53 protein-coding genes are annotated in these 56403 nt (G+C 70.0%); 22 read left to right on the forward strand and 31 right to left on the reverse strand.

Annotated features, from left to right (window positions below):
• Both ACY34M_RS19250 and ACY34M_RS19255 read left to right on the forward strand, forming a co-directional pair.
• Positions 1 to 2566, forward strand: a 2566-nt coding sequence (locus ACY34M_RS19250; RefSeq protein WP_462722860.1) for a hypothetical protein, incomplete at its 5' end; no start/stop codon positions are given.
• Positions 2567 to 2678: 112 nt separating this feature from the next.
• Positions 2679 to 2885 carry an EF-hand domain-containing protein gene (locus ACY34M_RS19255; RefSeq protein WP_326018922.1) on the forward strand — a complete coding sequence of 69 codons (207 nt, stop codon included), beginning with the start codon at positions 2679 to 2681 and terminating at the stop codon, positions 2883 to 2885.
• Between the two features lie 101 nt (positions 2886 to 2986).
• Here ACY34M_RS19255 and ACY34M_RS19260 read toward each other — a convergent pair whose 3' ends face one another.
• The gene (locus ACY34M_RS19260; RefSeq protein ID WP_462722861.1) at positions 2987 to 3991 is read right to left on the reverse strand and encodes a helix-turn-helix transcriptional regulator; all 1005 of its coding nucleotides are present in this window, start codon (positions 3989 to 3991) and stop codon (positions 2987 to 2989) included.
• Positions 3992 to 4353: 362 nt separating this feature from the next.
• Here ACY34M_RS19260 and hemA point away from each other — a divergent pair, with 362 nt between their 5' ends.
• The 11 genes from hemA to ACY34M_RS19315 all read left to right on the forward strand — a co-directional run bounded on the left by hemA (position 4354) and on the right by ACY34M_RS19315 (position 18328).
• Positions 4354 to 5568 carry a 5-aminolevulinate synthase gene (hemA, locus tag ACY34M_RS19265; protein WP_462722862.1) on the forward strand — a complete coding sequence of 405 codons (1215 nt, stop codon included), beginning with the start codon at positions 4354 to 4356 and terminating at the stop codon, positions 5566 to 5568.
• A gap of 49 nt (positions 5569 to 5617) precedes the next feature.
• Entirely contained in the window at positions 5618 to 6469 is an 852-nt protein-coding gene (locus ACY34M_RS19270) for a TauD/TfdA dioxygenase family protein (RefSeq protein WP_462722863.1), read from the forward strand.
• The gene (locus ACY34M_RS19275) at positions 6457 to 7416 is read left to right on the forward strand and encodes a 3-oxoacyl-ACP synthase III family protein (RefSeq protein ID WP_462722864.1); all 960 of its coding nucleotides are present in this window, start codon (positions 6457 to 6459) and stop codon (positions 7414 to 7416) included. The genes ACY34M_RS19270 and ACY34M_RS19275 overlap by 13 nt, the downstream gene beginning before the upstream one ends.
• A complete protein-coding gene (locus ACY34M_RS19280; RefSeq protein WP_462722865.1) occupies positions 7413 to 8618 on the forward strand; it encodes an ATP-grasp domain-containing protein in 1206 nt (401 codons plus the stop codon). Before ACY34M_RS19275 ends, ACY34M_RS19280 begins: the two co-directional genes overlap by 4 nt.
• A complete protein-coding gene (locus ACY34M_RS19285) occupies positions 8615 to 9628 on the forward strand; it encodes a zinc-binding dehydrogenase (RefSeq protein WP_462722866.1) in 1014 nt (337 codons plus the stop codon). Before ACY34M_RS19280 ends, ACY34M_RS19285 begins: the two co-directional genes overlap by 4 nt.
• 42 nt (positions 9629 to 9670) lie before the next feature.
• On the forward strand, positions 9671 to 11500 hold the full coding sequence (locus ACY34M_RS19290) for an aminotransferase-like domain-containing protein (protein WP_462722867.1): 1830 nt from the start codon (positions 9671 to 9673) through the stop codon (positions 11498 to 11500).
• Between the two features lie 73 nt (positions 11501 to 11573).
• On the forward strand, positions 11574 to 13397 hold the full coding sequence (locus ACY34M_RS19295; protein ID WP_462722868.1) for a phenylacetate--CoA ligase family protein: 1824 nt from the start codon (positions 11574 to 11576) through the stop codon (positions 13395 to 13397).
• Positions 13397 to 14665 (forward strand): MFS transporter, encoded by a 1269-nt coding sequence (locus ACY34M_RS19300; RefSeq protein ID WP_462722869.1) that lies wholly within the window; start codon positions 13397 to 13399, stop codon positions 14663 to 14665. Before ACY34M_RS19295 ends, ACY34M_RS19300 begins: the two co-directional genes overlap by 1 nt.
• Positions 14666 to 15137: 472 nt before the next feature.
• Positions 15138 to 15344: a hypothetical protein gene (locus tag ACY34M_RS19305; RefSeq protein WP_462722870.1), complete on the forward strand. Its 207-nt coding sequence runs from the start codon at positions 15138 to 15140 to the stop codon at positions 15342 to 15344.
• Between the two features lie 215 nt (positions 15345 to 15559).
• Positions 15560 to 16960, forward strand: a complete 1401-nt coding sequence (locus ACY34M_RS19310; protein ID WP_462722974.1) for a basic amino acid/polyamine antiporter — start codon at positions 15560 to 15562, stop codon at positions 16958 to 16960.
• A 138-nt stretch (positions 16961 to 17098) separates the two neighbouring features.
• On the forward strand, positions 17099 to 18328 hold the full coding sequence (locus ACY34M_RS19315; protein WP_462722871.1) for a PP2C family protein-serine/threonine phosphatase: 1230 nt from the start codon (positions 17099 to 17101) through the stop codon (positions 18326 to 18328).
• Between the two features lie 57 nt (positions 18329 to 18385).
• On the opposite strand, the gene ACY34M_RS19320 is transcribed toward ACY34M_RS19315, so the two are convergent.
• Positions 18386 to 19249, reverse strand: coding sequence for a DUF72 domain-containing protein (locus tag ACY34M_RS19320; RefSeq protein WP_462722872.1), 864 nt, complete (start codon positions 19247 to 19249; stop codon positions 18386 to 18388).
• 92 nt (positions 19250 to 19341) lie between these two features.
• Between ACY34M_RS19320 and ACY34M_RS19325 the strand changes: the two genes are divergently transcribed.
• Positions 19342 to 19926: a dihydrofolate reductase family protein gene (locus tag ACY34M_RS19325; protein ID WP_462722873.1), complete on the forward strand. Its 585-nt coding sequence runs from the start codon at positions 19342 to 19344 to the stop codon at positions 19924 to 19926.
• 47 nt (positions 19927 to 19973) lie between these two features.
• Here ACY34M_RS19325 and ACY34M_RS19330 read toward each other — a convergent pair whose 3' ends face one another.
• The 5 genes from ACY34M_RS19330 to ACY34M_RS19350 all read right to left on the reverse strand — a co-directional run bounded on the left by ACY34M_RS19330 (position 19974) and on the right by ACY34M_RS19350 (position 24457).
• On the reverse strand, positions 19974 to 21113 hold the full coding sequence (locus ACY34M_RS19330; protein ID WP_462722874.1) for an alpha/beta fold hydrolase: 1140 nt from the start codon (positions 21111 to 21113) through the stop codon (positions 19974 to 19976).
• A gap of 170 nt (positions 21114 to 21283) precedes the next feature.
• The gene (locus tag ACY34M_RS19335; RefSeq protein ID WP_462722875.1) at positions 21284 to 21892 is read right to left on the reverse strand and encodes a TetR/AcrR family transcriptional regulator; all 609 of its coding nucleotides are present in this window, start codon (positions 21890 to 21892) and stop codon (positions 21284 to 21286) included.
• 67 nt (positions 21893 to 21959) lie between these two features.
• Positions 21960 to 22727 carry an SDR family NAD(P)-dependent oxidoreductase gene (locus tag ACY34M_RS19340; RefSeq protein WP_462722876.1) on the reverse strand — a complete coding sequence of 256 codons (768 nt, stop codon included), beginning with the start codon at positions 22725 to 22727 and terminating at the stop codon, positions 21960 to 21962.
• A 15-nt stretch (positions 22728 to 22742) separates the two neighbouring features.
• The gene (locus tag ACY34M_RS19345) at positions 22743 to 24173 is read right to left on the reverse strand and encodes an MFS transporter (RefSeq protein WP_462722877.1); all 1431 of its coding nucleotides are present in this window, start codon (positions 24171 to 24173) and stop codon (positions 22743 to 22745) included.
• The gene (locus ACY34M_RS19350) at positions 24170 to 24457 is read right to left on the reverse strand and encodes an Atu4866 domain-containing protein (RefSeq protein WP_462722878.1); all 288 of its coding nucleotides are present in this window, start codon (positions 24455 to 24457) and stop codon (positions 24170 to 24172) included. Before ACY34M_RS19350 ends, ACY34M_RS19345 begins: the two co-directional genes overlap by 4 nt.
• 137 nt (positions 24458 to 24594) lie before the next feature.
• Here ACY34M_RS19350 and ACY34M_RS19355 point away from each other — a divergent pair, with 137 nt between their 5' ends.
• Entirely contained in the window at positions 24595 to 25446 is an 852-nt protein-coding gene (locus tag ACY34M_RS19355; protein ID WP_462722879.1) for a helix-turn-helix transcriptional regulator, read from the forward strand.
• Between the two features lie 98 nt (positions 25447 to 25544).
• Here ACY34M_RS19355 and ACY34M_RS19360 read toward each other — a convergent pair whose 3' ends face one another.
• Entirely contained in the window at positions 25545 to 26366 is an 822-nt protein-coding gene (locus tag ACY34M_RS19360; protein WP_462722880.1) for an alpha/beta fold hydrolase, read from the reverse strand.
• A 352-nt stretch (positions 26367 to 26718) separates the two neighbouring features.
• Between ACY34M_RS19360 and ACY34M_RS19365 the strand changes: the two genes are divergently transcribed.
• Positions 26719 to 26976 carry a universal stress protein gene (locus ACY34M_RS19365; protein WP_462722881.1) on the forward strand — a complete coding sequence of 86 codons (258 nt, stop codon included), beginning with the start codon at positions 26719 to 26721 and terminating at the stop codon, positions 26974 to 26976.
• Positions 26977 to 27069: 93 nt separating this feature from the next.
• On the opposite strand, the gene ACY34M_RS19370 is transcribed toward ACY34M_RS19365, so the two are convergent.
• The 4 genes from ACY34M_RS19370 to ACY34M_RS19385 form a co-directional block, all read right to left on the reverse strand.
• Positions 27070 to 27504, reverse strand: a complete 435-nt coding sequence (locus ACY34M_RS19370) for an Hsp20/alpha crystallin family protein (RefSeq protein WP_462722882.1) — start codon at positions 27502 to 27504, stop codon at positions 27070 to 27072.
• Between the two features lie 388 nt (positions 27505 to 27892).
• Positions 27893 to 28423, reverse strand: a complete 531-nt coding sequence (locus tag ACY34M_RS19375) for a DUF2231 domain-containing protein (protein WP_462722883.1) — start codon at positions 28421 to 28423, stop codon at positions 27893 to 27895.
• A gap of 613 nt (positions 28424 to 29036) precedes the next feature.
• On the reverse strand, positions 29037 to 30302 hold the full coding sequence (locus ACY34M_RS19380) for an alpha/beta hydrolase (RefSeq protein WP_462722884.1): 1266 nt from the start codon (positions 30300 to 30302) through the stop codon (positions 29037 to 29039).
• A 118-nt stretch (positions 30303 to 30420) separates the two neighbouring features.
• Positions 30421 to 30738, reverse strand: coding sequence for a hypothetical protein (locus tag ACY34M_RS19385; protein ID WP_462722885.1), 318 nt, complete (start codon positions 30736 to 30738; stop codon positions 30421 to 30423).
• A gap of 414 nt (positions 30739 to 31152) precedes the next feature.
• On the opposite strand from ACY34M_RS19385, the gene ACY34M_RS19390 reads away from it, so the two are divergent.
• Both ACY34M_RS19390 and ACY34M_RS19395 read left to right on the forward strand, forming a co-directional pair.
• Positions 31153 to 31548, forward strand: a complete 396-nt coding sequence (locus ACY34M_RS19390; protein WP_462722886.1) for a hypothetical protein — start codon at positions 31153 to 31155, stop codon at positions 31546 to 31548.
• Positions 31549 to 31680: 132 nt separating this feature from the next.
• Positions 31681 to 31884, forward strand: a complete 204-nt coding sequence (locus tag ACY34M_RS19395) for a transposase (RefSeq protein WP_462722887.1) — start codon at positions 31681 to 31683, stop codon at positions 31882 to 31884.
• Positions 31885 to 31947: 63 nt separating this feature from the next.
• Here the strand turns inward: ACY34M_RS19395 and ACY34M_RS19400 are convergent, their stop codons facing one another.
• The 12 genes from ACY34M_RS19400 to ACY34M_RS19455 all read right to left on the reverse strand — a co-directional run bounded on the left by ACY34M_RS19400 (position 31948) and on the right by ACY34M_RS19455 (position 43668).
• A complete protein-coding gene (locus tag ACY34M_RS19400) occupies positions 31948 to 32598 on the reverse strand; it encodes an alpha/beta fold hydrolase (protein ID WP_462722888.1) in 651 nt (216 codons plus the stop codon).
• Positions 32595 to 33665: a cyanuric acid amidohydrolase gene (gene atzD, locus ACY34M_RS19405; RefSeq protein ID WP_462722889.1), complete on the reverse strand. Its 1071-nt coding sequence runs from the start codon at positions 33663 to 33665 to the stop codon at positions 32595 to 32597. Before atzD ends, ACY34M_RS19400 begins: the two co-directional genes overlap by 4 nt.
• A complete protein-coding gene (locus tag ACY34M_RS19410; protein WP_462722890.1) occupies positions 33662 to 35077 on the reverse strand; it encodes a nucleobase:cation symporter-2 family protein in 1416 nt (471 codons plus the stop codon). The genes atzD and ACY34M_RS19410 overlap by 4 nt, the downstream gene beginning before the upstream one ends.
• A complete protein-coding gene (gene atzF / locus ACY34M_RS19415; protein ID WP_462722891.1) occupies positions 35074 to 36825 on the reverse strand; it encodes an allophanate hydrolase in 1752 nt (583 codons plus the stop codon). The genes ACY34M_RS19410 and atzF overlap by 4 nt, the downstream gene beginning before the upstream one ends.
• A complete protein-coding gene (biuH, locus tag ACY34M_RS19420; RefSeq protein ID WP_462722892.1) occupies positions 36822 to 37508 on the reverse strand; it encodes a biuret amidohydrolase in 687 nt (228 codons plus the stop codon). Before biuH ends, atzF begins: the two co-directional genes overlap by 4 nt.
• 2 nt (positions 37509 to 37510) lie before the next feature.
• Positions 37511 to 38875 (reverse strand): cytosine permease, encoded by a 1365-nt coding sequence (locus tag ACY34M_RS19425; protein ID WP_462722893.1) that lies wholly within the window; start codon positions 38873 to 38875, stop codon positions 37511 to 37513.
• Between the two features lie 69 nt (positions 38876 to 38944).
• Complete coding sequence (locus ACY34M_RS19430; RefSeq protein ID WP_462722894.1) at positions 38945 to 39682, reverse strand: GntR family transcriptional regulator; 738 nt, start codon at positions 39680 to 39682, stop codon at positions 38945 to 38947.
• A 257-nt stretch (positions 39683 to 39939) separates the two neighbouring features.
• Complete coding sequence (locus ACY34M_RS19435) at positions 39940 to 40437, reverse strand: SRPBCC family protein (protein WP_462722895.1); 498 nt, start codon at positions 40435 to 40437, stop codon at positions 39940 to 39942.
• 95 nt (positions 40438 to 40532) lie between these two features.
• On the reverse strand, positions 40533 to 41147 hold the full coding sequence (locus ACY34M_RS19440; protein ID WP_462722896.1) for a TetR/AcrR family transcriptional regulator: 615 nt from the start codon (positions 41145 to 41147) through the stop codon (positions 40533 to 40535).
• Between the two features lie 131 nt (positions 41148 to 41278).
• Positions 41279 to 41692: a VOC family protein gene (locus ACY34M_RS19445; RefSeq protein WP_462722897.1), complete on the reverse strand. Its 414-nt coding sequence runs from the start codon at positions 41690 to 41692 to the stop codon at positions 41279 to 41281.
• Positions 41689 to 42966 carry an erythromycin esterase family protein gene (locus ACY34M_RS19450; protein WP_462722898.1) on the reverse strand — a complete coding sequence of 426 codons (1278 nt, stop codon included), beginning with the start codon at positions 42964 to 42966 and terminating at the stop codon, positions 41689 to 41691. Before ACY34M_RS19450 ends, ACY34M_RS19445 begins: the two co-directional genes overlap by 4 nt.
• A 51-nt stretch (positions 42967 to 43017) precedes the next feature.
• Positions 43018 to 43668, reverse strand: coding sequence for a CatB-related O-acetyltransferase (locus tag ACY34M_RS19455; protein ID WP_462722899.1), 651 nt, complete (start codon positions 43666 to 43668; stop codon positions 43018 to 43020).
• 304 nt (positions 43669 to 43972) lie between these two features.
• On the opposite strand from ACY34M_RS19455, the gene ACY34M_RS19460 reads away from it, so the two are divergent.
• Positions 43973 to 44551, forward strand: coding sequence for a TetR/AcrR family transcriptional regulator (locus ACY34M_RS19460; RefSeq protein ID WP_462722900.1), 579 nt, complete (start codon positions 43973 to 43975; stop codon positions 44549 to 44551).
• A gap of 326 nt (positions 44552 to 44877) precedes the next feature.
• Here the strand turns inward: ACY34M_RS19460 and pcaD are convergent, their stop codons facing one another.
• Positions 44878 to 45684 carry a 3-oxoadipate enol-lactonase gene (gene pcaD, locus ACY34M_RS19465; RefSeq protein ID WP_462722901.1) on the reverse strand — a complete coding sequence of 269 codons (807 nt, stop codon included), beginning with the start codon at positions 45682 to 45684 and terminating at the stop codon, positions 44878 to 44880.
• A 99-nt stretch (positions 45685 to 45783) separates the two neighbouring features.
• On the opposite strand from pcaD, the gene ACY34M_RS19470 reads away from it, so the two are divergent.
• Both ACY34M_RS19470 and ACY34M_RS19475 read left to right on the forward strand, forming a co-directional pair.
• Positions 45784 to 46734, forward strand: coding sequence for a LysR family transcriptional regulator (locus ACY34M_RS19470; protein WP_462722902.1), 951 nt, complete (start codon positions 45784 to 45786; stop codon positions 46732 to 46734).
• A 154-nt stretch (positions 46735 to 46888) separates the two neighbouring features.
• The gene (locus tag ACY34M_RS19475) at positions 46889 to 48532 is read left to right on the forward strand and encodes a GMC oxidoreductase (protein ID WP_462722903.1); all 1644 of its coding nucleotides are present in this window, start codon (positions 46889 to 46891) and stop codon (positions 48530 to 48532) included.
• Between the two features lie 39 nt (positions 48533 to 48571).
• On the opposite strand, the gene ACY34M_RS19480 is transcribed toward ACY34M_RS19475, so the two are convergent.
• From ACY34M_RS19480 to ACY34M_RS19495, 4 genes are all read right to left on the reverse strand, one after another.
• The gene (locus ACY34M_RS19480) at positions 48572 to 49051 is read right to left on the reverse strand and encodes a carboxymuconolactone decarboxylase family protein (RefSeq protein WP_462722904.1); all 480 of its coding nucleotides are present in this window, start codon (positions 49049 to 49051) and stop codon (positions 48572 to 48574) included.
• Positions 49048 to 50130 (reverse strand): NAD(P)H-dependent amine dehydrogenase family protein, encoded by a 1083-nt coding sequence (locus ACY34M_RS19485; protein WP_462722905.1) that lies wholly within the window; start codon positions 50128 to 50130, stop codon positions 49048 to 49050. Before ACY34M_RS19485 ends, ACY34M_RS19480 begins: the two co-directional genes overlap by 4 nt.
• A 125-nt stretch (positions 50131 to 50255) precedes the next feature.
• Entirely contained in the window at positions 50256 to 50954 is a 699-nt protein-coding gene (locus ACY34M_RS19490; RefSeq protein ID WP_462722906.1) for a TMEM175 family protein, read from the reverse strand.
• 142 nt (positions 50955 to 51096) lie between these two features.
• Positions 51097 to 52485, reverse strand: coding sequence for an FAD-dependent oxidoreductase (locus ACY34M_RS19495; protein ID WP_462722907.1), 1389 nt, complete (start codon positions 52483 to 52485; stop codon positions 51097 to 51099).
• Between the two features lie 376 nt (positions 52486 to 52861).
• Here ACY34M_RS19495 and ACY34M_RS19500 point away from each other — a divergent pair, with 376 nt between their 5' ends.
• Entirely contained in the window at positions 52862 to 53833 is a 972-nt protein-coding gene (locus ACY34M_RS19500) for a helix-turn-helix domain-containing protein (RefSeq protein WP_462722908.1), read from the forward strand.
• A 76-nt stretch (positions 53834 to 53909) separates the two neighbouring features.
• Here ACY34M_RS19500 and ACY34M_RS19505 read toward each other — a convergent pair whose 3' ends face one another.
• Complete coding sequence (locus tag ACY34M_RS19505; protein ID WP_462722909.1) at positions 53910 to 55154, reverse strand: MFS transporter; 1245 nt, start codon at positions 55152 to 55154, stop codon at positions 53910 to 53912.
• 510 nt (positions 55155 to 55664) lie between these two features.
• Positions 55665 to 56219 (reverse strand): YciI family protein, encoded by a 555-nt coding sequence (locus ACY34M_RS19510; RefSeq protein WP_462722910.1) that lies wholly within the window; start codon positions 56217 to 56219, stop codon positions 55665 to 55667.
• Between the last annotated feature and the right edge of the window lie 184 nt (positions 56220 to 56403).

Raw genomic sequence — 56403 nt, forward strand, 5'->3', positions numbered from 1 at the left:
GCCTGAGTCGCGTTCGTCGGTGTGGGTGGACCCCGTATCCCTGCCCACCACCGACAGCACGGCGGCCGACGTGCCCGCCCGTATGCCGACGGACCCGAACGCCGAGCCGACGTTCGTGCCGTTCCGTTCCAGGAACTACGAGTTCACGAACCTCAATCACACCGACGAGCGGTACCGCGACAAGGCGGTCCGGATCATTGACGTGCTGCGCGGGCACGAGACGATTCGCGATTACGTGGGCGACCGCCCTGTCCGGATCACGCTGCACATGCGCACCACCCAGACCCCCGCGGATGTCGCCGACCGTGGTGAGGCGGGCGTGGACATCAATCTCGCCAGCTACTACTTCGAGAAGTACGACATCGGGTACGTCATGGGGATGCTGTCCCACGAGATCGGGCTGCATCCGTTGGCATCCCGGGACACGGGGATTCCCGACGAGGAGGCCGGTCTCCGGGAGTTCCCTGTGCCCGTGCCGGGGCTCACGGACCTGAACCCGCCGCGCATCATGGACGCGCAGACTGCTGGTCAGGCGGACCACGTCATGGCCGCGTTCCCGAGCACGACGCGGCACCGGATCTACCGGGACATCGTGGTGCGGATGGCCGAGAACCTCGCGGCGGATGCGGACGCCGGTGTGGAGGGCGCGAAGAGGCAGGACGTCACGGACCTGATCGACACCTACCTGATGGATCTCGCGTCGATCGCCGTCACCAACGACCACCGGGCGAACGCGGTGTTCAGTCCGGGCCACACCGCTCGCGCCTACCAGGCGTACAAGGAACTGTTCGTCCAGCGGTTGGCGGTGAACAGCCCCGTACACGCGCTGGTTCCGGGCAACAAGAGCATGTGGGGCGTGGCGGCGGACTTCAAGACGCTCGCCACCGCAAGCCTGGGCAGGGGCAATCGTGGCGACAGCATCCAGCGCCCTCTGCCGCCCGCACCCGCTGCGGACGAGGCGCGTCCCCGGCTGCCGCAGCAGGCCACGAGCAGTGAGCCGGCCGACGAGGTCGACCTCCGGGCGCCGGTCGGTCCGCGCGACGACCGGCCGCGTTTCGTGGTGCGTTCGGGTTTCGACGCGCGGCGGTTCATGTTCGACGGCGAGCCGGTGACCGACCTGACCGTGCGCGTGGCGCTGCGCGGCGAGGACGGGCAGCCGGACCGGGTCTTCGGCCAACTGGACCTGGCGGTGACCGAGTTCTTGAACGATCCGGCGTACCGCCTGCCGAACGGTGACCGACTGCACGTGACGGTCCAGCACGTGAGCGCCGAGGACGCCCCGCACCTCACCGTGGACCTGATCGGCCGTGACCGGGCCATGGACCAGACGGCGTGGTGGGCGGATGCCGCTCCGGTGCAGCTGGCGCACGAGCTGACGCATCAGCTCGGTCTGCGCGACGAGTACCGGGAGGCCGGTGCCGCGCACCGGCCCCACATTCCCGGCAGCCTGCTCGGCGCCCTGCACGAGGGGCCCGAGGACTCCTCGCTCGCGCCGGCCGGTCTGCGGGGTCGGCACCTCGCCCTGATCAGCAGGCTGATCGGCGACGTAGACCTGCATTCAAGTGAGCAGGAGGGCGGGCAGGGTTGGGACGCGGCCCGCACCGACGCCACGCCCGTACCGCGCGAGGCCGTATGGGTCGACCCGGTCTCCCTGCCCCGGCCCGCCGAAGGCACCGACCCCACCGGGACGGCGACGGAGGTCCCGCCGCGCGCACCGGCGGACCCGGACGCCGCGCCCGACGTGGCACCCGCCTACGCGCCGTTCCGGTCGGGGAACGTCGAGTTCACCAACCTGAAGCACACCGACCAGCGTTACCGCGACAAGGCGGTGCGCATCATCGAACTGCTCCAGGGCCACGAGGTCGTCAACACCTACATCGGCAACCGCCCCTGCCGTATCACGCTGCACCTGCGCGACCTGCTGAAGCAGGAGCCCCCCGCCGACGTGGAGGACCTGGGCGACGAGGGCGTGCAGATCAACCTCGCCAGCTACTACTTCGAGACCTACGACATCGGTCACGTCATGGGGATGCTCGCCCACGAGATCGGCCTGCACCCGCTGGCCTCCCGTGACACGCGGATCGGGGTCGAGGAGGCGATGTTCGAGGGCGCGGAACTGCCGGTGCCGGGCCTTGAGGGGCAGAACCCCCGGAAGTTCATGACGACGGAGGGCGCCGGGCAGCAGGACCACATCATGGCGGTCTACCACCTCACGCGGCGGCACGGCATCTACCGTGATGTCGTCCTGGACATGGCCGAGTTGCTCCGGGCCGAGGGGCGACCCCGGGACGTCCGGGACCTGTTCGACTGCTTCCTGATGGATCTCGCCTCCATCGCCGTCACCAACGACCACCGGGGCGACGCGGCGAAGTCGCCCGGGAACACCGCGGCGTCCTTCAACGCCTACAACCAGCTGCTCCGCGAGCACCTCACGGAGAACGACCGGACCGCCCTGCTGGAATTCCTCCCGTCGAGGAAGACCTTCGCCGGCGTCCTGAACGACTTCCGCCGCCTCGGCACCAACGCCACGTTCTACAACAACGGCGACAGCATCCAGCCCGTCTGACCGGTACCGCGTGCGCGGACGGGAGTGGCGGGCGCCGCGGGAGCGGGTGCCTGGAGGTCCTAGAGTGGGGGCGGTCGTGAAACAGCAAGGAAATGAGGAACAAGTGGTCGACATGGCAGCCGCGGCGCGGAAGGTCTTCGACCGGTACGACGTCGACGGGGACGGGCAGTTGACTGCCGAAGAGTACCGGCAGGTCGTCGCCGAGCTCGGTGACACGGGTGTCACCGCCGAGGCCGCGCAGGACCTCATCGACACCATCGACAGCGACGGTGACCGCAAGGTCTCGTTCGACGAATTCCGGGCCTCCATGGGGCTCTGAACACGACGACACCGACTGTGCCCCCGGATCCGCTGATCCGGGGCACAGTCACGTATGAGGCGCGGACCCGGCCGAAGGCGCCCGTCCCCGACGCCGCCTGATCAGACCCGTCCGAGTTCGGAAGGCTCGGGAAGCTCCTCGTCGAGGAGGCCCGCCTTGGCGATCATGTAGGCGAGCTGGGCGCGGCTGCGGCTGTCGAAGACCTCCGCGGCCTTGGCCATGTGGCTGGCCACCGTCCTGACGCTCATCCCCAGCCGACCGGCGATGGTCTTGTCGGTATAGCCGTTGACCATCAACTGAAGGACCGCACGCCGGGTCTCGTCCAGCAGCAGGGGCGGGCGGTATTCGTTCGGGGTGCTGGGCAGCGGGGTGGCCCGCACCCAGGAGTGCTCGAAGAGGCCGACCAGGTAGCGGACCACCCCCGGATGTTCGATGGCCAGCGCGACCTGGCGGCGCTCCGACCCCGGGTCGGGGACGAAGGCGATCCTGCGGTCGCAGACGATGAGCCGGTCGAACACCTCGTCCAGCGTGCGCACTTCGGCACCGGCGGCCGAGACCCGCTCCACGTAGCACAGGGTCGGCCCGTGCGTGCGGACGGTGTGCTGGTAGATGGTCCGTTGGCGGACCCCGCGCTGCAGCGCCGGCAGATCGCTGGCGAGCGCCGCCTCCAGGAGCTCCTGCGGGCGGCCCCCTCCCGGCTGCGCGGTCAGGAGTTCCTCACGGCAGGAGTGCACGGCGGAGGAGAGCGTGGCGCTGATGACGTCCGCGCCGCGGATGACCCGCACGGACGCCTCGCCGTCGCCGCGTGCACTGCCCCAGTAGACCGACTCGGCCCGGTGCAGGGACGTGCGGGCCGCGCTGAGGGCGCGCTGGGCCTCCTCGATCGTCTTCTCCACCGGGCGCATCACCGCGTCGGCGGCCAGGCCCGGCGGAACCGCGGCGAACCGGCCCCCCGGCACCCGCCGCAACAGCCCCAGCGCGAGCAGGCATTCAGGACCTTCCTCTGCGACTCCGTCCCCCTGCAGGGCCTCCGCATAGAAGCTGAGGCCCTCCGCGCAGATCTCGGACACCGGGCTATCGCCCGCTATGACCAAGTTTGTGCACATATATCGATCCTTCATGTCCTGTCGTTGCACGTTCATGCTCCAGGACATCCCTTTGCCCGACCAGCGGCGCGCCCCATGATTCTGGTCACGGGCCTGATCAACACGGCCCGACAGAAACCTGGGGGGGTTTTCATGCGCAAGCAGCGCATTCTTCAGCACGCTCTCATCGGCTTCGCGGTTGCCGTTCTGGCGGTATTGGGGAGTTCCGCCGACGGCTTCGGGGGTGAGCGGGCCGGGACCGGGAGGACCGTGTCCGCAGCGCCGGCCAATGACCCGGGGGCGTCGCCGAACGACTCGCAATGGGGCTGAAGCGATCCGTTCGCCCGTCCTTCCGCTTCCACTCTTTTTCCGTAGGAGACGCCATGTCGGCCGTTCCGCTCGAATCACCGCTCGACTCTGTCTTCGTCGGGCTGCACAAGCGGCTGGAAAACCTCAAGGAATCCGGGCTCTACCGGGAGTTCACACCCTGTTCCTACCTGGCGGCCGAGCCCGGCCACGCAATCCACCAGGGCCGGCGCATCCAGGTCTGGTGCACCAACGACTACCTGGGCATGAGCCAGCACCCGGAGGTCATGGAGGCGCAGATCGCCTCCACCCGACGGCACGGCACCGGTAACGGCGGATCGCGCAACATCGCGGGAACCAGTGAGGCGCACGTCGACCTCGAACGCCGGCTCGCCGCCTGGCACCGGGCGCCGCGCGCACTGGTCTTCTCCAGCGGATACGTCGCGAACTTCGAGACGCTGTCCACGCTGCTGAACGCGGTTCCCGAGACGGTGGTCCTCTCCGATTCCCTCAACCACCGATCCCTGATCGAGGGAATCCGGGCCGCCGGAAACACCAAGCACGTATTTCCGCACAACGACGTACAGGCCCTGGAAGAACTGCTTTCCCAGTACGACATCGAGCGGCCCAAGCTGATCGTTTTCGAGTCGGTCTACTCGATGGACGGTGACATCGCGCCGATCCGCGAGATCTGCGATCTCGCCGACCGGTACAACGCGATGACCTACCTCGACGAAACGCACGCGATCGGCGTCAACGGCCCCACCGGCGCCGGAATCTGCGAGGAAATCGGAGAGTACCGGCCCACCTTCGTGCAGGGCGTCTTCGGCAAGGCCGTCGGCACCACCGGCGGCTATGTGGCCGGCCCCGACACCGCCCTGGACTACGTGCGCTCGCACGCTCCGGGATTCATCTTCACCACCACCATTCCGCGGTCGAGCCTCGACGCGACACGGCGCAGCCTCGACGTCGTCCAGTCCCCGGAAGGGGCCGAACTGCGCCGGGCGCTGCGGGAGAACGCGGTCCGTATGCGGGCCGCGCTGCACGCCGCCGAGATCGACTTCATCGACGCGCGGAGCCACCTCGTCCCCGTGCTCGTACCGGGCGGCGAGCGCGTCAAGCGCATCTCGCGACGGCTGCTCGACGAGTTCGACATCTACGTCCAGCCGATCAACTACCCCTCCGTCGCGAAGGGCGGAGAGCGGTTCCGCGTGACCGTCGCCCCCTTCCGCACCGAGGCGCAGATCGAGGAGTTCGTCGACGCCCTGCGCGTCTGCCTCGACGAGTCCTGAACCGCACCCGAACCGGTCCTACCCACCTTTTCACCCAGGAGAGACACCCATGGAGACACAGCAGCTGACCCCGTCCATCGGCGCCGAACTGACCGGAGTCGACGTCGAGGACCTGCGGCGCCCCGAGGTCTTCGAGCACTTCCTCGACCTCGTCCACACCCACGAACTCGCGGTGATCCGCGGTCTGGAGCTGACCCCGGCCCAGCAGATCGAGCTCGCCGCCAAGGTCGGCCGGCCCGTGCCGTTCCTGATGGCCAAATACCGGCACCCCGAGCACCCGGAGATCATGATCTCCTCGAACGCCATGAAGGCCAACCGGCCCGTCGGCGTCGCCCGGGTCGGGAACTTCTGGCACCAGGACTCCTCCTACACGAAGGACCCGGCGCCGTACACGATGCTGCACGGCGTCCAGGTGCCGAGCACCAGCGGCCACACCCTGTACGCGAGCGCCGCCGACGTGTACGAGCGCCTGCCCCGGGAGTGGAAGGACAGGATCGCCGGCCGAACGGCCCTGCACACGGTGACCAAGCGCCAGCGCATCTCCGCCGAGCACGTCGGCCTGTCCATCGCCGAGTTCAAGGAACTGGTCAACCAGGAGTATCCGCCCGTCGAGCACCCGCTCGTGCGCCAGGACCCGTACACCGGCCGCCCCTACCTGTACGGCGCCCCGGAGTACATGCACTCGGTGGTGGGCTTCGACGCCAACGAGAACGCGGAGTTCTTCGCGCTCATCGACGCACTCATCCAGGACCCCGAGCACGGCTACACCCACCGCTGGACCACCAACGACCTGGTCGTGTGGAAGACGGCGACGACCTACCACGCCGCGACCGAGGTGGCGCCCGGGGTGGACCGCACCGTGCATCGGGTGAGCATCGAGGGCGGGCAGTGGGCGGCATAGTCGACTTCGCCGTCGCCTTCCCCTCCGCGAGGGCCGACATCCGGGCGATGCACAGCGCCTCCGGGGTCGCCCTCGCGGACCTGGCACGGATCACGCACTGCGAGAGCTTCCCGGTGCTCGCCGACGGCGAGGCGTCCTGGGAGCTCGCGCTCCGCGCGGCCCGTACCGTGCTCGACCGCACCGGCGTGGCGGCCTCCCGGATCCGGCAGGTCGTCCACGCCGGGTCCGGCGAGTGGGAGCGGCCGTTCTGGTCCCCGGCCGCCAAGGTCGCGCACCTGCTCGGGGCCGATGACGCCCACGCCTTCGAAATCACGAACTTCTGCAACGCCGGAATGACCGCGATCCGCCTGCTGTGCACACAAGGCGCCCTGGACGAGGGCGAGCACGCCCTCGTCCTCATCGCGGACCGGCTCAGCCGGATGGTGGACTACCGTGACCCGGATTCCAAGGCTCTGTTCAACTTCGGTGACGCGGCTGCGGCGGTGCTCCTTCAGGGCGGTGCGGGCCGTTTCCGGTTCCTGCACTCCGCCATGCGCACCGACGGCAGCTGGGCCGACTACTACACGGGAGAACCGGCCGACGGCCGCGTCCTGATCCGGCGCGGCGCCCACCGCACGGGTCTCGCGGACGCCTACGTACGCCAGTTCACCGCCCTGGTCGACGAGAACCTCGCCGCCGTCGACCGCACCCGGGACGACATCGCCCACTTCCTGATCAACCACGGCGACCGCGACATGCACGAGCGGCTGCTCGGCGCCCTGGGCATCCCCGCCGAGCGCAGTGTCTTCAATTACGACCGCCTCGCCCACATGGGCGGAGCCGACACCCTCATCGCCCTCGGCGACCTCCGGGACGCGGGCCGGCTGCGGCCCGGCGACCTGATCATGCTCGCCACCAGCGCCATGGGCTTCAGCTGGGGCATCACGACCTTGGAGTACCAGGAATGAAGATCCTCGTCATCCACCAGGTGCCGTACCGGAAGATCTCCTATCACCGGGGCATCGACCACGAGCGGCACGACGTGACGTACATCGGTCACCCCCACCGGATGCCCGACCTCCCCGAGGACCTGCGCTGCGAGCGCATCGTCCTGGGCGCCGAGGAGGACCTGGTCGACGGCATCCGCGCCCGCACCTCACCGGCCGACGGCTACGAAAAGGTGCTCGCGCTCTCCGAGTTCGGCATCACCGAGGCCTGGCACGTCCGCCGGCACCTGGGCATCGCCGGTCCCGACCTCGATCGTCTCGAGCGGGTCCGCGACAAGGTGCGCATGAAGGAGGCCCTGGCCGGCTCCGGCCTGCGCTTCCCCCGCTTCGTGGCCGACCCCACGCCGTGCCGCCCGCTGCCGTGGCAGGGCCGTACGGTCCTCAAACCGCGCCGGGGCGCCTCCAGCGAGGACGTCACCGTGCACGAGACGGCCCGCGCGGCGCTCAGCGCCTACCGAAAGCTCCCGGAACGCGGGGAGTTCCAGCTGGAGGAGCACATCGACGGGGACATCCTGCACGCCGACGGCCTCGTCGTCGACGGCCGAATCGCGAGCCTGTCGGTCAGCCGCTACGTCAACAAGCCCGTCGACTACGCGTCGGGGACGCCACTCGGCTCGCACCAGCAGGAGGTCCTGCCGCGGTACCGGGACTTCGCCGAGCGGGCGGTGAGCGCCATCGGCATCGAAGAGGGCTCCCTCCACCTGGAGTTCTTCGAGACCGGCGACAGCGAGCTGATCTTCCTGGAGGTCGCCAACCGGGTCGGCGGCGCGGCCGTCGTCCAGAACCACGAGCGGCACACCGGGGTGCACCTCCCGTCCCACGAGATCGCCGTCCGGCTCGGACTCCCACGCCCGCAGAGCCCACCGCCCACCGGCCGCCACCACGCCTGGCTCGCCTTCCCCGGCCACCACCTGGACGCCGACGCCGGACGGCACATCGACGTGCCCGCCTGGATCCGCACCCACCCGTGCGCCGACCGGATCCACGTCCTCGCCCCGGACCAGGAGACCCCCCGACACATCACGTACCAGGAGTGGGAGGTCCCCGTCTTCATCGAGGCCTCCCACGGCGACGCCGGAGAACTGCGCCGCTTCCTCACGGAATGCGCCCGCGCCGTCTCCGTCACGACCCGGCCCGTGGCGGCGAAGGAGCAGGCGGCATGAGTGGCACCGCACCCACGGCCCGCGCCGTCCAGCAGCGTCGGCGGCCCCGCGGCAGGCCCGTTCCCGGGGACTTCACCGAGACCGAACTCGCCCTGCCCGCACTGGAGACGGGCGACGCCCTGGTCGAGAACCTGTGGCTGTCCGTGGACCCGTACATGCGCGAGTGCATGGACGGGGACTGGGACCTGGACAGCCCCCTCGAAGGCCGCTCCATCGGCCGCGTGACCGAGTCCCGCAGTCCCGAACTCCCCGTCGGCGCACTCGTCTTCCACCGCGACGGCTGGCGCACCCACACGGTGCTGACCGCCGACGACGCCCGGGTGCTGCCGCACCACGACGGAATCGCGCCGCAGACCTTCCTCGGCCTGCTCGGCGGCACCGGCCTGACCGCCTACGTGGCCCTCACCCGCATCGCCCGACTCCGGGCGGGCGAGACCCTCTACGTCTCCGCGGCCGCGGGCGGGGTCGGCACCGCGGCGGGACAGCTCGCCCGACTGCTCGGGGCCGGCCGGATCGTGGGCAGCGCGGGATCGCCGGACAAGGTCCGCATGCTGACCGAGCAACTCGGCTTCGACGCGGCCTTCGACCACCGAGCGGGTCCCTCACTCTCCGCCCAGCTCGCCGAGGCCGCACCGGACGGGATCGACGTCTGCCTCGACAACGTCGGCGGGGACCACCTCGAAGCGGCCATCGGCGCGATGCGTGAATCCGGCCGGATCGCCTGGTGCGGTGCCATCGCGCAGTACAACGCGTCCGCCGCTCCCGCGGCGCCCCGCAATCTCTTCGACCTGGTCGAGAAGAGCATCCGGCTCGAAGGCTTCCTCGTGGCCAACCACCGCGACGCGCAAGCCGAGTTGGAGGAGTTCCTGATACCGCACCTGCGGTCCGGGCGCGTCACCGACCGGCTCAGTGTCACGGACGGGTTCGAGCGGACCGTGGACGCCTTCCTCGGGATGCTGCGCGGCGAGAACACCGGGAAGTCCGTCGTGCGGCTCACACCGCGCGGCTGAGCGAGACCGCGCAAGCGATCCCAACGAAGCCGGAGACCCCTCATGCCCTCCTCGCCCTCGGGACTGCACGTCAACGTCGTCTCCCTCGGCCGCTCCCGGCGCGTCTGCGCCATCTGGAAGGTCGCGGGCCCCGTCGATCCCGCCCGGCCCTGCGCCTTCCCGGACGCACTGCTGCTGCCCCGCCGGGGAGCGGAACAGGACTGGGCCGCCGAGCTCGCGCTCGCCGCGCTGGACGAGCGGGGGGCCGGCGACGGTCCCGCCTGCGTCGACCTGACCACGCCCGCCGCGGGAGTCCGGTTCACCGCGCTGCGCCCCGGCCTGTGCCACCCGGACCTGATGGAGCTGTCCCGCGCGGCACTCGGCGGCGGCCACGCGGAGTGGACCGACCTCTCCCGTGGCCGCCCCACCACCTTCCACGCCACCGCCGCCCAGCCGTACACGCTGCACCGGCACGCCGCGGCCGTCGCCACCCACACCGAGGAAGGACCCGGCCGCGTCCACGTCCTGCACCGGCGCCCGGAGCACGTGCTGCGCGTCTACGCCGCCGCACGCCTCGCCCGCTCCGCGAACCCACCCGCCCCACTGATGTCCCAGCACCAGGAGACCGCCATGCCCGGCACCACCGAGCTGCGAAAACCCCGTCCCGCGCCTGCGGGCCACACCCTGCCCCCAGGCCCCGGCCTGGAGGCCCGTCTGTCGCGCAGCGCGCGGGCCATGGTGCCCTCGCAGGTGCGCGCACTGTTCGCCGCGGCGGGCTGTCCCGACGTGGTCTCGCTCGCCGGGGGCATGCCCAACCCCGCGGCTCTGCCCACCGAGGAGCTGGCCGCGATCACGGCCGCCGTGCTCCGCGACAGCGGCACCACCGCCCTGCAGTACGGCAGCGCGCAGGGCGACCCCGCCCTGCGCGAACGGATCTGCGACATCATGCACGGCGCCCGGATCGCCGCCCGGCCCGACGACATCCTGGTCACGGCCGGCTCCCAGCAGGCCCTCGACCTGGTGGCCCGGGTGCTGCTCGACCCGGGGGACACCGTCGTCGCCGAGGGCCCCACCTATGTCACCGCGCTCGGCACCTTCGCGGCGGCCGGCGCCAGGGTCGTACAGATCGGCATGGACCACGACGGCGTCGTCCCGGACGAGCTGGCCGCCGCATTCGCCCGGCAGGCCGCCCGGGGCCGCCCCGCGAAGATCTTCTACACCGTCCCGACCTTCCAGAACCCGACCGGTGTGACGCTCTCCGCCGGGCGCCGCCGCCAGATCCTCGACATCTGCCGGGCCGCGGGCGTCCTCGTCGTCGAAGACGATCCCTACGGCATGCTCCACTACGGCGGCGAACCGCCCCGGCCGCTCGCCGCCGACGCCCCCGGCCACGTCGTGTACCTCGGCAGCTTCTCCAAGACACTGGCCCCGGGCCTGCGCGTGGGCTGGGCGCACGCCCCCTCGGCCCTCACCCGCAAGCTGGTGCTCGCCGCGGAGAGCGCCGCGCTCTGCCACTCGGCTCTCGCCCAACTGACCGTGGACCGCTACCTGCGCACGCACTCCTGGGCCGACCATCTCGCCACCGCCCGCGCGGGATACCGGGAGCGGCGCGACACCATGCTGAACGCCCTGACCGAGGCCATGCCCCGGGACGTCTCCTGGACCGTCCCCGACGGAGGCTTCTTCGTCTGGACCACCTTCCCCGACGGCGTCGACGCCAGGGAACTGCTGCCCCGGGCCCTGGCCGCCGGAGTCTCCTTCGTCCCCGGCACCGGTTTCTACGCCGACGGCAGGGGCGTCCACCACGGCCGACTCTCCTTCTCCTACCCCGAGCCCGAGCAGACCGATCTGGGCGTGCGCCGACTCGCTTCGGTGATCGCCGAGCGCCGGTGACCCGACCACCCCTGCCCGCCTGACCACCCTGTCGCGCCCGACCACCCTGCCCGCCCGACCTGAGGACACACCCGTGAGGCACTATCCCACCGACCTTCTGCTGGCCGTCGAACACGTCGAGCGCGCCATCGACCGGGGTGAACTCGACGTTCTGCGCGCCGAGTTCACCCGCGCGGACAGCACCGCGTCGCTGCGCCGCTTCGACAGCGGCCAGCTCTACGAGGGCCTGGAACGCCTGCTCGACGGCGTTTGCCAGTACCCCTGGCAGCCCTTGACCGACAGCAACGACGTGCTGGAGACGGGGCCCGTCGGCACCGTCGTCCTCGACGACGAGTCCGCCGACGCCACGCTGCGCGGGCTCCTGCTCGCCTGGGCCCTGGGCAATCAGGTGATCGTACGCTCGGCGCGCCCCGCGCTGTGGACCGCCGTCATGGATGGCCTGCGCGAGGCCGGGGTCCCGCTGCCCGCGGGCACCACCGCCGAGCCCGGGGCGGACGTCCCCGGCGTGCCCGTCCGCGTGCCGCCGCTGCCCCTGGACGCGGTGCTCGCCCTCGACTGCACCGCCCCCTGGGTCCACGGGCTGCTGCGGCGCCGGCACCGTCCGGGCCTGTCGCTCGCCCGCGCCCGCAGCGAGGACACCGCGGAGTACGAGGGCAGGATGGCGGCGCGGATCCGCTATCTCCTCGCCCGCGCCCGGCGCACCCCGCACTACGCGGCACTGCCGCACGTCACGCACACCGCAGAACTCACCGCCCTGCCCGTACTGGACAAGGCCACGCTGGAGGCCAACTCGCTGCCCGCGAGCCGGGCGATGTGCGGCGACGGCGCGGCCACCGGCGAAGTCCTGCGCTCCGGTGCCACTGGCGGCAACCCGCGGTTCATCCGCTACGCGCGCGGCGACTGGGACAACATGGTCCGGGAGGCCGTGCCCGTCTGGTACGACCTCGGCGTCGAGCCCGGCGACCGCATCGTCAACACCCTTTTCGGCGGGGGCATGTACGGCGGACTGACCACGTCGTTCAGCGAGTTCTCCCGCATGCCCGTCGAGTGCTGCACCACGGGCCAGTTCGTCACGGTCGACGATCTGCTGATGCTCACCGAGAGCTTCCGCGCCAACGTCGTCCTCGGCATGCCCGCCCTGATCCTGCCGCTGCTGCGTGACGCGAAGCGGCGCGACCCCGCGTTCCGCATCGAGAAGGTCCTCTACGGCGGCACACCCATGACGGAGACCGACAAGGACTGGCTGCGCCGGGAGTTGGGGGCCCGCGTGGTCTCCAGCGTGCTCGCGGCGAACGACGGCGCCCAGCTCGGCCACCAGTGCACGCGGCTCGGCGGCACACTGCACCACGTCAACGACGACTACAACCTCATCGAGGTGGTCGACGAGGACGGCAGGCCACTGCCCGACGGCACGGCCGGCGAACTCCTCGTCACCTGCCTGCAGAAGTTCGAGGGCCCCCTCGTGCGCTACCGCATCGGTGACATGGGCCGCATCCTCCACCGCGACTGCCCGTGCGGGGTGTCCGGAAAGGTCCTGGAGTACCTGGGCCGCTCCGACGGCCTGATCCGCTTCAAGGGCGAGACCGTCCTGTACTCCGACGTCCTCGACGCCCTGGCCGAACTCCTGGTCTCCCAGCTGCAGATCGAGGTCCACACCGAGGGCAGCAAGGAGATCCTCACCATCCGCACCGAGTCCCCGCGGGCCCTGCGGACCGAGCACGTGCGGGAACGGCTCACCGCCATGTTCCCCGTCCTCGGCGCATGGCAGGACTTCGACGCCGGAATCGACCTGTACGAACTCAGGGTCGAGTGTCTGGCCGAAGGAGAACTGCCGCGCAACACGGTCAGCGGCAAGGTGAAGCCGGTCGTCGACCGCAGACTGGCGGTGGCTGCCTGATGTTCCGCGATCACGTGGCCCGCATGATGCTCGGGGCGATCTCCCTGTCCAGCATCGGCGTGGGCATCCACACCCTGGCGATGGGCCAGCTGCTCTACGAACGCACCGGCAGCCCGGCGGCGTTCGCGCTCGTCCTCACCCTGCAAGGAGTGGCCGCGTTCTGCGTGCTGCCGGTGTGCGGACCGCTCGTGGACGCGGTCAGCTCCAAGCGCGTGTACGCCCTGTGCGGGGTCGGCCGGGCCGTCACCGTCCTGCTGATCATCGGCCTCGCGACGCTGCCGGGCAGCCGGGCCGTGCCCTGGATGGTGGCGGTGGCCGCGCTGCTCGCCGTCTTCGACAACATCGAGCGCTCGGCCCTGTTCAAGCTCACCGCGCACCACGTGGACCGGACTCACATCACCCGCTTCAACAGCCTGATCGGGGTCGCCTTCCAGGCGGGCGCGCTCACCGGCATGGCACTGCTCGGCCTGATCCTCACCTGGAGCGGGGCCGGGCAGGCGCTCCTGGTCGACGTCGCCATGTCGGCCACCTGCGCGCTGGTGGTGAGCCGCGTCCGGCTCACCTCCGCCGAGAGCACCGCGCCGCTGTCGGCGCACACGCTCACCACCGCCATGGCCGGCACGGTGGGGGAGTGGCGGCGCATGCTGGGCCGCTACCGCGCGGACAAGGCGGTCTTCGTGATGATCGCCCTGTGCGCCGCGGACTTCGTCCTCGCCCAGGGGCTGAGCACCCTGGTCATCCCGCTGGCCGACGCCGCCCGCGGCGGCCAGGGTTGGTATATCGCCGCACTGGAGGCCACCTTCGCGGTCGGCATGATCAGCGCGTCGTTCTTCTCCGGCCGGCTGGTGTCCCAACGGCTGCTGCCCGTATGGCTGCTCCTCCAGGGCGGTGCCGCGGCGGCGCTGGCGCTCGGCGGGTCCAGCACGGTGCACTTCCTGGCCTTCTTCCTGGCCGGCTTCGCCAACCTCAACAGCCTGACCTGGCTGCTCACCTCGCTCCAGCAACGGGCCGAGGACGACGCCAAGGGCAAGATGGCCTCCCTTCGGCTGCTCGCCATCGGCCTGGGCACCGCCGCGCTCATGCCGATGGTCGGCTGGTTCGCCAACACCGGCCTGACCGACGGCTTTTGGAGCCTCGCGGCCACCATGGCCGTCTTCGCACTGGCCGGAACCTGGGTCTCCCGCACCTACACACCACCGGTGGCCCCCGGCCACCCGGCGCCGCCGGCACCGGATCCCGAGGCGGTGCCGGCGGAGCGCACTGCCTGAATTGCGTGGCCGGAAGTCCTGTGCTGCCGGGACTTCCGGTCCGTCCTTTTACTTTCGCGTGTGACCTCTTTCCTGAAAGGCTGACGAATTCAGCGCCGGAATCATGGTGCGCGTGCGTTCTTTTCCCCCACGGGCGAGGCGCCCCGACCCTCGACCGGCCAAGGTGACGGTGCCTCAACTCCTTGTCTGGTCAGTCTTGTTCGTGAGTCATGTCGGACCAATGCCACCTCTCCCCAGGACGAAAGTCCCTTGCGGATGCATGCGGACAGACACCTGTTTGACCCCGGTAAAGACTCTTGTACGGTGAATTTGCGCACAGCAAGGAACTCCTTTCAGAGGATTCCCGTCCGCGCACGGTCCGCCGAAGTCGGCGGCTGGGATGCCGCCGCCGAGGCTTGTGAATCTGTCAAAGAATCCGCCTTCCGTGCCCGCCCGAGATGTCGCACAGGGGCGCGGGCCACAAGGAGCCGACATGGCAAGCACACTCGACCGAGCAGCACCCGCGGCGGAGAACGCCGCGCAGGATGCACCGCCCCCGCAGGACGACACACCGTCGTGGACCCTCCACGTCCGCGCCGGCCCCTGGCCGCGCCGCGTACTCACCGTGGCCGCGACCGTCCTGTTGACCGTCATGGCCCTCGGGGTGCTCACCGCCGTCGGCTATCTGATCACGGCTTAGACGACCGGAACCGTCCGTCGTCGCCCCTCGCCCGACCAGACAACCAGCTCAACGTGTGACCAACGGAGTCCACCGTGACCGACCTACAGGCATCGCCGCACACCGAAACCCCCACCTCCCCGCCGCCCCGCCCACCCACCTCCCAGTCCACCCCGCCACGCGAGCCGAGTACGCGGGAGCCGCGCGGCAAGCGTGCCGGTCTCGCCCTGACCACGATGGTCGGCATGGTCGTCGGCTCCATGGTCGGCGCCGGCGTGTTCTCCCTGCCCGGCCGCTTCGCCCAGGAGACCGGCGTGGGTGGCGCGCTCATCGCCTGGGCCGTCGCCGGCACCGGAATGCTGATGCTGGCGCTGGTCTTCCAGCGCCTCGCCGTCCGTCGACCCGATCTCGACTCCGGCGTGTACGCCTACGCCAAGGCCGGCTTCGGGCAGTACGCCGGTTTTCTGTCCGCCATCGGCTTCTGGGCGAGCGCGTGCGTCGGCAACGTCGTGTACTGGGTGCTGATCATGTCCACGGTGGGCGCGCTCTGGCCCGCTCTGGGCGCCGGAGACACCCTGCTCGCCGTCGCCCTGTCGACCGTGGGACTGTGGGGCTTCTACTTCCTCGTCCGGCGCGGCGTCCGTGAAGCGGCCCTCCTCAACCGTGTCGTCACCGCCGCGAAGGTGGTGCCGATCATCGTCTTCGTGGTCCTGGCCGTGTTCTTCTTCGACCCGGGAGTGTTCGCCGACAACTTCGGTGGCGCCCCCTACGCCGGGTCGATGCTCGACCAGGTCGCCGGCACCATGCTGATCACCGTGTTCGTGTTCCTCGGAATCGAGGCGGCCAGCGTCTACTCGCGCCACGCCCGCCGCCGCGAGGACGTCGGCCGCGCCACCGTCCTGGGCTTCCTGGGCGTCTTCGCGGTCTTCGCCTCGGTCACCATCGTGTCCTACGGCATCATGCCGATGGGCGAGATCGCCGAGCTGCGCCAGCCGTCGATGGCGGGCGTCCTGGAGCACGCGGTCGGCCCGTGGGGCACGGCGTTCGTCAGCGTCGGACTGATCGTCTCGGTGCTCGGCGCGTACCTCGCCTGGACGCTGATGGCCGCCGAGGTCCTCCACGTGGCGGCCCGCAGCGACGACATGCCGCGCTTCCTCAAGCGCACCGCGCACGGGGACGTACCGGTGTCCGCCCTGCTGATGAGCACCTTGCTGTCGCAGGTGGTCCTGGTGATCACGATGTTCTCCGAGAACGCCTTCAACTTCGCCCTCGACCTCACGAGCGCGCTGGCCCTGATGCCGTTCCTGCTCGCCGCCGGGTTCGCCGTGCGGTTCGCACTGCGCCCCAGTACTCCTTCGGGTCCCGCCCCCGTGGCGTCCCGACGGCACCGCGCGGGGCAGCTCGTGATCCCGGTGGCCGCCACGGCCTACTCCCTGTTCCTGCTCTACGCGGCCGGGCCCGGGTTCCTGCTCCTGTCCTGCCTGCTGTACGCACCGGCGACCGTGCTGTTCGTACTGACCCGCCGGGAACAGGGCCGGCGGGCCCTCTCGCCACCGGAGATCGCGCTGTGCGCCCTGGTCACGGTCGGCGCGGTGCTGGCGGTCCTCGCACTGGCCCTCGGCTGGGTCACCCTGTGACCCTCCCCGGCCTGACCTGATCGCCTCTTGAGGCACGTAAAGCAGGGGACAAGGTGCCCGCTTCCGGGACCTTGGTCCCCTGCGGTCAGGACTTGGGACAGCTTCCCCTGCTCATTCCCCACATGCTGGACTTATTGAATGGTGAATGACCTCATCGAGCGTCTCTCCGCCACGGCATCCGCGCCGGGACCGAAGTCCGGCGGCAGCCGGGACACGGTCTCGCTCGCCGATCCCACTCACGACACGGCGTCCGCCTACGCGCCGCACCGGGGGTGGCTCGCACTGGCGCCGGCCCTCGTCCTGCTGGCGGTCGTGGTGGTCGACGTGACCACCTGCGAGATCTTCCGCAGCATCGGCTGGATGGTTCTCGTCCCGGGGCTCGCCGCGCTGCTGTGCGGGTTGCGGACCACCGCGGCCTACGGCGCACTCACCGTCCTCGTCTACGCCCTGGTCGACCTGCACTCTCCGGGGGGCGGCCTGACCGGCCTTTCGGGCTTCGTCCTGGTCCTGGTCTCCGCTGTGGGCGCGCTCGCCGTGTGCAGCGCCCGGCTGCGCGCCCAGCGCCGGACCGACCACATCCGTGAGATCGCCGAGACCACCCGCCGCACCGTTCTGCGCCCGCTGCCCTCCCACTGGGCCGGGCTGGAACAGGCCGCCGCGTACACCACCGCCGATGTCGCGGCACAGGTCGGCGGCGATTTCTACGACATCCAGCCCTCGCCCCACGGCACCCGCCTCGTCCTCGGTGACGTCCAGGGCAAGGGCCTCGACGCCGTGGCCTGCGCCTCCGCGCTCATCGGCAGTTTCCGCGAGGCCGCTTTCCACTCGTTCGCACTGGCGCAGGTGGCCCTGCGCATGGACCAGCGGTTGCGGCGCCACCAGGAGCACGTGCAGGCACTCGGGGGGGACGAGAGCGAGCGCTTCGCCACCGCGGCGCTCATCAACTTCCCCACGGGGGAGGCGCGGGAACACGGCGAGACCCACGTCGAACTCGTCAACTGCGGGCACCTCAGCCCGCTCGCCGTCGGGCCCGGCGGCGTGCGGCCCCTGGCGGGCGACGCCGCGCTGCCACTGGGCATGCTCGGTCTGACCGGCGAAGCACCGGCCTCCGTCTTCGTTCCCGTGCGGGCCGACGAGACGCTGCTGCTGGTGTCCGACGGGGTGACCGAGGCCCGCGACGCGAACGGCCGCTTCTACCCCCTGTCCGAGGACCTGGACCGCGCCCTCGCGGACGACCCGGGTCTCACGGAACCCCAACGCCTGGTCTGGTACGTCCGGGCGGCCGCCGCACGGCACGCGGAGAACGGCCTGACCGACGACACCACGGTCCTCGCCGTCCGCCGCGACCCACACCCCGATGCGGGATGACACGGGCCGCAACGCCGTCCCGTACCGACGGCGGACGGCCGTCACCGCTCTTGTGCATCACCTGACGGGTGCCTGATCCGCCCGCAGCAAGTGGACCAGCTGCTCGGCGGCCCGTACGGCGGCGTCCGCGCAGCAGTTGTTGAACAGGGCGTGGACCTTTTCCGTCCGGTCGGCCAGCTCGCGCAACCGGGGCAGCCACTCGACGAGTTCGGCTTCGGAGTACGCGTACCGAAAGCGGTCCTCCTTGCTCCCGCGCCCCCATGACGCGCTGCGTCCGTGGAACCGTACGACGGCCAGCCGGGACGTGGTGACGGGGGCGACAGGCGGCACGGAGGCAGGCAGACCCTGGACCACGTCGACGGCGACGGCCGTCATGCCGTGGTCCGCGAGCAGGGTGCTGGTGGCTCCGGCCTGCTCCGCGCGCCACCAGTCGGGGTGCCGGAACTCCACGGCGATCGGCCAGCCGTCCGTGCGTCGTGCGGTCCGCGCGAGGATCCGCTCGGCCTCGGCGCCGGGCCTCAGCCACGGTGGGAACTGGAACAGCACACTGCCGAGCCGACCGGCCCTCCGCAACGGTGCGATTCCCTCGGCGAACCGCGACCACACCGCGTCGACAACGCCGCTGTCCCGGGCGTTCGGCGGCAGCCCGTCCGGCAGGACCGCCGCGCGGGTGGGATGCCCGGTCAGGAGTGAGAAGGCCTTCACGTCGAAGGTGAAACCGTCCGGCGTGCGCTCCACCCACATCTCGCTGACGCGCTGCCGGGGCAGGGCGTAGTACGACCCGTCGGCCTCGACCACGGGGAACCGCCCGGCGTAATACCGCAAGCGCCCCTCTGCGTCCCGCTGCCCGGAGGGATACCAGCCGCTGCGCACCAGCGCCGGATCGGTCCAGGAGCAGGTGCCCACGAGTATGTCGCCCATACGGCACCGGTACCCACGCACGGGGCGGCGATGAGTTCCCGGTCCGGCACCGGTCACCACTACGACATCCCTACCTCGGGAGGAGCAGGCCGATGGCAAGCCTCATGGTGGACTTCATCATCTCGCTGGACGGGTACGCGTCCGCCGAGGGTTGGCCGGGATACTGGGGCATGGAGGGGCCCGAGTACCTGGCGTGGCTCGACAGCGAGGGCGAGCAGCAGCACCTCAGCCTGATGGGGGCCACGACCTATCGGCTGATGTCGGGGTTCGCCGCGCAGATGCCCGACGATCCCTCCTTCGCCCAGCTGAACTCCATGCCCAAAGTGGTCTTCTCGTCGACCCTGGAAGCGCCTTTGAACTGGGAGAACACCGAACTGGTCAGGGGCGACGCGGTCGAGGCCGTCCGGGAGATGAAGAAGAACGGGGCCCGGCCGCTGCGCACGATCGGCAGCCTCACGTTGTGCCGGTCGCTGCTCGAGGCGGGTCTCGTGGACCGTTTCCGTGTCGTCGTCTTTCCCGTCGTGACCGGCGCCACCGGAAGGGAACGGATCTTTGACGGCTATCCCGACATCCGTCTCGATCTCGTCGAGAGCCGCACCTTCGACGGCCGACTCCAGTTGCTGGAGTACATCCCCACCGTCCTCGACGGGCCGCCCGGCACCGGGTCCATTGGGTGACCGGCGACGCTCGGCCTTCCACGGGATCGCGCCCGCGGCCGTGAGGCTCAGAGGCGGGGAAGGCGGAGAGCGTGGAAGAACGTGGTGATGTCGTCGGCGAGCAGGGCGGGTTCCTCGTGTGCGGCGAAGTGTCCGCCGCGGGGCATGTGCGTGTGGCGCGTGAGGCGGTAGGTGCGCTCGGCCCAGCTTCGTGGCGGTCGGGTGAGGTCGGCGGGGAACTGGGCGAGGGCGGTGGAGACGTCCACCCGCTCCACGCGCCGGGTCAGATGGTGCGCGTACTCGTAGTACGGCCGGAAGGATGTGGAGATCGTGCCGGTGAACCAGTAGAGGGACGCCTGGGTGAGGAGGAAGTCGTCGCTGAAACGGGTGGACAGGACGCCTTCGCAGTCGCTCCACGCGCGGTACTTCTCAACGATCCAGGAGAGCAGTCCGGCGGGGGAGTCGTTCAAGGCGGGGGCGAGGGTGAGAGGGCGGGTGTTCTGCTGGTGCATGTACCCGCCCTCCTCGGCCTGCCAGACCGCGGCGGCGGCCAGGTACGTCTGCTCCTCGGACGTCAACGAGGCCGGGTCGTGGCCGGCCGGGGCCGCGGCGGCGAGCAGGTGGATGCCCACGACGGCCTCGGGGTGCGCTTCGGCGAGCCGTGAGGTGATGCCGGCGCCCAGGTCTCCGCCGTGGGCCGCGTAGTGCCGGAAGCCGAGGTGGTCGTGCATCAGCCGGTGCCAGAGCTCGTGGGTCTGCTCGGTGAGGGTGGGCCGTTGCGGGGAGAAGACGAAGCCGGGCAGCGAAGGAACGATCACGGTGAAGGCGTCCCCGGGGTCTCCGCCGTGGCGGGAGGGGGAGGCCAGTCGTTCGGCGAGGGCCGTGAGTTCGAGGACGGTGCTCGGCCAGCCGTGGGTGAGCACGATCGGCAGGGCGTCGGGGCGCTCGCCGTCGTAGCGGAGGAAGTGCACCGGTGTGCCGTCGATGTCGGCGAAGTGGGACGGCAGGGCGTTGACGGCGGCCTCGTGGGCCCGCCAGTCGTAGCCCGAGGCCCAGTACGCGACGAGGCGGCGGAGTTCGGCGGCGTCGGTACCCGCATCCCAGCCGTCGACGGGCCAGGGCTCGGCCCACCGAGTCGCCCGCAGTCGGGCGCGGAGGTCGTCCAGGTCGGCGTCACTGACCTCGATGACGGGGGCGGTGGTCGGCACGGTGTGCTCCTTGGTTTCTGTGCTCAGGGGTGCAGGTGTGGCGAGGCCGGTGTCGGTCGCCTCCGCGCGCGAGGCCCGGGGCAGGCGGCGCCGCCGGGGACGAGCGGGACGACCATGACGGCGGCGATCATCGGCAGGGCCGCCGCGTGCACGCTCGGCGGTGCGGGTGTTCACCTGCCCGGATCGACAGCCGGGCCGAGCGTCTGCACGACGGCTGCCCGGGTCTCCTCACGCGGTTCCCGCTCTGTGGAGAGCAGCGCGTGCATGATCTTTCCTTCCAGGAGGGCGTCGAGACGGTTGGCGGTCTCCGGTCCCGTGAAGCGGGCCAGCACCTCCCGGCTGGATCTGGTCCACTCCTGGGTGAGCGCGCGCAGCGTGGGGTCGCGCAACGCGGCCAGGTGCAGTTCGAAGCCGAGGACCGCGCTGCGGTGCCTGGACGGCCCTCCCCGCACCTGCTCCACCAGGACGTCGATCAGGTCCTCGCGCGAGGACACCTCGGCGAAGAGCGCCGCGTACTCGGTGCTCCGCTGCTCGACGTACCGGGCGAACGCCTGCATGCACAGTTCGGGCAGGCTCGCGAAGTGATACGTGACGGAGCCCAGCGGTACGTCCGCCCTGGCGGCCACCTTGCGGTGAGTGATCCCCGCGACCCCGTCCTCCGCGAGCACGTCCAGCGCGGCGTCGAGCACGCGCTCCCTGCGTCGCGGATCGTGGCGGCGGGTGCGTCGCCCTTCGGCGCCCGCTGTCCGCTGCCCCTCGGGCGTTTCCTTCTCGCGCATAAGAACAAAAGTACACTACATAGGAACGGATGTTCTTATCGTGTCGCGCCTGTCCATGCGTGGTGGATCAGGCGGCGGTGAAGCCGCCGTCCGCGGCGAGTACGGCGCCCGTGACGAAGGCGGACCGTGGGGAGGCCAGGAAACACAGGACTTCCGCGATCTCGCGGGGCTGCGCCACCCTGCGCAGGGGGTGGACGTCCGCGAAGGACGCGAGATAGGCGCGGCTGTCGGAACGGAAGGTGTCGAGGAAGTCGGTCTCGACGACGCCTGCGGCGACGAGGTTCGCGCGGATGCCCAGGGGGCCGCCCTCCAGTGCCAGCACCTTGGTCAGTTGGGCGAGGGCCCCCTTCGACGCGCTGTAGGCGACCCCTTCGGGCAGACCGACGGTGGACGCGTACGAACCGGTGCTGACGATGGCGCCGCCGCCGCGCTCCTGCATCGCCCGGAAGGCTTCGCGGGCGAAGAGGAAGGCGCCGCGGGCGTTGACGTCCATCACGCTGTCCCAGTCCTGTGCGGTGGTGTGCGTAACGGGCTTGTTCAGGGTGCGTCCGGCGTTGTTGACCAGGATGTCCAGTCCGCCGAAGACGTCGACGGCTGTCCTCACCGTGCGGGTGGCGGTCTCTTCGGCGGTGACGTCGCCCGTCATGGTCACGACCCCGGGCAACTCGTCCGACAGAGCCGCGAGTTCGGGACGTGTGTCGAGGGCGACGACGTGCGCGCCGCGGGTGTGGAGAAGGGATACGGTCTCCCTGCCGATGCCGCGTGCGGCGCCCGTGACGAGGGCTGTCTTCCCGGCGAACTCGGCGGCTTCGGTGGACGGTGTCGTGGATGTCATTCGGGTGCTCCGTCGTCAGTGGTCCCGGCCGTCGGGCCGGTGTCGGATCAGGAGGGCGGCGCCCAGGCCGGCGAGCACGGTGGCGACCATGACGCCGGTACCGAGGCCGTAGCCCGCCAGAGGGTCGCCCCGGTCCGCCCGCTGTCCGGCTTCGACGGCCGCGGTGACCAGGGCGAGTACGACGGCGCCGCCGATCTGCATGAAGGTGTTGAGCAGCGCTCCCGCCAGCCCCTGGTCCCCGTCGGGCACCCCGGCCACCGCGCTCATGTTCAGCGCGGGGAAGGTCGCCGCGGTACCGATCCCGTTGACGACCATGACGGGCAGGACCACGGTGAGGAAGGAGCTGTCGGGGCCGATCCGGAAGAACAGGACGTAGGACAGCGCGAGAAGCAGCATGCCGCCGGCGATCATCCGGTGCGCGCCGAACCGGGCGGCGAGCCGCCCCGCGTACGGGGCCAGCGCGCCGTTGGCGAGGCCCAGGGGGACGAAGGCACCGGCGGTCTGCAGCGGTGTCCAGTCCAGCACGTTCTGCAGGTAGAGCGTGGCGAGGAACGCGAACGACGTGTACGCGCCCCACATGGCGAAGATCGTCAGGTTGGCGCCCGCGGTCGCGCGCCTCGTGAGGAAGGACAGCGGAACCAAGGGCCTGCGCGCGCGGGACTCCACACGGAGGAACAGGGCGAACATGCCGGCCGCGACGGTGAGCAGGACGAGGGTGTGGGCCGAGAGCCAGCCGTGCGACGGAGCCTGCGTGAGGGCGTAGACCAAGAGCATCAGCGCTCCGGTGGCGGTCAGCGCGCCGGGCACATCGATCCTCTCGCGTGTGCCGCTCCGGGCGTCCGCCGGCAGCAGGCGCGGCCCCGCCAGCAGTGCCGTCACGGCGATGGGCACCGGGAGCGCGAAGACCAGCCGCCACGACAGTTCGGTCAGTACGCCGCCGAGCACGAGCCCTCCGATGAAGCCGCAGGCACCGGCGGTGGCGTACCAGCCGAGCGCGCGCCCGCGCTGCTGGCCCTCCGGCCAGTTGGTGGTGATCAGGGAGAGGGCGGCCGGGGCCAGGAAGCCCGCGGCGATCCCCTTCACCAGTCGCGCCGCGATCAGCGTGCCGGGGGTCGGAGCGAGCGCTCCGAGCACGCTCACCACGCCGAAAACGGCGACCGCGGTCAGGAAGGCGCGTCGTCGACCGAACAGATCGGCGACCCGGCCCCCCAGGAGAAGAAACCCGCCGTAGCCGAGGGCATAGGCGGACACCACCCACTGCAGGGAACCCGAGGCCATGCCCAGGTCACGCTGGATCGCGGGCAGGGCCACGCCGACGTCGGACAGGTCGATGGCGTCCATGAAATGAGCTGCGCACAGCACCAGCAGAGCCAGGGTGCCGGGCGGAGGGGCGACCTCGGTCACGGCCCCGGTCCGGTCGGCGAGGGCGTCGGCGTGCTCACTCATGAGGGGTTCTCCGTCCGCTTCTCGCGGTGGAGCACGAGGTGCTCGTGGTAGAGCACGCCGTCCCGGATGTCGCCCGTGGCCGTGAAGCCGGTGTCGTCGACGTAGTCGAGGTGGTCGCCGGTGACCGTGTACCGGCCGGTGTACGCGCTGCGCCGGTTTCCCCGGGCCTCGTCGTAGCGCCCGTCCGGCAACAGCTCCTGACGGATGTGACCGTCCGCGGTCACCCACATGCCGACCACGTCGGCGTTCCCGGGCTCGCGGCCGTTCCGTGCATCGCCGTCCATCACATTGCCTTCCTCGGTGGGTGCGGTTGTCTTGCCCGACCGAGTCTGCGCAGGTCAATGAGGGTGTGCCAGGGTGCTCTCAGCCCGGGTGCGGCACACCCGGGCAGTGCGAGCGGCCGCTGTCTAGCCTGGGGGCCATGGACGACAACCACCTCGGGGAATTCCTCCGCGCGCGCCGCGCAGGCCTGCGGCCACAGGACGTCAACATGGCGAGTCACGGTGTGCGCAGGGTCGCCGGACTGCGCCGCGAGGAGGTCGCCGTCCTGGCTGGCGTCAACGCCGACTACTACACCCGGCTTGAGCAGGGCCGTGAGCGCCACCCCTCGCCACAAGTGCTGGACGCGCTCAGCCGCGCCCTCCTGCTCGACACGGACGCCCGCGACCACCTGCACCGCCTGGCCGGAGTCTCACCGGACGGCAAGGGGTCCCTCCATACCGCGGAGCACGTCAGTCCGGCGCTGCGTCAACTGATGGACGGCTACCCGCACACCCCGGCGTTCGTGATGAGCCGCACCCTCGACCTCCTGGCTGCCAACACCCTGGCCGACGCGCTGTACGCGCCCTTCATTTCTGCGGACAACCTGGCCCGCATGACCTTCCTCGACCCGGCGGGACGGCAGTTCTTCCGGGACTGGGACCGGGCCGCCCAGGCCGCGGTGGCCAACCTGCGCCAGGCGAGCGGCTTCGACCCCGAGCACCCGCGCCTGCGACACCTCGTGGACACGCTGAACGAGCACAGCGCCGAATTCCGGCGGCTGTGGGCGCAACACACGGTGCGCGGCAAGACTCAGGACGCCAAGGAACTCCTCCACCCGGACGTCGGCCCGCTCTCCCTGACCTACCAGTCCTTCGACGTCCGCGATGCTCCGGGCCAGCAACTCGTCATCTACCACGCCGAACCGGGCAGTCCCTCCGCCCAAGCGCTGGCCCTGCTCGGCTCCCTGCACGCCAGCGGCAGGCGGGCCGCGTCCCATGGGGCCGGGCACTGACTGCCGTGGCATGCCCCCGCACAGGAAGAAGGCGCACTGTCTTCGCGGGGCCCACAGGCCGGGGGCACCCACTCATCGGCCCCGCGGTTCAGCGCAGTTCAGACTGATGCGAATTCACCCGTCAGACTGCCCAACAGCCGGCCGGGTGCGTCCTCTTGGAGGAGGTGGCCAGCGTCCTCGATCCAGTGCAGCTCCGCGTGCGGGAGGTGTTCGTGCAGCCACTCGGCGTACTTCGGCGGGAGAATGCGGTCCTCGCGGCCCCAGACGATCCGTACCGGAATCGACACACCGCCCAGCAGGTGCTCGTACGCGACCGTGTCCGCCTGCCTGATCTGGCTGTACTGACGGTAGAACGCCGCCTGCCCTGCTTCGCCCCGCCACGGTGCGAGGAACGCGTCGAGGACTCCCGGCCGGAAGCCGGCATGCGTGGCATGCCGCAGGTGGCTCGCGACCAGCGCTTCGTGGGCGTAGTCCGGAAGCTTGCGGAAGACGTCCTCGTGCTCCAGGAAGAGCCGGAACAGTCCCCGCTCCCACTCGCCGCCGCTCACCGCGTCGAAGAGGGTCAGGTCCCGGTACTTCCTCTCCTCCAGCAGCAGAGTCCGTAGCGCCACCGCCCCGCCGATGTCATGGGCCACGACGCTGGGGCGGGACAGCCCCCAGTGGTCGAGGAGCCGTGCGAAGTTCCTCGAGTGAGCCGCGAGGCTCAGGTCCTGGCCCTCGCGCTGCTCGGACTGGCCGAAGCCGAGATGGTCGAAGAAGAAGACCTTGCGGTTACGGGCGAGCGCGGGAGCGATGTCCCGCCACAGGAAGGAGGAGTACGGCGTGCCGTGCACCAGCACGAGTGGGTCTCCGCTGCCCAGGGTCCCCCATCGCATCACCCCTCCGGGTGTCTCGAATCCCTCGTCCAGTGTCCAGTCCACTCTTGTCTCCTCTCCTGCCTCGTGAGCACCACATTCCACGCGGAGCGCTCTTCGATGCCTCATCAGCAAGAACCTGCCGCACCCGCGGGGGCCTCGGGCTCATCAGCCTCACGTCTTGTTTCCAAGCGCGCCTACCACGGGGGCAGTACCCGGGAAGACCCTTGACAAGCAGGCTGGGGCCTCGGAGCCTCGGGGCGCCCCTCGCGGGCACGCGTCAGGGACCTTCGGCCCTCCCACCGGATCCCCACAGGCCCCGGCGAATCGCACTGCATGCGCGGGACATTGAGGAGGTGGGGCCAGAGCGTCCCACCCACACCGAGGAGGTGCGCACGTCCCTGGACTGAAGGCGGAGTTGGAAGCACAGGTCCGTCGGGCCGTGGCCGAGGTGGTGCAGCCGTGGCGGGCCAAATTCCCCGGCGTCGACGTGGTGGAGGAGGTCGTCCTCGGCGGCGCCGGCCTGTCCTTGGTGGCGGACTCGCGCAATGCGTCGCTCGTCGTGGTCGGATGCCGCAGGCGCCACCTGCCGATCGGCGGCGGCCGCATCGGACCGGTGACGCAGGCCGTACTGCATCACTGCGCCGCACCAGTGGCGGTGGTCCCGCACGGCTGAGGGGGCGGCGACGGCCTGGCCTCGACCGCATGGCGAGCGGGGCGCAGCGTGTCCGGAGCGCCCTGCTCGTCGCGTACCCGAGCGTCCCAGCGGTCAGGGTGTCTCGCGCCGCACCGGGATCGTCCGGGTGTCGGTCTTCGCGGCCTGGGCCAGCGGGATTGTCACGGTGAGGATGCCGTCCTTGTAGTCGGCCTTCGCCTCCTCCCAGAGCGTTCCCGAGGGGAGCCGTACGGCGCGGGCGTAGCTGCCGTATCGGAACTCCGTGCGGCGCTTCTGCGTCGTCTGTGCCGTGCGCTCCGCGTGCAGCGTCAGGACATCCCCGGTGACGCTGATTTCGATGTCCTTGTCCGGGTCGAGTCCCGGCAGTTCGGCGGACAGTGTGTAGCCGTCGTCCGTGAGCTGCTCCTCGACACGGATGCCGTGCAGCGAGGGAGCGGCCCGGTGCGCGGGAAGGCCGCCGAGCCCCGACTCGATCAAGTCGAACAGGTCTGGCAGCACCGGAGGCCGCCATTCCATCATGCCGCTCATGAGGAACCTCCCGTCCGGTCCAGCGGATTGGCCACCATCAGCGTCTCTCCCGTGGGGAAGGCGGCCCAGGGCCATATCGGTCCGAATCAGGGACGGACGGCCCCTGCCCCAGCGAGCCGAGACAGGCCACGAAACGCAGACATCCGGGCCGCGCGCCGTCCACGTCGCACCGTCCGTGGCACCTGGGCCGCGCCTGGTCCGGATCTGGCGCTGCGCCGGCCGTGCCGCGGTTGGGTGCGCAGCGCGCGGTCCCGCAGCGCAGGCGGCGCCTCCCTCGGCGGGCCCGGGCGCAAGGACGACGGCGCCGCGCGCCACGAGCCGACTGAATGCTGCGCAGCCGGAAGCCGCGCCACCACCTTCGGTTCACGCAGCTCGATCGAGAGCCGGTTCAGCCCCGGTCGGTGTGCGCGGTGGCGGAGTAGCCGTCGTGCCAGACGGCCTTGGCGCCGGAGTCGCCGATCCTGTAGACCTGCGCGACGGCCCCGACGCCGACGGCGAGGGCCAAGACGGCGGCAGCGATGCGTACTGGCACAGCCACCAGGGTCTTGGCGGCTCGAGTTGGGGTTGTGCCAGTGTCGGAACCCGTCCGGGCGGCTCGTCGGTACACCCACCACACTCCTGTGGTAATGACGAACAGTCCGATCACCCACGGCAGGAGCTGGTCACCGAGTTCGGTGTGCTTGCGGACCAGGGGATCACTGTCGACGTGCTGTTCCAGCCACTCACCGGCGTGCGTCGTCAGAGGCACGCTGATCAAGGATGCGAGGGCCAGAACCGGCAGCGCGAGGCCGAACCGGTGCATGACCGGCGGGAAGGCGGCACTCGCGACGAGGGCGAGGGCCGTCAGAGGCACGAGGACCACGACGACGTGGACGAGCAGAACGTGCGCGGGCAGGCCGTTGATGAGGTCGGGTCCCATAGAGTCTCCTTGGGCGTGGCGCTGCGTGAAGGGCAGGGGATGGTGCGGCGGCGTGTGTTCCGGTCCGCATACGCGGACGTCGTGGTGAACATGGCGGTCTTCGGGCCCCGGATCGCCGTTTTCCGGTGACGGACGGCCAGCCTCACAGCCGAACCTCTGCGTACCTTCTGAAGAAGACGGATGCAGGCCGTCGGCGAGGAGATTCAGAGAGAACTCAGAGCCACGGCCCGTCGTGCCGGATCCGTCGCCGACCCTCAATCGAATCAAGTGGAGCGTGTCCCCTCGACCAGGCCCCATCAGCATGCGGGTCTCGCTCCGGGACAGGAACGCAACCTCTGGCAGGGAGTGTCCGGGCACTGTCGGACAGGGCCATGTCCACGAGGCAGCAGATTTCCGCGATGCGGAGGCGTAGTTCCCTGTCCAGCAAGCTCGTCTTCGGGCGGCCTCTGCGTCCTCCAAAGATTCCTGCCGGGCCCACCGAGCCTGACGACGGGCGCCGATCCTCCCCGAAGGGTCATCGGCAGCAGGCGCGCGATGATCTTCGGCAAGGGCAGGGACGGCGGTGTTGACCGTCTCTGCCACGAGTCTGACGCCAACTCTGGAAACGCCCTGTTCACATGCGGTTCGGCCGAGTCGACACATTGCCGTCACTGGTCCCGGGCAGGCCGCGCTCAGTGCGAGACCGCCCGTGCACTGTGCCGCGGCTCCGGGGCGGCGTCGTGTCCTGAGGGAAGGTCAGCTGCCTGCCCATCCACTCCAGGGCGGGGCCGATCTCCCGCCGCCATGTCGTGAAGTGATGGCTGCCGTGCGACAGGATGATGCGCGCCGATGTCATCGGCGGCCTGACGGCCCTGAGGAACCGTATCGACGGCCCGTAATCGGGCTCGCCCTGCCGTGAGGTCGCCACGAGGACCGAGACCCTTGGCACCGGAAGATGCCGCAGGCGCCACACCAGATCGTGCCCCTGTTGGCGACGCCGCGCGTTGGGCCCACTCCCGAACAAGCTGCCTGTCGTCAGATCGTCGGTTACGCGGTAGTCGGCGGACAGCGCGGCCGCGGACGTGTACACCTTCGGATCACGCAGGGCGAGCTGGAGGGCGCAGGTGCCGCCGGAGGAGTAGCCGAGCGCGCCCCAGGCGCTGGAGTCGTGCCCCACCCGGTACTTCGACTTGATCGCCTCGGGCAGGTCTTTGGTGAAGAACGTCTCCGCCTGCGGACCGCCGGGCACGTCCACGCACTCGGTGTCGCGCGGCGGCGCGATGGTGGGCCGCACCATGACGATCACCGTCGGCTGCATGTGGCCCGAGGCCGCCAACGTTTCTGCCGTTTGCGGAACATGGAGGTACTGGGCGAGGTTCACAATGCCGCCCGGATAGCCGCTGATCGTCACGATCACCGGGAAGCGCTGCCGGTGGTACTGATGCTGGAAGTACTGTGGCGGCAGGTACACGAACGCGGGGTCGATGGCATGTGATCGCCTACCGATGATCTGTACCGACTCGACGCGCCCCACACGAGCGGGCGATCCGATCGGCAGGTCCTGCACCCGATCCAGGCCCTGTGGCCCGGCGGGCCGCACGAGGCCTCTGCTCGTCGAGTACACACGGCCCCCGGCGCCGGGTTCCGTGATCTGCGCGGGTGCCGTGGGGACACGGCCGAGCAGGTCGTCCCACGAGCTGTAGAAGTCGAAGCTCGCGTTCACCGCCACCGCGCACGCCGTCAGGAGCGCCAGTTGCGTCGCCGCGATGATGCCGAGCCTCGCGAGCACGGCCATCGGGCCGCGCCGGGCCAGCCTCGGCCAGACCCACACCGTGAATCCCACGCACGCCAGCGCCAGCAGTGCCGTCGTGTACTCAAGCGCCCGACCCGTCAGGCTCATATTCCCTCCACCTCTCACCGGGGGCGGGGGAAACTGTCATCAAGGGCAGCTCCCTCGGGAGAAGAACTATTGTCCGGCCGATGGGGTTCGCTTCCTCCGCGCGTTCTTACCCTTCTCCTTACTTGCCCTCACTCTGCTGCTGACCTGCGCGCCTACGCTCGGCAATCGTGAAGCCCCGCCCTGCGCCACCGTCGGTCACACCTGCCTGCTCATCGGGCTCGTCGACATCGCGACGGCCGTCTCCCCGCAGATGCGCGCCGGCCGGATCGAGCGCATAGCCGCCTGCGTTCCCGGCCTCACCGAAGACCTGGCGCGCGCCGCCGCCCTCGTCTCCGGAGTCCTCCTCGTGCTGCTCGAGCGCGGACTGCGGCGCCGCAAACGGCGCGCGTGGGTGGCGGCCGTCGCCCTGCTCGCCCTGAGACGGACTCGTGGGCATGCACGGGCCGTTGAGTTACGACAGCGACGGGATCGGCGACGCCGCCCGTCTGGTGGAGTTCTGCATGGATGCTGGCCGGGACTTCCGATGACCAGCCACTCGATCCCGACAGAAATGAAGCCATGGATGCCCGCCGTCGGTGCCCACAGGTGCGGACCAGGTCGAGACGGTCGTCCGGGCATCCATGCCAAGGAATGCGTCGGTGTCGCGTATGTCTACAGGCACAGGGGGGATGGATCTCGTTGCACCGCGGGCTGTTGCGCGGCGTCGCTACCGGAGACCGGCCATCGAGTGCAAAGGGGAAAATGCAGTGAAGCGTCTCGAAAAGTACCCACCTTCACCAGGCCCGTTCACGACGATCCTGCCGAACAAGAAACCCCCGCACGCGGGTTCCAACGCAGGTCCCGGATGGTCGTGGATGGCCGTGTCCGCGCCGTTCTCGTCGTCGGGCCATCCGCCGCCAAGTACCGGTGGCAGGTGTTCCAGGAGGAAGGTCAGGCCCGCGCGGATTTGCAGCAACTCCTCGACGAGGGCACCTGTCCCGGGGACGGCGGCAAGACTGCTGCGGTGCTGCGCCAAGCCGAGGGCGGTGAGGTGCTTCTGATAGCCAATACCTTCTGGGCGTTCGGCCTGTACCGGGTCCAGGAAGGAGAGACCGGTGCCGCGGCCGGCTGTTCCTTCTACGACGGTTTGGTGGTCACGATGGAGAACGATCACGGACTTCTCCTGAGCGTCCGGGGCGATGCCATCGACGGACGGTCATCGCTGTTCCGCTGGTCGGACGCGGGGCGCGGGTTCGTTCTGAGATAGCGCGCCGCAGGGGCAAGTGACTGTGCGGGCTCGGTGCACCCACTATCCGCTATCCGCACGTGGCTTGTGCGACGGGCGGTTCAGGTCGTTTGGAAGCATGGTCCCGGACGGGGATCGGCCGGGCTGGGCTGGATGGGCCGGCTCCGAACCGGGGTGCCGTGGCGGGATCTGTCTGAACATTTCGGTCCGCGGAAGAGGGTGTACGAGAGGCATCGGCAACGGTCGGCGGACGACACCTGGGCGAGGAGCTTCGCGGCCGTCCTGGTCGACGCTGATGCCGAGGGTCGTGTCGAAACGCACGCTGTTGATCGGCCCGTTCTACGACCCCGTGGATGACGCAGCCCACCAGATGTCGGGCGGCCATGTCACCCCCGGCTCCCTGCCGGCCGCCTTCGGCTCCTATTGAGGTGCATCACCCTGATTCGTGTGGGCGTGGGTTCGGATGGTGGTGGCGAAGGCCCGGGGGGATTCCAGGTGCGCGGCGTGAGAGGCGCCGGGGATGGTTGTCCAGGGCAGGTTGCAATGGTGGCCGAGGGCGGTGACGGAGGCGTGGCGCGGTGGGGGTGAGCGTGTGCCGACGGTGAGCAGGACGGGTCCGCAGTGGTGCGGCGGGGGTGTGGGTTCGAAGGCGCGGAACATCGCGAACTCGCGTTCCACTGCTCCCGGTTCCGCCGGGGCGTCGGCTCCGGTCCATTCCGGGCCGTACAGCGCGCGGCCGAACCCGGTGACACCACTGGTGCGCAGGCCCTCTGCGACGTGGGCGAGCAGTCCTGGTGCCAGCGATCCGGCGGCGGGTTCGTGGAGGACGGCCGCGCGGAACGGCACGCCGCGGGAGGCGAGTTCGAGGCCGAGCGTGGCTCCGCCGCTGACACCGGCGACGATCGCGTCCGTGCACACTTCCGTGAGCGCGGCGACTTCGGTGTCCAGGTCGCCCGAGCACGGCCGGTCCGGGCAGATCACCTCGTAGTCGGTGAGGTGCGGCAGCATCCTGTGCCAGATGCGCGAGGTCGTGGCGGCGCCGTGGATCAGTACCAGGCGGGGTCGGCTCATGCGTCGGGCACCCGGTAGACGAGGGTGACGCTGCCGCCGCCGGGCGGTCCCTGGTGTTCGGCGCCGCCGGAGACGTACAGCGCGGTGGTGCCGGCCAGCGCGGACAGCAGGCCGCCGACCGCGGCTCTGGCGTGGCGGGTCGAGTGCAGGTCGGAGTCGGTGAGCATGGTGTGTCGCCGGCCCCGCACCAGGCCGGAGGGGTCGGCCTCGGCCTTGGCGAAGACCTGCACGAGTTCCCCGCCCTCGGCGGCGACCCGGTCGAACAGGGGGCGCAGGGAAGCCAGGTCGATGGCGTCGCGCATGGTTCCGTGGACGGCTCGCAGCGGACTACTGGCATGGCGGCTGGTGCCGAGGACGAGCACATGGCAGTCGGTCAGTTCGGCGCCGGCGCTGGCTGAGGCACGCGACGACCACACCCGGGTGGTGTCTCGGTCTGCCAGAGCGGCCAGGGCCTGGTCCTCGGAGCACTCGCCGAGTGCCAGCGCGATGCCCAGTGCGGCGGCGGCGCGGGAGCGGGCCATGGATTCGTAGGTGTCGTCGGTGACCGGTTCGTTGTCCGCGGCGCGGCAGGCGGCGATGCGATCGGAGGTGAGCAGTGGGCACTTGACCAGGACCAGGTCCACTTCCTCTGGGGCAAGGCCCAGGCGCTTGGTCAGATCGGTCACCACGTCGCGGACCGCAGCGAGTTGGGGCTCGCGGCCCACCTCGTCGGGTGTCAGGTCACGGGTGCGGCCGGCGGCGGCGACGAGGCCGCGGTCGTGGCCGGGACGGGGAGTCGGGTCGGCGACGATCAGGTTGACGTGCGGGCTCAGGACGCCTTCGGTGCCTCCGGAGAAGACCGTGATCGTGTCGGGCGGCAGAACGGGTTCCCAGCGGGCGGTGGCCAGGGTGCGGCTGAAGTCGTTGACGCAGCCGTTCCCTTCGGTCTTTCCCACCACGGCGAGTACGTCGGTGGGGGAGTGGCCACCGGCGCGAAGTGCTTCGAGAGGGGCGAGGTCGCCCGGCTCGGAGGTGGGTGTCCGCAGCAGATCGACGGTAGCGGGGGTGTGGTCCGTGGCAGGGGTCATGGGCGCTCCTTCGTAGGAGTGGCGGTGGCGCCGCCGGCGTTGCTGCGGACAGCGGGGCGGTTGACCGCGAGGTGGTGGAAGAAGAGGTTGAGGAAGAAGGCGACGATGACGGCGCTGGAGATGGCACCGCCGGCGATGATCCGGAACCACGACGGGAAGCCGTCGTACAGGTGGGGCGCGACGACCGGGATCATGCCGACGCCGAGGGCCAGTGCCACGATCATGCCGTTGTGGGTGCCGTCGTAGTCGACTCGGCTGAGGGTGCGGATTCCGGTGATGGCGATCATCGCGAACATCACCAGGCTGACCGAGCCGATCACCGGTCCCGGCAGCGAGGCCACGACCTCGCCCGGCTTGGGCATCAGGCCGAGCAGAACGAGGAGCAGGCCCGCCGCCGCGGTGGTGAAGCGGCTGCGTACCCCGGTCATGCGGAGCAGGCTGACGTTCTGCGCGAAGACCGTGTCGGGGAAGGAGGTCGCCACCCCGGCCGCGGCGCTCGACAGGCCGTCGGCGGCCAGGCCGCGCGCCAGTTCGTCACGCCCCACCGGGCGTCCGGTCATCTCGCCCGTCTCCATCAGGTACGCCGTGGACTCCGCGAAGATGACCAGCATGACCACGCACATCGACACCACGGCGGCCACCGGGAACTCCGGGGCTCCGAAGTGGAACGGGTCGGGGACGCCGAACCAGTCGGTGCCCGCGACCGAGCCGAAGTCGGTCATGCCGAGCGCGGCCGCGGCGCCGGTGCCCACCAACAGGCCGACCAGGACGACGGTTTGGGCGAGGAAGCCCCGGGCGAACCGGGTGAGTACGACGATCAGCGCCACCACGCCCGCGGCGAGCACGAGCCGGTCCGTGGAATCGTAGCCGGGATCGTCTGGGTCGCTGCCCGCGATGAGCTCGACCGCCTTGCCGACGAGGGACAGGCCGATGACGGTCACGGCCGTGCCCCTGACCACCGGCGGGAAGAACCGCACCAGCCGCGCGAACGGCCAGGCGATCAGCATGCCGAAGACACCGGCGGCGATCATCGAGCCGTAGACGGCGGGCAGGCCGTACTGGCCCTGGATGGTGATCATCGGGGTGACCGCGGTGAACGAGGCACCTGCCACCACCGGCAGCCGGGCGCCGAACAGGCGGCTGAGGCCCAGGCTCTGGACGAGCGTGATGAGTCCGGCGATCAGCAGATCGGCGGTGACGAGCAACCCGATGGTGTGGGTGTCGAGGCCGGCCGCCGCACCGAAGACCAGAGGTACGGCGACGCAGCCGGAGTACATGACGGCGACGTGCTGCGCGCCGAGCGCGCCGAGGTGGGCCAGCGGGGGACGCCGGTCCACCGGGTGGGTCGGCTCGGCGGTGGCCGGCCCGATGGGGCGGTTTTCCGGGGCCGTCTTGGTGCTGTCGGTGCTCACACCGGGCTTCTTTCGTCGGATCCGGCTGCCGAGGAGGTGTCGTGGTGGTGCAGGTAGATCCGCCAGTCCTGGTACTCGGAGATGTCCGGGGACTCGGCCGCGGCGTGCGACTCGCACAGGAAGCCGGTCGCGGTGGTGCCGTCGTCAAGGCGTACCCGGCCGAGCGTCATCGGCTCCGGCAGCGAGGCCAGGAATCGGCCCAGTGCCGCCGGGGGCAGCGCCCACAACTCACCCGCGAAGGACAGCCCCTGGCGGGCGGCGGGGACCCGCAGCAGCCCGGGGCGGGGCGGGGTGCCGGGCAGGGCGACCATCCGGTAGTGCGCGGCGGTGCGCACCGGGCGGAGAAGACGGGCGCCGAGCCGCGTCAGTTGGGGGTTCAAGGGCTGTCCGGTGAGGTGGGCGCCGAAGACGGCCAGCGGCAGGCCCGGCGGGCCCCACCCGGTGTCCCGGCTGCCCGCGCCGGGCCCGGGTGCGAACAGAGCGGCGACATCGGCGGCGACGCGGTCGGCGAAGGCCCGTGCGACGACGGTGACCCCGAAGGGGCCGCCGTCCACCGAGCCCGCCGGGACCGCCACCGCCGACAGGTCCAGCAGGTTGACGAAGGTGGTGAACGTGCCCAGGCGGCTGTTGACCCCGATCGGGTCGGCGGCCACCTCGTCGAGCGTCGGGTGGGCGGGGGCGGTGGGGAGCAACAGCGCATCGCAGTCCTTGATCCGCTCCATGGCCTGCCACCGCAACTGCTCCAGCCGTCCCAGATCTTCGGCGTAGCGGTGGGCCGGCAGGTGCTCGGCGTCGCCGATGATGGCTCGCACGCTGGGATCGATGTCGTCGGTTTTGTCGGCGATGAATGCGCCTACGGCGGCGAAGCGTTCAGCCGCGAACCCGCCTTCGTACAGCAGCTCGCCGGCCTGCAGGAACGGCTCGATGTCGACCGGGACCAAGGTCGCTCCCGCCGCCCGCAGCCGCTTTGTCGCGTCGGCGAAGGCGGCCCGCCAGGTGGCGCTCAGCCCGTTCAGCGCGGAGGCCTCGGGTATCGCGATCCGGGGCGTCGGCGACGCGGCCAGCGGGGCGTCGTCCGGCCAGGTGCGGGTTGTCGCGGTGTCCTCGCCCGCGGCCATGACGGCCGCCGCCGTCTCGGCGGTGGGCAGGGTCGGAGCGAAGACGCTGACGCAGTCGAAGGACCGGGCGGCGGGCACGACGCCGTCGGTCGGCACCAGCCCGATGGTCGGCTTCAGGCCCACGATTCCGGCGAACGCGGCCGGGACGCGGCCCGATCCCGCGGTGTCGGTGCCGAGCGCGAAGTCCACGATGCCCAGGGCCACCGCGACCGCCGAACCGGAGCTCGACCCGCCGCTGATCCGGGCCGGATCGTGTACCGCACGCACCGCGCCGTAGGGGCTGCGGGTGCCGACCAGACCGGTGGCGAACTGGTCGAGATTGGTCTTCCCCACCACGATCGCACCGGCCTCCGTCAGCCGGGCCACCGCCGGGGCGGAGACCCGGGGCCGATAGGCGAAGGAGGGGCAGCCGGCCGTGGTCGGCACTCCGGCGACATCGATGTTGTCCTTGACGGCGAACACCTGCCCTGCCAGCGGGAGTTGCTCCCCAGCGGCCACGCGGGCGTCGATGGCGGTGGCCTCGGCGAGCAGTTCGCGGGCCGGACGCAGCGTGATCCATGCCTCCGGACGTGCGCCCTCGGCCAGCAGCGCCAGCGTCCGCCGTATCCGCGCCGCGGCACCGGCGCTCACGCGGACTCCTTCAGTGCCACCAGCAGTTGGTCGCTCGTGGCCACCGCGCCGAAGATGCCACCCTGCATGGTGATCATGTGCAGCGCGGCCTCGTAGTTGCTCCGCTCCGTGGCACTGGTGCAGTCCGAGAGCAGCAGACACTCGTAGCCGCGGTCGTTGGCCTCGCGCATCGTGGTGTGCACGCACACGTCGGTGGTGATCCCGGTGAGCACCAGGTGTGTGATGCCGCGGGTGCGCAGGACCAGGTCCAGGTCGGTGGCGTAGAAGGAGCCCTTGCCCGGCTTGTCGATCACCAACTCGCCATCGATTGGCGCGACTTCGGGAACTATCTGCCAGCCGGGCTCACCCCGGACCAGGATCCGGCCGCACGGCCCGTCGGTGCCGATCTCGGCACCCATCCGCGCCGACCGCCATCGCTTGTTGGCGGGCAGGTCGGAGAGGTCGGGGCGGTGACCCTCACGGGTGTGGATCACCGTCATCCCTGCCTCGCGGGCGGCGGCCAGCACCCGTGTGGTGGGTTCGAGCCCGGCGCGGGTGAGCGAGACGTCGTAGCCCATGGCATCGACGTAGCCGCCGGGTCCGCAGAAGTCGGTCTGCCAGTCGATGCACAACAAGGCGGTACGCGAGACGGCGAGGGTGCCGTCGTAGGGCCAGGTGTACGGGGTGGCGTCAACGGTGGCCACGGTCACGTCCTTTCGGGGCGGTGGGGTGTGTGGGAGCCGGAAATGAGGCGTTCCGCGGCGAGGTACAGGGCGGCGCCGGCCAGCAGTCCGGCGACGGCTTCGCAGTACTGCGGCCCCTCGTAGTGGACGAACGCGGCAACCACGGCCCCGCCCGCCCACGCGGCCAAGGCGCTGAGCCGCAGCACGGATCCGTCCGGTCGTGCCTCGGCGCGGCGGCGGAGCAGCAGCTGGTCGGTGATCAGGACGGCGCCGATGGGCGGGACGAAGACGCCGAGCAGCGTCAGCCATGTCTCGAAGTGCTCCCACACCCCGGCCAGTGCCACGATCAGCCCCAGCCCTCCGATGAGCAGCACGAGGCGGCGCATCGTGGCGCCGGTGAGCTGACTCCAGCCGACCGCGGCGTTGTAGAGGCAGTGCGCGGACACCGAGCCGAGGTTGACGAAGACGAAGATCACCGCGGCCGAGGTCAGCAGCCCGCCGTGGTGGTCGGTGAGCAGGCCCAGGAAGTCGCCGCCCGCCGAGCCCGGATCGGCTGCCGCGCCCGCTCCGACGATCACGGCGCCGACGAACAGTGCCAGCAGGTTGGCCAGCGGGAAGGCGGTGAGCGCGGCCAGCACGGCCTCGCGCCCGTTGCGGGACCAGCGGGTGAAGTCCGCGGTCATGGTGCCGGAGTCGACGAACCCGGCCACCACCATGGTGACGCAGGCACCGAACGTCAGCGCTGCGCCGGCCGGAGCCTGGCCGTCGTAGGACAGCACGGAACCCGGGCCCGAATCCCGCAGCGCCAGCGTGATGGCCACACCCCCGAGCACCAGGTACAGCGGTGCCGCGATCCAGCCGATCACCGCCAGCGCGCGGATCCCGGCATAGGCGACGGCCACATACAGCACACCGGCCACCGCCACCGTCACCTCGGTGTTCCAGCCGAGTGCGGTGTTGAGGGTCGCCCCGGTCAGGCCGACCTGGAAGGCGAACCAGCCGATGACCACGGTCGCCAGGAACCCCGAGGCGAGGCGGGCGCCGCCGGCACCGAAGGTGACCGCGGCCACGCGGGCGAACGTGTTGCCGGTGCGGCCGGCCAGATAGCTGAGCGCACCGACGTAGCCGCCCAGGATCAGGCAGCCGACCAGGATCGCCACCATGCCGCGGGCGAATCCCAGGCTGTAGACGATCACTCCGCCGAAGACGGCGTTCGTCAGCACCATGGGGAAGCCGAACCAGACCGACGACACCGACAGCAGCGAGCGCCGCCGCTCCGGCGGGACCGGTCGATCCTCGAACTCGTCGGCGAGTTGGGTGCCGCGGGACGGGGGCGTGGAAGGGGCGGATGTGCCCGGTGGCCGGGCCGAGTCCGGGGGAGCGGACATCGCGGGACCTCCAAGGGGGGTGGGGGAACAGGTATGAATACGGCGGCAGTTGGGCCGAACGGTTGCCGGTCAGTCGCCCCGGAGCGCCATCTGGGCGAGGGCTTGGGCCGCGCGCTCCTCGATCACGTCGAGGGATTCACCGATGTGGGTGCGCAGAGTGGTGAGCGCTTCGGGCAGGCGCCGTGCCAGCACGTGCTCGACGATCTGGAGGTGCTCGGTGACGGTCCGCTCGATGCGGTCCTCGGTGAGGTAGTCGTACATCCGCACCGGCCGGATGCGGGTGGTCACCGACGTGAGCGTCTCGGTCAGCCGGGAGTTGCCCGAGGAGGTCAGCAGCGCGTGGTGGAAGGCTTCGTCTTCCAGGACGAAACCGGGGTCGGGCGGCGGCATGTCGGCTCGCAGCGCCCGCCAGTGGTCTCGCAGCGGCTCCAGGACCCGCACGTCGTGGACCACCAAGTCGGACTCCAACGCGCGGGCGATCCCGCGCAGTTCGACGGTGATGCGCAGCTCGTACAGGTCCCGCAGTTCGGCGAGATTGGGCCGGGCCGCGTAGTAGCCGTCCGGGTGGCGCTCCACCAAGCCGTCCGCCAGCAGCCGGACCAGCGCTTCGCGTACAGGGGTGCGGGACACCGCGAGCTGTTCGGCGAGCTGCACTTCGACGAGCCGGGTGCGCACCCCGAACGTGCCCATCAGCAGCATGCGCCGCAGCTCGGCGTACGTCTCCTCACGGAGGTTCCGGCCGGACCGCTTGGGTGACGACGGCTGCGGCGACGGTGTCGACATTGCTGCATACAGAGCTGCATCCATGTCGGGGAACGTAGGCAGCGAATATTTCCGCGCACGTGATCAGGTGTCTCCGCGATGTTTCGCCGAGTTACGGATCAGACCGCTGTGTTACGGCGGGGCGCGGTGATCGAAGAAGCCAACCCTCGCCGCCGGATGTCGGTCTTGCCGCCGGCGACGAGGGTTGGCTGTACGTCGGTGCCGTAGATCCACTCGCAGATCGCGCCCGTCCTTCGCGACGCCGGGTCAGTGCCGGGGTGCGCGTCGTCCACCGCCGCGGGTCATGGTGTCCGAAGTGCGGCGATGCGGTCGGCGAGCGCCCGGTTCAGCGCGCCGAACTGCGGCAGTGTGTTGGAGTTCAGGTTGCTTCGGAAGAACGGGACCACCACGCCGCTGAAGTTCTCGCTCTGGGGCAGCCTGACCCGGTGCTGCCCCAACCGCTCGATCAGGAACCGGTGTTCACCGTCGAAGATCCAGCCCGGGCCGATCCGGCCGATCCAGCGCAGTTCCTTGCCGGTCTCGGCGGTCAGCACCGTGGGTGTGAAGGTGGTGTCTCCGGTCGCATCGCGCATCACCAGGTGCAAGGTGGCGTCCTTCTGGACGGTGCCGTCGGCGGAGACGATGAACGGGTTCCACTCGTCGTAGGCGGACAGGTCGGTGAGGGTCTGCCAGACCTCTTCAGGCGTCGCGTTGAGCTCGATCGAGGAACTCAGTTTGTAGGGGCGCACGTTCGTCCAGACCGTGTAGACCGCCAGCACGGCGAGGAGCGACACGAACACGGCGAGCAGGCGACGACGGCGCTGGCGCTTCCGGCGTGGCCGGACGGGCGTCTCTGTTGTTCCCGCGGTTTCTGTCGTTTCCGGTAACACGGTCATCAGTTCTCCCCGGGAGGAAGGGCGCCGTGGAGGGCGCCGGTGACGAGGCGTTCGGCGTAACTGCGGTCGATCGGTTGGCCGGTGATGAGAAGCCGGTAGTAGAGGGCTCCGGCGAGCTGGTCGAACAGCACGCCTGGGTCGGTGTCGGGGCGCAGGGCGCCGCGCCGCCGGGCGCGGTCGATCAGCCCCAGGACGAGCTCGTTGCGGCGGGCGAACACGGCCCGTACCAGTGCGCCGATGTCGGGGTGCCGGGCGGCCGCGGCGACCAGCTCGGCGACCACACCCGCCGAGGCGTCGTCCGCCTCGCCCTCCCGCCCGGCACGCCGCATGCGATGGAGTCCCAGCGCGATCTGCTCCGCGTAGTCGATGAGATCCGCGCGAACGTCCCCGGTGTCCGGGACGGCCACGTCGTCCTGCATCCGGGCGATCACCGCGACAGCCAGATGGTCCTTGGTGGGCCAACGCCGGTACAGCGTCGTCTTGGCCACTCCGGCCTGCTCGGCGACCTTGTCCACGACGAAGCCGCCGTAGCCGTACGCCAACAGCTGTTCCAGCGCCGCCCGCAGGATCCGCTCGTCCGTCTCCGCGTCACGAGGCCGTCCCCGTTGCACCACGCCCGTGCCCCCTCACCATTTCGATACGGCGGTTTCGTAAAAGGACCATACGATGCCCTCACTCTTTACGCAACGGTCATAGCGAAATGCTTGTCCGAGGGTGGCCCGATCCGGTCCTGCGCTGATCCCGGCTAGGCGGTGGGCGTGACGCGGGTGGTGGGTGCCAGGGTGCGCATGACATCGAATTCGTTGCCTTCGGGGTCGGCCATGACCACCCAGTTGCGGTCAGGGCCCTGGCCCACGTCGACCTTGGTGGCGCCGAGGCCGATCAGCCTGGCGGCCTCGGTCCGGGTGTCGGCGTCGATGGGACTCACGTCGAGGTGGAGCCGGTTCTTCACGGACTTCCCCTCGGGTACCTGGATGAAAGTGATCGTCGGCGGCATCTGGGCGGCCCGGACGGCCTCGACGGTCGGTTCCCAGGAGCCGATCTCGACCTTGCCTTCCCTGCGGTCGAGGACCGTGAAGTCCAGGACAGCGCACCAGAAGGCCGCGAGGCGCTCCGGGTTGTGGCAGTCGATGACCAATTCGGTGAATCTGCTGGTCATGGCTTTTCCAGGTCGGTGGTGGTGGAGGTGGGGACACTGAGGATGCCGTCGAACGCGTCGACGACCGGGGTGTGTTGGTAGATGCTCTGCATTCGGATGCGGTCGGGGCCGACGAGACCGGCTGCCCGCGCCCGCCGGAGATCGGCGACGGCGAGTCCGAGGCCGCTGTCGGCGTAGGCCGCTTCGATGCTTCCCTGCGCGGGTGGCTCGAGAGGGGTGTCGTGAACGGTGAATCCGAAGGGGGCCGCCTCGTCGCGACGCATTTCGGCGGTGTGGCCGGTGACGCTGGTCAGGCCGAGGGCGAAGTACTCGTCGCCGAGGGCGTGATGCAGGTACTGCCCCATGGGGAACCCTGTGAGGTGGCCGTCGAAGACGATCGGCGACTTCTGGATGTGGGCGTTGTGCGCCATCAGTACGACGCGGGCCGCGGGTCCGAGCCGGTCCAGATGCCACAGAAGCGATTCGGCCATGAAGTGGTCGCGGGCGGAGGTGTCGGCGGTGAGACCGTTTCCCGTGAAGAGGGCGGCCATGGCGCGGAAGGTGTGGTCGCCGTGGCAGGCGGCCTCCAGGCAGCGCAGCGCGATGTCGTAGCTGTGCTCGTCTCCGTGGGAGAGGTACAGCGGTTTCAGGGAACGGAATCGGATGAGCAGTCGCGCCAGGAGCGCGGTGAGCGCGTCCTGGTCGGCGATGGGCAGCCGCGCCCATGCAGGTGCGGCCACGGCCGCGGAGTCACCGGCGAAGGACGCGGCGATCGAGGTCGCGCTCTGGACCGCCGGCAGGGTTTCCGGGTCGATGTCGCGGAGATAGTCGGCGACCCGGGCCAGGGCGGGGAGCAACGACCCGCCGGCCGCGGGGATGTCGATTCCCGCGAAGCGGACCGGTTCCGCAGCGGTGCGGTTGTGCCGTCGGATGAAGTGCGCCGGCTCCTGAATGCCGATGGGGACCGCGTTCGCCAGGAGTGTGGAGAGCTCGTCGTCCGTGCCTTCGCCGTGGACCCAGGCGTCGAGCCGGAGGGCTTCGCTGAAGCCGTATTCGAAGGCCAGGACGGTGAATCCGCAGCGCTCGACGAGGAAGCGCAGGACGCGCTGGCGCATCGCGGCGAATTCGGCGATGAAGTGGGAGTGTTCGCCGAGGGCGACCACCCGGGCACCGTCGAGGATGTCGCGCAGCGGTTCCAGGTCGTCCAGGGGTGCTGCCGGGTCGAGGTGGTCGAGCGGGGCGGCATGGTCGTGGAGCCAGTCGGCGAAGGGCGTCGGGTCGGTGGCGTCGGGCATGGTGGCGGCTCTTTTCCGGGAGGTGGGGGCGAGCGTGTGGGCGCGCATGGATCACGGGTGCGGTCGGGAGGGGGCCGCTTCCCGCAACTGGTCGACGCTGCCGGACATGAGGGTCCGTACGTGTTCGGTGATGTGTTCCAGTGGCCAGTCCCACCAGGCCAGTTCGAGCAGTCGGGCGATGTCCGCGTCGTTGTGGCGGGTGCGGACGAGGCGGGCAGGGTTGCCGCCGACGATGCCGTAGTCGGGGACGTCCTTGGTGACCACGGAGCCGCTGGCGATGATCGCGCCGTGCCCGATGCGGACGCCGGGCATGACGGTCGTGCCGTGGCCGAACCAGACGTCGTTGCCGACGATCGTGTCTCCGCGGCTGGGCAGGCCGGTCAGCAGGTCGAAGTGTTCGGCCCAGGAGCCGCCCATGGTGGGGAAGGGGAAGGTCGAGGGGCCGTCCATGCGATGGTTGGCGCCGTTCATGATGAACCGCACCCCCGTGCCCAGGGCGCAGAACTTGCCGATGCGCAGCTTCTCCGGCCCGTAGTGGTACAGCACATTGCGGGTCTCGAACGCGCTCGCGTCGTCGGGGTCGTCGTAGTAGGTGTACTCCCCGACGTCGATCAGCGGGGACGTGACCAACGGCTTGAGCAGCACCACTCTCGGCTGGTCGGGCATCGGGTGCAGGACGGTCGGGTCGGCGGGTACGGGCATGGCGGACGTCCTCATCGTGCGTCAGCGGTCAGTGTCCAGGATCTGTCCGCCCGGGTCGTTCGCCCGCGCCGGTTCGCGCAGCTGCTCTTGCCGCTGCAGGAGCGGGCGACGCACGCCGGGGCGCACAGTTCCTTGGTCGGCATCGGTCCCGCAGGCCCCGCACCCACCGTGGTCAGGCCAGTGTTCATACACCCACCCCACTGAAGGAACGGCACGTGCCGTGCCGATGCGAAAAGTAGCGTGCCGGGGTCGCGGATTCCTGTCAAGCACGGCACGTGCCGTGCCGTTCGGCTACGGTGGGAGCATGACCAACCCCCGGCGCAGCGGCCCCGACCTGACCGAAGCCATCATGCGAACCACGCTGGAACTGGGACAGGAACTCGGCTACGCCAAACTCAGCATCGAAGCGATCGCCGGCCGGGCCGGCGTCGGCAAGCACACCGTCTACCGCCGGTGGCCCTCCAAGGGCGCCCTGCTGCTCGACTCACTTCTGTCGCTCAGTGAGTCCGCCCTGGACTACCCCGACACGGGCGATGTCGTCGCGGACCTGCGCCGGCAGATCCACGAGGCCGTCGACCTCCTGGCCGGGGCGCCCTTCAGCCCTCTCTTCCGGGCTCTGGTCGGAGAGGCCCAGCACGACCCCGGTGTGGCCGCCGCTCTCAACGAGCGGTTCATCGCTCCACAGGCGGAGAAGACCATCGCCCGCCTGAAGACCGCACGCGCACAGGGCCAACTGTCGCCCGATTTCGACCTGGACCTGGCGATGGCGATCCTCTCCGGCCCGCTGTACTTCCGTCTGCTGATCACCCAGGAGCCACTGACCCACGCATACGTCGACCGCCTCCTCGACGCCCTCTTCACCGGGCTGGGGCCGCGCCCCTGAGTCCCCGGAGCCACGCGCTTCCGAGATGCCATCGATCTCCCGCCGCAGTGGGTCACGGGGACGAGGTCCCGCCTTACTTGGCGGGGGAGTTGACCGACGTTGCCGCCCGGGTGGAAGGGGAGCGGGCGCACGAGAGCGATGTCCTGGCCGAGCCTGATTCACCTGCCGCACCGTGCGCGTGAGCAGCGCGGCGGTTCGCGCCAAGGGCATGGTGCGTGCGTTCGGTCTTGCCGCGAAGGCGCCGTCACCGCAGCGCCAAAGCCGACGACTTTCGCCCCCTCTGGTTCCACACCCGCGCCACCTCTTCCTCCGCTCCTCGGCCCGGGTCAAGACCCTTCTGCAAGGAAGGCCACCACGGCGTCCAGGAACTCCGCCTGTCCTTCGACGTTCGCCATGTGCACCGTGGGCAGGACGGTGAACCGTGCGCCGGGTACGGTCTCGGCGAGTTCCTGCCCGTGGCCGACGGACGTAACCGTGTCGTGCTCGCCCGCGATGACCAGTGTCGGGTTGTGGATGAGCGTGGCCGTGCGGCGCAGGTCGTAGTCCCGCACCGCGGCCCAGCTCCCGGCCACGCCCTCGCGCCGCGTGGCAAGCAGAGTGCGGCGGAAACCCTCGACCACCTCGTTGTCACCTCGCAGCATGCGGGCCGGGAACCAGTTGTGCAGGAACCGGTCCGCGGTGACCCGCATGTCGGGGGCCTCCAGCAGTTCGGCGATCGGTCGATCCCACTGATTTGCCGGGCCGAGGTACGCGGCGGTGTTGGAGAGCACGAGGCGGTCGACGCGCTCGGGAACATGGATCCCCAGCCACTGCGCGACGATTCCCCCCAGGGACAGCCCCAACACGTGCACCCGCTTCAGGTCCAGGGCGTCCAACAGTTCCACCACGTCGCGTCCCAACCGGTCCAGGGAATACGGGCCGCTCGGGACGTCGGAGGCACCGTGGCCGCGCGCGTCGTAGCGCAGCAGCCGAAAGTGCTCGGTCAGCGCCGGCACCTGACCGTCCCACATGTGGAGGTCGGTACCGATGGAGTTCGAGAGCAGCAGCACGGGCTTGTTCTCATCACCGTCGAAGCGGTAGGCGATGCGGACACCATCTCCGGTGGTGATGGCGGTACGGGTGTGAGAAGTCATGTCAGCTCCAGTGATCCAGCGGCCATGCGCTCAGCCTAGGAACGCCATCTGCAGACTTCTATTACAAAGATTCAACGCACCCTGTAGGTTCCCTGGACAATGTCGAACTTCACGCTCCACGAGCTGCAGTGCTTCAACGCCGTAGTGCTCGACGGCGGCTTCCAGGCCGCCGCCGATCGGCTGCACCGATCGCACCCTTCTGTGTTCGCGGCGGTCGGCAAGCTGGAGCGCCAGTTGGGCCTGGACCTGCTGGATCGCTCCGGCTATCGCGTTCAATTGACCGAGGCGGGGCACGCCTTCCACCGCAAGGTGCACGTCCTGCTGAACGAGGCCGAGGAGCTGCAGACCTATGCCGCGCAGCTGGCGATGGGCGAAGAGGCCGAGCTGCGCGTGGTGCTCGGGGACCTGTGTCCGCTTCCCCCGGTGCTGGAGCTGCTCAGCGGCTTCTTCGCGCAGCGCCCGCAGACACGACTGCACCTGCGGTTCGAAACGGTCACCGGACCCTGGGAGCGGCTGCTGGAGGACGAAGCCGACCTCATCGTGCACCGCGTCCCCAAGAGCGACGTGCGGATGGAGTGGGTCGATCTCGGTCACGTCGCGCTGGTGCCCGTCGTCGCGCCCGGTTTCCTGCCCTTCCCTCCGGACACCGACATCACACCGCAGCGGATGCAGGCCCTCACCCAATGCGTGATCCGGGACTCGGCGCGGCACCCGTCCGAACAAGGCCACTTCCTGGTCGAGGGCGCGCCCCAAAGCTCCGTTCCGGATCACCTCATGAAGAAGGAGCTCATCCTGCACGGCATGGCGTGGGGGCACGTGCCGCGGTTCCTGATCGAGAACGAGTTGCGTGACGGAAGCCTGATCTCCATCGCCGGACGGCATTTTCCCGGTGTGGTCGAGGAACTCTCGGCAGCTCGCCGACGCGACCGGCCGCACGGGCCGGTCGCCGACCAGCTGTGGGACTTCCTGGCCCGCCATGCACCGGTCCTGAAGCCGACGCTGGGCCGTGTACCCCTCGCCGGGCGGGGCCGGGCCCGCGCGCGAGCGTGATCCAGTCGGCGCACAAGACCGGATCCCGGGTCGATGTCCAAGATCGGGAGAAGTTGGCGTGAATTGGACGCACGTTACCTATCGGTATGCATCGACTTGATTGACGATCAACAGTAGAACTCGTTCCCATTCCGTCGAGAGTGAGGAACGTGCAATGACCGACTCAACCCGTCCTGAAGTGGCCCGTAACGGGATCTCCCGCCGAGGCTTCCTCGCAGGAACAAGTTCTCTTCTCGGCGCCGTGGCCCTCAGCGGTCACGCCGCCGCGGCCGACCGTTCCACCGCGGCGGCCGTCGCTCCCGTCGCCGACGGGGCACACCTGCCCGCGCTCGTCATCGGCACCGGGTACGGCGGTTCCGTGGCCGCGCTCCGGCTCGCCGAGGCGGGCGTCGCCGTGCAGATGGTGGAGATGGGCATGGCCTGGGACACCCCGGGATCCGACGGCAAGATATTCGCCAACACGACCGCACCCGACAACAGATCCTTCTGGCTGAGAACCAGAACGAAGCAGCCCCTGAGCAACTTCCTCGGCTTCCCGATCGACAAGAACATCCCCAAGTACACCGGGATCCTGGACGCGGAGGACTTCGCCGGCATCACCGTCTACCAGGGCCGCGGCGTCGGCGGCGGCTCGCTGGTGAACGGCGGCATGGCGGTGACGCCCAAGAGGGAGAACTTCGCGGCGATCCTGCCGTCCGTCGACGCGGGCGAGATGTACGGCACGTACTACCCGCGCGCCAACGCGGGGCTCGGCGTCGCCACCATCGACCCGAACTGGTTCGAGTCCGCCGAGTGCTACCAGTACGCGCGCGTCGGTCGTAAGCACGCCCAGCGTTCAGGCTTCCCGTTCGTGTTCGTCCCCGACGTGTACGACTGGGACTACATGAAGCAGGAGGCCGCGGGGACGGTGCCGAAGTCGGCGCTGGCGGGGGAGATCCTCTACGGCAACAACTACGGCAAGAAGTCATTGCAGAAGACCTACCTCGCGCGGGCCAAGGCCACCGGGAAGGTCGCCATCTCCCCGCTGCACAAGGTGACGTCGGTCGCCCCGGCCGCCGGCGGCGGCTACACCGTGCGCATCGACCAGCTCGACACCACCGGCGCCGTCACGGCCACCAAGGAAGTCACCGCGGACCGGGTCTTCTTCGCCGCGGGCAGCGTCGGCACCAGCAAGCTCCTCACCAGGCTCAAGGCGACCGGCGTCCTGCCCGCGCTCAACGGTGAGATCGGCAAGGGCTGGGGCGAAAACGGCAACGTCATGTGCGGGCGCGCCAACCACCTGTGGGACCCGACCGGTTCGCTCCAGGCGTCGATCCCCACCGGCGGCATCGACAACTGGGCCGCGGGCGGTGCCTTCGCCGAAGTCGCGCCGCTGCCGACCGGCATCGAGACGTACGCGTCGTTCTACCTGTCCATCACGAAGAACCCGAACCGCGCGCAGTTCACGTACAACCCGACGTCGGGCGGGGTCGACCTGAACTGGCAGACCGCGTGGAAACAGCCGGGCATCGACGCGGCCAAGACCATCTTCGACAAGATCAACGCGAAGGAGGGCACGATCTACCGCACCGACCTGTTCGGTACGTACAAGATCTGGGGCGACCACCTCACGTACCACCCGCTGGGCGGCGCCGTACTGAACAAGGCGACCGACAACTACGGCCGTCTGTCCGGCTATACGGGCCTCTACGTCATCGACGGCGCGCTGATCCCGGGCAACACCAGCGTCAACCCGTTCGTGACCATCACGGCGCTCGCCGAGCGCAATATCGCCAAGATCGTCGCCACTGACCTGTGACGGCCGCGACCTGCCCGAGTCGCGGCCGCCCGGGGTGGTTCACGGCTTGGGCAGGGCGCACACCGCGTCGAGACCCAACACGTGGTTGAGCCGTCCGAAGGCCAGCCAGGAGCCGATGGCCATGCTCAGCTCCACGATCTCCGCCTGGCTGTAGTGGGCGGTCATCCGCTCCCAGAACTCCTCGTCCAGGCCGTGGTGGTCGACGGCGTAACGCTCCGCGTACTCGGCCGCGAGCCGGGTCCGCTCGTCGAACGCGTCGGTCTCGCGCCAGCCCTCGACGGCGTCGATGAACGACTCCTCGACCTTCTCGCCGTCCCGCTCGGTACGCCAGTCCAGGCAGAACAGGCACCCGTTGAGCTGTGCGATCCGCAGCCGCGCGGCCTCGAACTCCCGCAGCCCCAGGGTCGAGTGGTCGTACACCGCCATGGAGAACTGCGCCGCCGCGGGCCCGATGCCGGGCACCATCTCGCCCCACACGTACGGGATGGGTTCCTGACCGTCAGGTATGTCGATCCTCATGGCTGCTTCCTTCCGAGCCGGCCGACGGCGGGGGACACGGGCACGTCGAGCGCGTCGTAGAGTCCGGGCGGCGCGGCCACGAGCCAGTCGATCGCGCCGACGAGGCGCCCGACGGCGGTCGCGTTGCCGCCCGCCGCGTGGTTGCCGCCCTCGTCGGTGGCCTGGACGGTGACCTCGATGCGCGGGCGGCCCTCGACGATCACCCGGTGCGCGCCGGCCCCGCCACCGGGCGGCACCGGCCAGTCGGGCGCACAGGACGGATGGATCCGCGTCACGTGCTCGACGACGATGCGCACCTCGCCGTCCACGACGCCCTGCACCTCGAAGCGGACCGCGCCCTGGGTGCCCGCGGCGAAGTCGCCCATGGTCGCCGTCGTGACGTCGCTCTCCAGGGCCCGGCGCTCCAACGTCTCGCGGATCTCATCGAGTTCGACCCCGAGCGCCCGCCCCATCAGCCTCAGTTGCCCGCCCCACACCATCGTCGGTACGGACTCCGCCAGCATCAGGGGCTCGTAATCCATGGGGTGTCCCATGCCGACGAGATGGCGTACCGAGTCCTCCTGGTCGTACGTCGAGTAGTCGAAGATCTCCTGGCAGCGCAGCACGTCGACGCGGGTGCCGAGACCGCTGACCAGCAGGGGCAGTACGTCGTTGGCCCAGCCGGGGTCGACGCCGGACACGAACAGCGAGCCGCCGCCCTCCGCGATGGCCGCGCGCACCGGATCGGTGAAGTCGGGCGGTGCGCTGCGGTGGTCGTAGAGCGGATAGAGGGCCGGGGAGACGACGACGGCACCGGTGCGCAGGGCGCGGCAGATGTCGTCGAGGGCCTCGTCGGGGCGCAGCTCGCCGGAGGCCGCGTAGAAGACGGCGCCGGGCCGGGCCGCGAGCACCGCGTCGACGTCCGTCGTCGCGGTGAGACCGAGGGCGTGGTCACAACCGGCCAGGTCGCCCGCGTCGCGGCCGTCCTTGGCGGGGTCGTGCACGAGCACGCCGCAGAGTTCGAGCCCGGGGTGGGCGTCGACGGCTCGGATCGCCGCGCGTCCCACGTTCCCGGTGCCCCAGACCACCGTGGAAGTCATGCGCCGGAGCGTAACCTGACGTGCCATCAGTTCATAGACCTACCGCGTGAGTTGCCGCTCCGCCGAGCCGCGGGGCAGATGGCCCCGGGGCTCGGCGGGTACCCGGGCACTGGCCGTTCCTGTGATCAGCGAGAGCGGCGCCGGCCCGTGAAGCGCAGCCGTCCCGGCAGGATCAGAAGCAGAAGGCTGTAGTACTGCAGTACCGGTAGGGCCAGGGCGATGGCGAACGCGACGACCATGGCGATGACGTTGATGCAACCGTCGGTGTACAAAAGCGCGGTCCTCCGGCGGGTCTCTTCGCCCTCGCCCTCGACCATCCACGGGTTGCTCTTGAGGATCTTCAGCATGGCCAGCCGGCACACCATGCTGACGAGGAGCACCGCGTAGTAGAACGCCGCCACGAACCGGTCGCTGCCGAAGGCGCCGATCATCTCCGTAGGGAGTGGGAGCACGACGACCGACAGCAGCCACCCCATGTTCCACACCAACAGGGGGCGGGTGGCCTTACTGACCGTCGAGAAGCTTCGGTGGTGCTCCTGCCAGATGTTCGCGATGACCGTGAAGCTGAGCAGGAAGCTCCAGATTTGGTTGAGGTGGCCGGTGATCACCTCGCTGGCGCCCTCGTGGGCGGAGGCAGCTTCGGGGACGAGGTCCACCAGCGGCAGGATCAGCAGGGTGATGGAGATCGCGGTCACCGCGTCGGTGAACAGCACCATTCGCTCCCCCGAGACACCCCCCTCCATCTTGTTCGGCGCGGGAACCGACGGCTCTGCCGGGCCGCCCCGTCCCGTTCCGGCCTCGTCGATGACGCCGTTGCCACCCATGTGTGTGCACCTCTTCCTTGCCGTTGCCCGCCGCGTCTGCTGTCGGTATCGGGCCCTGCTGGTCATGGACGCTCCTACGACTGCGCGGACTCCACCCCTGGGGCGACAGCGAGCAGTTGACAGAGTCCGCAGCCGCTGCCCCCTACGCACAGGGGTCGTCTTGGCGAGTCGCGGATGGTCGGAGCGCGGTCGATCGTGGTGTCCGTCGTTTCTCGGCAGCTCCTTCGGCGGCGGCCGCCGCTTTCCCCAGAAGCTCTGGGTCGAACAGCGTGCTGGGGTGACGCAGCATGTAGGAGACGTTGTTGAATGCCCGCGACACATCCGCGTCGACGAGAGTGGCGCCGACAATCTGCGCCATCCCCTGGCGCTGCTGCCGCACTTCCTCCGGCACCTCGGTACCGGTCTCGGCGTCGATGCGGGCGGCGTCACCTCCCGCGGACACGGCCCAGGCTGCGTCGACGACCACCTGCTGCAGACGGAAGAACTCCGTTGCCGTCGCGTCGAGGTCGGGGCCGCTGTCGAGGTAGGAGGCCAAGCAGGAGGCGTGCAGAGCGGCAGAGCTCATGCCCTGGCCGTAGACCGGGTTGAAGGAGGCCACGGCGTCCCCCATGCTGACCAGGCGCGCCGGCAGGTGGCCTGCTTCGGTGAAGTGCCGGCGTCTGCTGTCCGCCTGACGGTACGTCACCACCTCACGGGTGACGTCGCCGCTGGTGATGTCGCGCAAGATCGTGGTCAGCGCGGCACAGTGCGCGCGGAACTCGTCGGTCGTCCTGCCAGGCCGGTTGTCGCCGTAGCCCATCAGCATGACGAGCCACTGCTGCTCCTCGACCGCGGTCGCCGCCGCGACGGACACTCCGCCCGACGGGTACCGCGGTGTGAACAGTTGCAGCACGGTCGCCACGTCCAGCTCCGAGAACTTCGCCGGGCGCTCGAACAGGGCGGTCGCGTAGTTGACCGGGGGTTGAAGCCGTTCGAGCCGGGGCTGGTCGTAACCGTCCTGACTCAGCCAGTTCGACAGCCTGCTGGAGCGTCCCATCGCGTCCACGACGAAGTCCGCCGCGAGGACCCCCTCCGCCCGCTCCCCGGTCCGGGTCCCGGTCTCGGCGAAGCGCACGCCGACGACGGCGCCGTCGCCGTACCGCAACCCGGTCGCCCGCGCCCGCAGGACCGAGACATTGGGCAGGGCGGTGACCCGGGCCCGAACGAGGCTTTCCAGCAGAGGGCGCCCGACCGCGAGGAACTGGTGATCCGCGCCGTCCGGGACCTGCCGGATGTCATCGTGGCCGACGAACTGCTGCTCGGGTCCGACGAGTGATGCGCCCCGGTCCTGCGCCTCCTGCGAAACACCGGGAAGCCACCGCTCGATCCACAGCCGGCCGGCCGGCAGCAGTGTGTGCACCTGCTGGTCCTGGGGCACCCCGGAGCGCGACTCGGCCTTCGCCGATGTGTCGTCGGGCTCGACGATGACGACCTTGCGCGCGCGGTCGGAGAGCACACGTGCGGCGAGGAGTCCGGCGATGCTCCCACCCATCACGCACGCCGTGTCGAACAGAACAGGTACGTCGTGCGGTGGCTCAGCGCCAACCAGACTCTCGAAGAGAGCCACCACGGATTCGGTCACCAAGTACTCCAGTTGATGAGTGAAACAACCCCGGACAGGCGGATCAGCGCCCGGGCGGTCGGAAGCAGGGACCCGGAGGGTCGGCGAAACCTGCTCGTCCCAAGGCGGGAGAACCCGCTCGTGCCGGGAAGGCGGGAAGGCGGGAAGGCGCCGGATCATGATCACAAGGCCCGGACGCCGGCGACTTGTACGAGTCGGCCCCGTGCGTTGTACTTCCCTTCCACCCAGAACCGCACGGTGAGCCCGGCCGGGGGCGATGGCCAGGGGGAGGGGTACCTTGATCCAGATGAGCACCGAAGTCAGCGTGTCTCCGTGGCGGATCGGAAACCCTTCCGCACCCATGGTCGACGTCACCGTGCCGTATGCGAACGAGAACCGGAACGGTGTGCTGCTCAGGGAGTGGCAGCGTCAGGCGGGGGAGTCGGTGCCGGCTCCGCCGATGCGGTTGCCGCGGCACAGCGAAGGGACGTACCGCGCCCGCATCTGGAAGCAGAACCTGCTCGACCTCTTCCTGGAGGACCAGTACAGCGACGCGGTCGCAGGGGCCACCGGCGGCCCGGATGGGCACCTCGAGGACCGGATCGTGACAAGCGTGACCCTCAGCGGTGAGTGGCGCTTCACCACGGGAGGTCGGAGAGCCACCGTGGCGGCCGGAACCCTGTGCGCGCGCAGGAACGAGGATCTCTGGGACTTCGAGGTCGCCCGGGGCACCCGGGCGATCACCCTGGTCGTCCCCGCGAGCGAGATTCGTTTCCCGAAGAACGCGCGGGCGGTCACCGCGGAACAGGCGTCACCCGCCGCGGCCCTTCTGCTCGCCCACCTCCGTCTCTGGACGGAACTGGCGGACGGACTCGGTGCTGGCGCCTCCAGGGCCGCCCGCAACGCGACCCTGGAACTGTTCAGGGGACTGCTGAACGACCAGATCATCGACGACGCAGAGTTCGCACCCGCGCTCCTCAGAGCGGCGATGGACCACATAGAGGCCCGGCTGCTCGCCGACCCCGATCTCGGCCCCGGGGGGATCGCGGGGGCCCTGAACGTGTCCGTCCGCACTCTCTACCGCGCGTTCGGCCAAGGGGACACGTCGTCGGTCATGGCATATGTGCGCGAACGTCGACTTGAACGCGCCAGGGCGGAGCTGCTCTCGACACGCCTCACCGTTTCCGAGATCGCCGCCCGCTGGCACTTCGCCGACAGCAGCCATTTCGTCAAGGCATACAAGAAGCGATTCGGCGAGACTCCTACCGCAGGCCGGTAGCCCGTGCTGAGCTGTGGGGCTCGAAAAGCCGTGTGCTCTTGGTACGCGGCGAGGACCCGTCGGGCGCAGGCACCGTTCACGAGCGGTTGGCGCCCGCTTGGCACGTGTCTCCCGGCGGCGTTCGGTTACGGCGGGCCTGCAGGACCCGTGCCAGCAGAACCACGAGCAGCCCGGCCAGGGGTACCGCCAGTAGGCCCACGCGCAGACTGGTCGCGTCGGCGACGAACCCGACGACCGGTGGGGAGAGCAGAAAGCCCAGACGCATGAGCCAGGAGACAATCGTCAGGCCCGAACCGGTTTTGAGGCCGGGCAGTTCGTCGGCTTCGTGCATCGCGGCGGGCACCAGGGTCGCCACTCCGAAACCGGCCGCGGCGAATCCCAGTACCGTGCCAGGCAGTGTGGGCACAGCCAGGGCCAGGCCCATGCCAACCGCGGCGATCAGGCCGCCGGTTCGGGCCACGGTGCGCTGCCCGAAACGGTCCACGAGCCGGTCTCCGATGATGCGGCCGATGAACTGGGCGCCCACCAAGGCGATGTAGCCGCCGGCCGAGAGCGCCGCAGACGCCCGCAGGGCATCGGAGAGATACAGAGCGGCCCAGGAGTTTCCTGCGTCCTCCACCAGAGTTCCGGCCGTGGCGATGACGACCAGGGCAACCAGCACATACCGGGTGGACAGAGAGCCGCCTACGCGCGCAGCCGAGTGCTGTCCCGGGGCGTCGGCGTCCTTCGGTGCGCTGTCGGGGCCCGGCAGACAGAACCGCCAGGCGGCAAGGGCGACGAAAGCGAAGACAGCCGCCGAGATCGTCAGATGCTGTCCGAGGGACAGGCCAAGGGCGATGGCGCCGGCGGCCATCAGCCCTCCGGTGACGGCGCCGATCGACCAGATCGCGTGGAACGAGTTGATGATGGACCGCCCGTAATGACGCTGCACACGCAGGCCGTGAGCGTTCTGCCCGACGTCGGTGAGCGCGTCCATTGCCCCGGCCAGCAACAACGCCGCCCCGAACAGTGCCACCGACTCGGCGAGACCAGCCGCAAGGATGCCCACGCTGGTCAGCAGGGTGCCGAAGACCGCGACCCGAGCTGAGCCGAGCCGACGGATGAGCACCCCGGCGGCAAGCCCGGCAGCGATCGCCCCGGCCGGGAACGCCGCGACGGCCAGACCGTAGGTGCCGTTGCTGATCCCGAGATCGGCCTTGATCTGTGGATACCTCGGCAACAGGTTGGCGAACAGGGCCCCGTTGGTGAAGAACAGCGCACCCACTGCGGCGCGGGCACGCCGCTCGGCGAGGGTCGGCCGCACCCCTATGTCGATAGTCATGCGGGCGACCCTAACCTTGAGAGCGTACGAACGTACACTTCTGTGCTTGAAGTTCTGAATCGATGCAGGGCGCCTTCGTGCTGCTGGATCCACGCCGCTCGCGGCAGACCGCGATCACCGACGGGACCCGGGCCTCCGGTCGCACGGCCGACCGCATCTACAGCGAACTGAATTGTCCCGGCGCCGAGTTGGAGACCGTAGGCGATCTGGTCGCCGCCCTTGCCCCGGACGGGGACGTCGCCTTCCTCTATTCGTTGCCCAGTAAGTGGGCGCTGGAGGCCGCGCCCCCGCCGGCCGAGCCGGACGGCTCGCCCTGTAAGCGCCACCACGGGGCCAGAGCCGCACGCCTCGTCGTGAGCCCGGCGCGCGGCAGCCACCCGTTTTGCCCAGGCACCGCGTCGCTGGTCGGTCGGCCAGTACTGCAGCCGCAGTTGCTGCGGTCGCCGGTCTCAGGCGGCAGTGGTCCGTCCCGCGCGTAGTCTTGGGACTACCTTGCGCCGCCTCGGCTCATCAGCGCCTCCCGCCGAACTCCCAGTCGTGGACCTCGATGTGGTCGTATCGGTTCGAGGTCAGGGTGGCACGTGCGGTGTCCCGGTCCGGTGCCCGGACGAGTGCCGCCGTGCCCAGCCAAGTGGTGCCGTCGTCGGAGAGCGGTGGCCCGTGGGCGATCAGTTCGTCGCGGTTGGACGGCAGGGCGGGATCGGCGGTTGGCCCGGTGCCGAGGCCGAGGCCGAGGACCAGGTACCGGTTGCCGCCGGTCCGGCCACCGGGGAAGTCCCACATGGTGCGCCCCAGAACGTTCTGCCAGCGGCGCAACAGCACATCCTGGTACACGCCGGCCTGGTAGCCGGGTTCGTCGAAGGCGAATGCGCGGGCAGCGTCGGGATCCGGCAGGTCGACCATGTGCACGCTGCCGGATGGTGTTTCACCGTCGTCGGCGAAGGTCGGGCCACGGGCGATCATCGCCGCCGCGTACCGGTCCATGTACGACCAGTGCTCTTCCAGTAGTTCCCTGCGCAGTGGCAGTGAACCGGGCCGGTCACGGTGGTAGCAGAAGAACTCCATGCCGCACTCCCTACCATGAGGTCCCGCCTCCTGTTGAAGGCTTTATGGGGGCCGTTGGCCGCGGCGACGACAGTGGCTTCACGCTGCGTCGGATCTGGTCGCGATTGTCTCCCCGTTTTTTCGGCGGTAGTGGCCCGAGACCCTCTGCATTTAAGTCAGTTGGTTGACTTAAGTGTCGATGCGA

It is taken from the genome of Streptomyces sp. EDA2-14 (genome assembly GCF_054963755.1).

What these genes read in the sequence shown, in the direction of transcription:
- ACY34M_RS19425 (WP_462722893.1), bottom strand. Translation starts at nt 38,875, where the DNA reads ATGTCCGCTCCCCCGGACTCGGCCCGGCCACCGGGCACATCCGCCCCT.
- ACY34M_RS19350 (WP_462722878.1), bottom strand. Translation starts at nt 24,457, where the DNA reads ATGGACGGCGATGCACGGAACGGCCGCGAGCCCGGGAACGCCGACGTG.
- ACY34M_RS19385 (WP_462722885.1), bottom strand. Translation starts at nt 30,738, where the DNA reads ATGCCCACGAGTCCGTCTCAGGGCGAGCAGGGCGACGGCCGCCACCCA.
- ACY34M_RS19260 (WP_462722861.1), bottom strand. Translation starts at nt 3,991, where the DNA reads ATGTGCACAAACTTGGTCATAGCGGGCGATAGCCCGGTGTCCGAGATC.
- ACY34M_RS19315 (WP_462722871.1), top strand. Translation starts at nt 17,099, where the DNA reads ATGGTGAATGACCTCATCGAGCGTCTCTCCGCCACGGCATCCGCGCCG.
- ACY34M_RS19255 (WP_326018922.1), top strand. Translation starts at nt 2,679, where the DNA reads ATGGCAGCCGCGGCGCGGAAGGTCTTCGACCGGTACGACGTCGACGGG.
- ACY34M_RS19490 (WP_462722906.1), bottom strand. Translation starts at nt 50,954, where the DNA reads ATGGGTGGCAACGGCGTCATCGACGAGGCCGGAACGGGACGGGGCGGC.
- ACY34M_RS19285 (WP_462722866.1), top strand. Translation starts at nt 8,615, where the DNA reads ATGAGTGGCACCGCACCCACGGCCCGCGCCGTCCAGCAGCGTCGGCGG.
- pcaD (WP_462722901.1), bottom strand. Translation starts at nt 45,684, where the DNA reads ATGACTTCTCACACCCGTACCGCCATCACCACCGGAGATGGTGTCCGC.
- ACY34M_RS19505 (WP_462722909.1), bottom strand. Translation starts at nt 55,154, where the DNA reads ATGACTATCGACATAGGGGTGCGGCCGACCCTCGCCGAGCGGCGTGCC.
- ACY34M_RS19375 (WP_462722883.1), bottom strand. Translation starts at nt 28,423, where the DNA reads ATGGGACCCGACCTCATCAACGGCCTGCCCGCGCACGTTCTGCTCGTC.
- ACY34M_RS19320 (WP_462722872.1), bottom strand. Translation starts at nt 19,249, where the DNA reads ATGGGCGACATACTCGTGGGCACCTGCTCCTGGACCGATCCGGCGCTG.
- ACY34M_RS19460 (WP_462722900.1), top strand. Translation starts at nt 43,973, where the DNA reads ATGACCAACCCCCGGCGCAGCGGCCCCGACCTGACCGAAGCCATCATG.
- ACY34M_RS19310 (WP_462722974.1), top strand. Translation starts at nt 15,560, where the DNA reads ATGGTCGGCATGGTCGTCGGCTCCATGGTCGGCGCCGGCGTGTTCTCC.
- ACY34M_RS19475 (WP_462722903.1), top strand. Translation starts at nt 46,889, where the DNA reads ATGACCGACTCAACCCGTCCTGAAGTGGCCCGTAACGGGATCTCCCGC.
- ACY34M_RS19430 (WP_462722894.1), bottom strand. Translation starts at nt 39,682, where the DNA reads ATGGATGCAGCTCTGTATGCAGCAATGTCGACACCGTCGCCGCAGCCG.
- ACY34M_RS19345 (WP_462722877.1), bottom strand. Translation starts at nt 24,173, where the DNA reads ATGAGTGAGCACGCCGACGCCCTCGCCGACCGGACCGGGGCCGTGACC.
- ACY34M_RS19325 (WP_462722873.1), top strand. Translation starts at nt 19,342, where the DNA reads ATGGCAAGCCTCATGGTGGACTTCATCATCTCGCTGGACGGGTACGCG.
- ACY34M_RS19510 (WP_462722910.1), bottom strand. Translation starts at nt 56,219, where the DNA reads ATGGAGTTCTTCTGCTACCACCGTGACCGGCCCGGTTCACTGCCACTG.
- ACY34M_RS19495 (WP_462722907.1), bottom strand. Translation starts at nt 52,485, where the DNA reads ATGGGTGGGAGCATCGCCGGACTCCTCGCCGCACGTGTGCTCTCCGAC.
- ACY34M_RS19280 (WP_462722865.1), top strand. Translation starts at nt 7,413, where the DNA reads ATGAAGATCCTCGTCATCCACCAGGTGCCGTACCGGAAGATCTCCTAT.
- atzD (WP_462722889.1), bottom strand. Translation starts at nt 33,665, where the DNA reads ATGACCCCTGCCACGGACCACACCCCCGCTACCGTCGATCTGCTGCGG.
- ACY34M_RS19380 (WP_462722884.1), bottom strand. Translation starts at nt 30,302, where the DNA reads ATGAGCCTGACGGGTCGGGCGCTTGAGTACACGACGGCACTGCTGGCG.
- ACY34M_RS19470 (WP_462722902.1), top strand. Translation starts at nt 45,784, where the DNA reads ATGTCGAACTTCACGCTCCACGAGCTGCAGTGCTTCAACGCCGTAGTG.
- ACY34M_RS19500 (WP_462722908.1), top strand. Translation starts at nt 52,862, where the DNA reads ATGAGCACCGAAGTCAGCGTGTCTCCGTGGCGGATCGGAAACCCTTCC.
- ACY34M_RS19400 (WP_462722888.1), bottom strand. Translation starts at nt 32,598, where the DNA reads ATGAGCCGACCCCGCCTGGTACTGATCCACGGCGCCGCCACGACCTCG.
- ACY34M_RS19395 (WP_462722887.1), top strand. Translation starts at nt 31,681, where the DNA reads ATGGGCCGGCTCCGAACCGGGGTGCCGTGGCGGGATCTGTCTGAACAT.
- ACY34M_RS19445 (WP_462722897.1), bottom strand. Translation starts at nt 41,692, where the DNA reads ATGACCAGCAGATTCACCGAATTGGTCATCGACTGCCACAACCCGGAG.
- ACY34M_RS19340 (WP_462722876.1), bottom strand. Translation starts at nt 22,727, where the DNA reads ATGACATCCACGACACCGTCCACCGAAGCCGCCGAGTTCGCCGGGAAG.
- ACY34M_RS19370 (WP_462722882.1), bottom strand. Translation starts at nt 27,504, where the DNA reads ATGAGCGGCATGATGGAATGGCGGCCTCCGGTGCTGCCAGACCTGTTC.
- ACY34M_RS19455 (WP_462722899.1), bottom strand. Translation starts at nt 43,668, where the DNA reads ATGCCCGTACCCGCCGACCCGACCGTCCTGCACCCGATGCCCGACCAG.
- ACY34M_RS19290 (WP_462722867.1), top strand. Translation starts at nt 9,671, where the DNA reads ATGCCCTCCTCGCCCTCGGGACTGCACGTCAACGTCGTCTCCCTCGGC.
- ACY34M_RS19450 (WP_462722898.1), bottom strand. Translation starts at nt 42,966, where the DNA reads ATGCCCGACGCCACCGACCCGACGCCCTTCGCCGACTGGCTCCACGAC.
- ACY34M_RS19335 (WP_462722875.1), bottom strand. Translation starts at nt 21,892, where the DNA reads ATGCGCGAGAAGGAAACGCCCGAGGGGCAGCGGACAGCGGGCGCCGAA.
- hemA (WP_462722862.1), top strand. Translation starts at nt 4,354, where the DNA reads ATGTCGGCCGTTCCGCTCGAATCACCGCTCGACTCTGTCTTCGTCGGG.
- ACY34M_RS19485 (WP_462722905.1), bottom strand. Translation starts at nt 50,130, where the DNA reads ATGACTTCCACGGTGGTCTGGGGCACCGGGAACGTGGGACGCGCGGCG.
- ACY34M_RS19305 (WP_462722870.1), top strand. Translation starts at nt 15,138, where the DNA reads ATGGCAAGCACACTCGACCGAGCAGCACCCGCGGCGGAGAACGCCGCG.
- ACY34M_RS19480 (WP_462722904.1), bottom strand. Translation starts at nt 49,051, where the DNA reads ATGAGGATCGACATACCTGACGGTCAGGAACCCATCCCGTACGTGTGG.
- ACY34M_RS19270 (WP_462722863.1), top strand. Translation starts at nt 5,618, where the DNA reads ATGGAGACACAGCAGCTGACCCCGTCCATCGGCGCCGAACTGACCGGA.
- ACY34M_RS19355 (WP_462722879.1), top strand. Translation starts at nt 24,595, where the DNA reads ATGGACGACAACCACCTCGGGGAATTCCTCCGCGCGCGCCGCGCAGGC.
- ACY34M_RS19300 (WP_462722869.1), top strand. Translation starts at nt 13,397, where the DNA reads ATGTTCCGCGATCACGTGGCCCGCATGATGCTCGGGGCGATCTCCCTG.